Source organism: Spirosoma sp., from assembly GCF_026391055.1.
In the GTDB taxonomy this organism is placed as follows: Bacteria; Bacteroidota; Bacteroidia; order Cytophagales; family Spirosomataceae; genus Spirosoma.
Window position 1 is genome coordinate 977,008 of the sequence record NZ_JAPLET010000022.1, and the last position, 57,671, is coordinate 1,034,678.

The 57,671-nt window shown below is 49.9% G+C and carries 51 protein-coding genes and 1 tRNA gene (2 of these 52 only partly in view); 24 read left to right on the forward strand and 28 right to left on the reverse strand.

The genetic code is table 11. The features are described 5' to 3' along the window. From folP to aac(6'), 12 genes are all read left to right on the forward strand, one after another. Window positions 1-690, forward strand: partial view of a dihydropteroate synthase gene (gene folP / locus NT073_RS19505; protein WP_297376750.1) — the 3' portion only. 171 nt of this gene lie to the left of the window's left edge; only the last 690 of its 861 coding nucleotides appear in the window; the start codon falls outside the window, past its left edge; it ends in the stop codon at window positions 688-690. Between the two features lie 77 nt (window positions 691-767). Further along, window positions 768-840 (forward strand) — tRNA-Lys (locus NT073_RS19510). A gap of 571 nt (window positions 841-1,411) precedes the next feature. Then, a complete protein-coding gene (gene gltB / locus NT073_RS19515) occupies window positions 1,412-5,986 on the forward strand; it encodes a glutamate synthase large subunit (RefSeq protein WP_297376751.1) in 4,575 nt (1,524 codons plus the stop codon). 15 nt (window positions 5,987-6,001) lie between these two features. Beyond that, complete coding sequence (locus tag NT073_RS19520) at window positions 6,002-7,492, forward strand: glutamate synthase subunit beta (RefSeq protein WP_297376753.1); 1,491 nt, start codon at window positions 6,002-6,004, stop codon at window positions 7,490-7,492. A 481-nt stretch (window positions 7,493-7,973) separates the two neighbouring features. Further along, window positions 7,974-9,167: a toll/interleukin-1 receptor domain-containing protein gene (locus tag NT073_RS19525; RefSeq protein ID WP_297376754.1), complete on the forward strand. Its 1,194-nt coding sequence runs from the start codon at window positions 7,974-7,976 to the stop codon at window positions 9,165-9,167. Continuing rightward, window positions 9,146-9,742 (forward strand): hypothetical protein, encoded by a 597-nt coding sequence (locus tag NT073_RS19530; RefSeq protein WP_297376756.1) that lies wholly within the window; start codon window positions 9,146-9,148, stop codon window positions 9,740-9,742. The genes NT073_RS19525 and NT073_RS19530 overlap by 22 nt, the downstream gene beginning before the upstream one ends. Before the next feature lie 10 nt (window positions 9,743-9,752). Continuing rightward, window positions 9,753-10,445 (forward strand): TIR domain-containing protein, encoded by a 693-nt coding sequence (locus NT073_RS19535; RefSeq protein WP_297376757.1) that lies wholly within the window; start codon window positions 9,753-9,755, stop codon window positions 10,443-10,445. 1 nt (window position 10,446) lies between these two features. Then, window positions 10,447-11,025: a toll/interleukin-1 receptor domain-containing protein gene (locus NT073_RS19540; protein WP_297376759.1), complete on the forward strand. Its 579-nt coding sequence runs from the start codon at window positions 10,447-10,449 to the stop codon at window positions 11,023-11,025. A gap of 254 nt (window positions 11,026-11,279) precedes the next feature. Continuing rightward, complete coding sequence (locus NT073_RS19545) at window positions 11,280-12,029, forward strand: AraC family transcriptional regulator (RefSeq protein ID WP_297376761.1); 750 nt, start codon at window positions 11,280-11,282, stop codon at window positions 12,027-12,029. A 24-nt stretch (window positions 12,030-12,053) separates the two neighbouring features. Further along, window positions 12,054-13,214, forward strand: coding sequence for an NAD(P)/FAD-dependent oxidoreductase (locus NT073_RS19550; RefSeq protein WP_297376762.1), 1,161 nt, complete (start codon window positions 12,054-12,056; stop codon window positions 13,212-13,214). A 121-nt stretch (window positions 13,215-13,335) separates the two neighbouring features. Then, the gene (locus NT073_RS19555) at window positions 13,336-13,881 is read left to right on the forward strand and encodes a DUF4256 domain-containing protein (RefSeq protein WP_297376764.1); all 546 of its coding nucleotides are present in this window, start codon (window positions 13,336-13,338) and stop codon (window positions 13,879-13,881) included. A gap of 46 nt (window positions 13,882-13,927) precedes the next feature. Continuing rightward, on the forward strand, window positions 13,928-14,368 hold the full coding sequence (gene aac(6') / locus NT073_RS19560) for an aminoglycoside 6'-N-acetyltransferase (RefSeq protein ID WP_297376766.1): 441 nt from the start codon (window positions 13,928-13,930) through the stop codon (window positions 14,366-14,368). Between the two features lie 41 nt (window positions 14,369-14,409). On the opposite strand, the gene NT073_RS19565 is transcribed toward aac(6'), so the two are convergent. From NT073_RS19565 to NT073_RS19580, 4 genes are all read right to left on the reverse strand, one after another. Then, a complete protein-coding gene (locus tag NT073_RS19565) occupies window positions 14,410-15,402 on the reverse strand; it encodes a glycoside hydrolase family 43 protein (RefSeq protein ID WP_297376768.1) in 993 nt (330 codons plus the stop codon). A gap of 167 nt (window positions 15,403-15,569) precedes the next feature. After that, the gene (locus NT073_RS19570) at window positions 15,570-15,860 is read right to left on the reverse strand and encodes a hypothetical protein (RefSeq protein ID WP_297376770.1); all 291 of its coding nucleotides are present in this window, start codon (window positions 15,858-15,860) and stop codon (window positions 15,570-15,572) included. Between the two features lie 155 nt (window positions 15,861-16,015). Then, complete coding sequence (locus tag NT073_RS19575) at window positions 16,016-16,726, reverse strand: DUF2461 domain-containing protein (RefSeq protein ID WP_297376772.1); 711 nt, start codon at window positions 16,724-16,726, stop codon at window positions 16,016-16,018. A gap of 72 nt (window positions 16,727-16,798) precedes the next feature. Then, a complete protein-coding gene (locus tag NT073_RS19580) occupies window positions 16,799-17,734 on the reverse strand; it encodes an AraC family transcriptional regulator (RefSeq protein WP_297376774.1) in 936 nt (311 codons plus the stop codon). A gap of 116 nt (window positions 17,735-17,850) precedes the next feature. Here NT073_RS19580 and NT073_RS19585 point away from each other — a divergent pair, with 116 nt between their 5' ends. The 6 genes from NT073_RS19585 (at window position 17,851) to NT073_RS19610 (ending at window position 21,212) form a co-directional block, all read left to right on the forward strand. Beyond that, window positions 17,851-19,365 carry an aldehyde dehydrogenase family protein gene (locus tag NT073_RS19585; RefSeq protein ID WP_297376776.1) on the forward strand — a complete coding sequence of 505 codons (1,515 nt, stop codon included), beginning with the start codon at window positions 17,851-17,853 and terminating at the stop codon, window positions 19,363-19,365. A 115-nt stretch (window positions 19,366-19,480) separates the two neighbouring features. Next, entirely contained in the window at window positions 19,481-19,786 is a 306-nt protein-coding gene (locus NT073_RS19590; protein WP_297376778.1) for an EthD family reductase, read from the forward strand. 23 nt (window positions 19,787-19,809) lie between these two features. Further along, a complete protein-coding gene (locus NT073_RS19595; protein WP_297376780.1) occupies window positions 19,810-20,199 on the forward strand; it encodes a DUF779 domain-containing protein in 390 nt (129 codons plus the stop codon). Window positions 20,200-20,344: 145 nt separating this feature from the next. Beyond that, window positions 20,345-20,779 carry a DoxX family protein gene (locus NT073_RS19600; protein WP_297376782.1) on the forward strand — a complete coding sequence of 145 codons (435 nt, stop codon included), beginning with the start codon at window positions 20,345-20,347 and terminating at the stop codon, window positions 20,777-20,779. Between the two features lie 35 nt (window positions 20,780-20,814). Continuing rightward, window positions 20,815-21,009 (forward strand): hypothetical protein, encoded by a 195-nt coding sequence (locus NT073_RS19605; RefSeq protein ID WP_297376784.1) that lies wholly within the window; start codon window positions 20,815-20,817, stop codon window positions 21,007-21,009. Between the two features lie 20 nt (window positions 21,010-21,029). Next, on the forward strand, window positions 21,030-21,212 hold the full coding sequence (locus NT073_RS19610) for a hypothetical protein (protein WP_297376785.1): 183 nt from the start codon (window positions 21,030-21,032) through the stop codon (window positions 21,210-21,212). A gap of 36 nt (window positions 21,213-21,248) precedes the next feature. On the opposite strand, the gene NT073_RS19615 is transcribed toward NT073_RS19610, so the two are convergent. The 12 genes from NT073_RS19615 to NT073_RS19670 all read right to left on the reverse strand — a co-directional run bounded on the left by NT073_RS19615 (window position 21,249) and on the right by NT073_RS19670 (window position 34,119). Beyond that, window positions 21,249-22,301 carry a spore photoproduct lyase family protein gene (locus NT073_RS19615; protein WP_297376788.1) on the reverse strand — a complete coding sequence of 351 codons (1,053 nt, stop codon included), beginning with the start codon at window positions 22,299-22,301 and terminating at the stop codon, window positions 21,249-21,251. A 150-nt stretch (window positions 22,302-22,451) separates the two neighbouring features. Next, window positions 22,452-23,276, reverse strand: a complete 825-nt coding sequence (locus tag NT073_RS19620) for an ATP-binding cassette domain-containing protein (protein WP_297376789.1) — start codon at window positions 23,274-23,276, stop codon at window positions 22,452-22,454. Continuing rightward, window positions 23,273-23,938, reverse strand: a complete 666-nt coding sequence (gene modB, locus NT073_RS19625; protein WP_297376791.1) for a molybdate ABC transporter permease subunit — start codon at window positions 23,936-23,938, stop codon at window positions 23,273-23,275. The genes NT073_RS19620 and modB overlap by 4 nt, the downstream gene beginning before the upstream one ends. Window positions 23,939-23,949: 11 nt before the next feature. Continuing rightward, window positions 23,950-24,693 carry a molybdate ABC transporter substrate-binding protein gene (modA, locus tag NT073_RS19630; protein WP_297376793.1) on the reverse strand — a complete coding sequence of 248 codons (744 nt, stop codon included), beginning with the start codon at window positions 24,691-24,693 and terminating at the stop codon, window positions 23,950-23,952. A gap of 15 nt (window positions 24,694-24,708) precedes the next feature. Then, window positions 24,709-25,188 (reverse strand): molybdopterin-dependent oxidoreductase, encoded by a 480-nt coding sequence (locus NT073_RS19635; protein WP_297376795.1) that lies wholly within the window; start codon window positions 25,186-25,188, stop codon window positions 24,709-24,711. Window positions 25,189-25,327: 139 nt separating this feature from the next. Next, window positions 25,328-26,608, reverse strand: a complete 1,281-nt coding sequence (locus NT073_RS19640; RefSeq protein WP_297376797.1) for an ATP-binding protein — start codon at window positions 26,606-26,608, stop codon at window positions 25,328-25,330. Beyond that, window positions 26,605-27,975 (reverse strand): sigma-54 dependent transcriptional regulator, encoded by a 1,371-nt coding sequence (locus NT073_RS19645; RefSeq protein ID WP_297376799.1) that lies wholly within the window; start codon window positions 27,973-27,975, stop codon window positions 26,605-26,607. Before NT073_RS19645 ends, NT073_RS19640 begins: the two co-directional genes overlap by 4 nt. Before the next feature lie 118 nt (window positions 27,976-28,093). Next, window positions 28,094-29,248 carry an ABC transporter permease gene (locus NT073_RS19650; protein WP_297376800.1) on the reverse strand — a complete coding sequence of 385 codons (1,155 nt, stop codon included), beginning with the start codon at window positions 29,246-29,248 and terminating at the stop codon, window positions 28,094-28,096. Window positions 29,249-29,253: 5 nt separating this feature from the next. Further along, window positions 29,254-30,501 (reverse strand): ABC transporter permease, encoded by a 1,248-nt coding sequence (locus NT073_RS19655; RefSeq protein ID WP_297376802.1) that lies wholly within the window; start codon window positions 30,499-30,501, stop codon window positions 29,254-29,256. Between the two features lie 104 nt (window positions 30,502-30,605). Beyond that, entirely contained in the window at window positions 30,606-31,268 is a 663-nt protein-coding gene (locus tag NT073_RS19660; protein ID WP_297376804.1) for an ABC transporter ATP-binding protein, read from the reverse strand. Between the two features lie 91 nt (window positions 31,269-31,359). Continuing rightward, the gene (locus tag NT073_RS19665) at window positions 31,360-32,847 is read right to left on the reverse strand and encodes a TolC family protein (protein WP_297376805.1); all 1,488 of its coding nucleotides are present in this window, start codon (window positions 32,845-32,847) and stop codon (window positions 31,360-31,362) included. Between the two features lie 12 nt (window positions 32,848-32,859). Then, window positions 32,860-34,119 (reverse strand): efflux RND transporter periplasmic adaptor subunit, encoded by a 1,260-nt coding sequence (locus NT073_RS19670; protein ID WP_297376807.1) that lies wholly within the window; start codon window positions 34,117-34,119, stop codon window positions 32,860-32,862. Window positions 34,120-34,369: 250 nt separating this feature from the next. Between NT073_RS19670 and NT073_RS19675 the strand changes: the two genes are divergently transcribed. Then, a complete protein-coding gene (locus tag NT073_RS19675; RefSeq protein WP_297376808.1) occupies window positions 34,370-36,658 on the forward strand; it encodes a GH92 family glycosyl hydrolase in 2,289 nt (762 codons plus the stop codon). 49 nt (window positions 36,659-36,707) lie between these two features. On the opposite strand, the gene NT073_RS19680 is transcribed toward NT073_RS19675, so the two are convergent. From NT073_RS19680 to NT073_RS19700, 5 genes are all read right to left on the reverse strand, one after another. Then, on the reverse strand, window positions 36,708-37,685 hold the full coding sequence (locus NT073_RS19680) for an NADPH:quinone oxidoreductase family protein (protein ID WP_297376811.1): 978 nt from the start codon (window positions 37,683-37,685) through the stop codon (window positions 36,708-36,710). Between the two features lie 242 nt (window positions 37,686-37,927). Next, window positions 37,928-38,815, reverse strand: a complete 888-nt coding sequence (locus NT073_RS19685; protein ID WP_297376813.1) for a sulfotransferase — start codon at window positions 38,813-38,815, stop codon at window positions 37,928-37,930. Between the two features lie 192 nt (window positions 38,816-39,007). Beyond that, a complete protein-coding gene (locus NT073_RS19690; RefSeq protein ID WP_297376814.1) occupies window positions 39,008-39,946 on the reverse strand; it encodes a winged helix-turn-helix domain-containing protein in 939 nt (312 codons plus the stop codon). Next, the gene (locus tag NT073_RS19695) at window positions 39,940-40,377 is read right to left on the reverse strand and encodes a hypothetical protein (RefSeq protein WP_297376816.1); all 438 of its coding nucleotides are present in this window, start codon (window positions 40,375-40,377) and stop codon (window positions 39,940-39,942) included. The genes NT073_RS19690 and NT073_RS19695 overlap by 7 nt, the downstream gene beginning before the upstream one ends. Before the next feature lie 23 nt (window positions 40,378-40,400). After that, complete coding sequence (locus NT073_RS19700) at window positions 40,401-40,811, reverse strand: hypothetical protein (protein ID WP_297376818.1); 411 nt, start codon at window positions 40,809-40,811, stop codon at window positions 40,401-40,403. Between the two features lie 160 nt (window positions 40,812-40,971). On the opposite strand from NT073_RS19700, the gene NT073_RS19705 reads away from it, so the two are divergent. Next, a complete protein-coding gene (locus NT073_RS19705) occupies window positions 40,972-41,490 on the forward strand; it encodes a heme-degrading domain-containing protein (RefSeq protein WP_297376820.1) in 519 nt (172 codons plus the stop codon). Window positions 41,491-41,496: 6 nt separating this feature from the next. Here NT073_RS19705 and NT073_RS19710 read toward each other — a convergent pair whose 3' ends face one another. From NT073_RS19710 to NT073_RS19725, 4 genes are all read right to left on the reverse strand, one after another. After that, window positions 41,497-42,417, reverse strand: coding sequence for a pirin family protein (locus NT073_RS19710; RefSeq protein WP_297376822.1), 921 nt, complete (start codon window positions 42,415-42,417; stop codon window positions 41,497-41,499). Window positions 42,418-42,563: 146 nt separating this feature from the next. Next, the gene (locus NT073_RS19715; RefSeq protein ID WP_297376824.1) at window positions 42,564-45,806 is read right to left on the reverse strand and encodes an efflux RND transporter permease subunit; all 3,243 of its coding nucleotides are present in this window, start codon (window positions 45,804-45,806) and stop codon (window positions 42,564-42,566) included. A gap of 123 nt (window positions 45,807-45,929) precedes the next feature. After that, on the reverse strand, window positions 45,930-47,048 hold the full coding sequence (locus tag NT073_RS19720; protein ID WP_297376826.1) for an efflux RND transporter periplasmic adaptor subunit: 1,119 nt from the start codon (window positions 47,046-47,048) through the stop codon (window positions 45,930-45,932). A 69-nt stretch (window positions 47,049-47,117) separates the two neighbouring features. Further along, entirely contained in the window at window positions 47,118-48,458 is a 1,341-nt protein-coding gene (locus NT073_RS19725; RefSeq protein ID WP_297376828.1) for a TolC family protein, read from the reverse strand. Between the two features lie 389 nt (window positions 48,459-48,847). Between NT073_RS19725 and NT073_RS19730 the strand changes: the two genes are divergently transcribed. The 3 genes from NT073_RS19730 (at window position 48,848) to NT073_RS19740 (ending at window position 51,262) form a co-directional block, all read left to right on the forward strand. After that, the gene (locus NT073_RS19730) at window positions 48,848-50,560 is read left to right on the forward strand and encodes a glutamine--tRNA ligase/YqeY domain fusion protein (RefSeq protein WP_297376830.1); all 1,713 of its coding nucleotides are present in this window, start codon (window positions 48,848-48,850) and stop codon (window positions 50,558-50,560) included. A 101-nt stretch (window positions 50,561-50,661) separates the two neighbouring features. Then, window positions 50,662-50,877 (forward strand): hypothetical protein, encoded by a 216-nt coding sequence (locus tag NT073_RS19735; RefSeq protein ID WP_297376832.1) that lies wholly within the window; start codon window positions 50,662-50,664, stop codon window positions 50,875-50,877. Then, window positions 50,825-51,262, forward strand: a complete 438-nt coding sequence (locus NT073_RS19740; RefSeq protein WP_297376834.1) for a DUF6036 family nucleotidyltransferase — start codon at window positions 50,825-50,827, stop codon at window positions 51,260-51,262. The genes NT073_RS19735 and NT073_RS19740 overlap by 53 nt, the downstream gene beginning before the upstream one ends. Before the next feature lie 90 nt (window positions 51,263-51,352). Here NT073_RS19740 and NT073_RS19745 read toward each other — a convergent pair whose 3' ends face one another. Together NT073_RS19745 and NT073_RS19750 are read right to left on the reverse strand one after the other, a co-directional pair. Further along, complete coding sequence (locus NT073_RS19745; protein ID WP_297376836.1) at window positions 51,353-51,856, reverse strand: nuclear transport factor 2 family protein; 504 nt, start codon at window positions 51,854-51,856, stop codon at window positions 51,353-51,355. A 6-nt stretch (window positions 51,857-51,862) separates the two neighbouring features. Further along, window positions 51,863-53,605 carry a M14 family metallopeptidase gene (locus NT073_RS19750; RefSeq protein ID WP_297376838.1) on the reverse strand — a complete coding sequence of 581 codons (1,743 nt, stop codon included), beginning with the start codon at window positions 53,603-53,605 and terminating at the stop codon, window positions 51,863-51,865. A gap of 167 nt (window positions 53,606-53,772) precedes the next feature. Here NT073_RS19750 and NT073_RS19755 point away from each other — a divergent pair, with 167 nt between their 5' ends. Then, on the forward strand, window positions 53,773-55,365 hold the full coding sequence (locus NT073_RS19755; RefSeq protein WP_297376839.1) for a serine hydrolase: 1,593 nt from the start codon (window positions 53,773-53,775) through the stop codon (window positions 55,363-55,365). 83 nt (window positions 55,366-55,448) lie between these two features. Here NT073_RS19755 and NT073_RS19760 read toward each other — a convergent pair whose 3' ends face one another. Then, on the reverse strand, window positions 55,449-57,671 hold the 3' portion of the coding sequence (locus tag NT073_RS19760; protein WP_297376841.1) for a xanthine dehydrogenase family protein molybdopterin-binding subunit. The gene runs 24 nt beyond the window's last position; the window shows 2,223 of its 2,247 coding nt (coding positions 25-2,247); its start codon lies off the right edge, out of view; its stop codon occupies window positions 55,449-55,451.

Genomic DNA, 57,671 nt, shown 5'->3' on the forward strand with positions numbered 1-57,671 from the left:
ACCTTTCTGGACATTGGAGGGTACTCCACCCGGCCCGGTGCCGCCGAGGTAAGCCCTGCTCAGGAAGCAGATCGGGTTATTCCGGTTATTGAGTCAATTTTAACAAATTTCCCCGATGCGCTGGTATCGATCGACACCTTTCGCGCTTCGGTAGCCCGACAGGCTGTTGCGGCTGGAGCCTGTATGATAAACGATGTATCGGGGGGAACACTCGACCCAGCTATGTTTGATACGGTGGGGGAGTTGGCCCGCTTAGGGATGGGTGTTCCGTACGTATTGATGCACATGCGCGGCACACCGCAAACCATGCAATTAATGACTACCTACCAACAGCTTGTACTTGATGTGATCGATGAGCTGGCCAGTCAGTTGGCGCGCTTACGGACGCTGGGAGCGTCAGATATAATTTTAGACCCTGGATTTGGCTTTGCAAAGACGCCTGCGCAAAATTTTGAGTTAATAAATAGCCTGGATAGCTTCCACATTTTTGACGAACCACTCCTGGTTGGTTTGTCCCGCAAAACAACGGTCTGGAAAACCCTGAATATCAGGCCGGAGGAGGCCCTGAATGGTACGACAGTACTCAATACGGCAGCCCTATTGAAAGGGGCGTCCATTCTGCGCGTTCACGATGTCCGGGAGGCTGTTGAGGCTGTAAGACTTACGCAAAAAATAATTTTATTTAACTAGCTATTGCGTTTACCAAAACAATTACCTACTTTTGCATTCCCAAACGACGAACACCCCCTGTTTGTCAGGCGGAAAACGATCTGGTAGCTCAGCTGGTAGAGCAATACACTTTTAATGTATGGGTCCTGGGTTCGAATCCCAGCCGGATCACAAAATGCTAAAAGCCGCTCATTGAGCGGCTTTTTTTATGCCTATTGTCTGCTGCTGCACTCTGACTTAGTCTATTTTGGCATCTAAAGCCTATGCATTTCGCTGGCACTGGCTTCGTATTATTCCCCGTGTTATGACCATCCATAATATGCTACTGTTTTTTTTACATCCCCTATTTCTATAGTTTATTTAATTAATAGACACACCATCTTTTAGGTGGCCGTAATAGCCCCATAAAAGTGCAAAAACGCCGAAGTAGATCTGCTGTTTTCGTAAAAATCACTACCAAAGTCGTTTACAAATTGTCATTTCCCAAGAAGAATTATAATCAAAATCACAATAAATACCGGTAACTATAAAATTCTGACAAAGGCAGTTTTTGCCAAATTTTTTTAGTAGTATATTGCGTGACTTTGTCACAAACGCCCGTCAGCCTGGCTGTATCTTCTGGTTTAGTTTAACGTCAGGCTACCCTGTTAATTTAGATTTTCTTAATTTTCGCCCTAGTTTTTTACGATTTTGTCAATCAAAGTCGAGAAGAACAACGGCCTTACCCAACACTGTTACGACCATGTCTGATCAGGTTGACCAATTGGCGGGACTCTACCGCCCCGAGTTTGAACACGATAACTGCGGTATCGGCTTTGTGGCCCATATCAAAGGCCGCAAGTCCCACAAGATTGTTTCGGATGCCCTCCAGATGCTTCGGCGTATGGAGCACCGGGGTGCAGTCGGTTCCGAGCCGAATTCCGGCGATGGTGCCGGTCTGCTCATCCAGATTCCGCACGAATTCTTTGTGGATGAAACACGTAAGCTGGGCGTTCACCTCCCTCCTGCACTCGAATATGGTGTAGGCATGGTCTATTTTCCGAAAGACGTATGGCTCCGCGAAGAATGCCGGGCAGTACTGAACCGAAAAATGAAAATGCTCAGTCTGGAGTTGCTTTGTTATCGGGTCGTTCCGGTCAACAACAGCGACCTTGGTAACGGATCAAAGTCCGCCGAACCGCAAATGGAGCAGGTGTTTATTAAACGCCCGGCCGACATTACCAATGCTGACGATTTTGAGCGTAAACTTTACATTCTTCGTAACTACAGCACCCGCATCATCAATGAGACGATTGCGGGCGTAGATACATTCTATTTCTCATCGCTCTCCTGCCGGACCATTACTTACAAGGGGCAGTTGACGACGCTCCAGTTGGAGCCTTATTTCCCGGACCTTCAGAACGAAGAGGTCGTATCGGCGCTGGGTGTTGTTCACTCGCGCTTCTCGACCAATACCTTCCCGTCCTGGAAACTGGCTCAACCGTTCCGCTATATTGCTCACAATGGGGAGATCAACACGGTTCGCGGAAACGTAAACTGGATGAAAGCTGCCGAAGGGCTTCTCGAATCGTCGAAGTTTACGAAAGACGAAATGGATATGCTGCTGCCCATCTGCGACCAGCGCCAGTCCGATTCGGCCAACCTCGATAATGCCATTGAATTGCTGGTCATGAGCGGGCGGTCATTGCCGCACGTGATGATGATGCTCGTTCCGGAAGCCTGGGATGGCAACGAACACATGGATCCCTATCGGAAGGCGTTCTATGAATTCCACGCAGCCCTGATTGAACCCTGGGATGGTCCGGCCTCGATTTCCTTTACCGATGGCCGCATCGTAGGAGCTACCCTCGACCGGAATGGCCTGCGTCCGTCGCGTTTCTGGGTAACCAACGAAGATGTCGTTATCATGGCGTCGGAAGTAGGCGTTCTGGATATTGACCCGGCTACGGTGGTATCGAAAGGTCGTCTGCAACCGGGCAAAATGTTCCTGGTCGATATGGAGCAGGGACGAATTGTGGCCGATGAAGAGATCAAAGCCGAAATGGCTGGCCGTCAGCCATATCAGAAATGGCTGGATGAAAACAAGGTCCGGATTCAGGACCTCGAAGCACCCATTCGGCAGTACAGCAATTATGACCCGGCCAAGTTACTTCGGATGCAGCAGGCTTTTGGCTTTACGTCGGAAGACTTACGGATGATTCTGGCACCGATGGTCGAAACGGGGAAAGAAGCCCTCGGTTCCATGGGTACTGATGTGCCGTTGGCAATCCTGTCGGAGCAGAGCCAGCACATGAGCCACTACTTTAAACAGTTGTTTGCTCAAGTGACCAATCCACCCATCGACTCAATTCGGGAGCGGTCGATCATGTCGCTTATCTCATTCGTTGGCGCTACCTACAACCTACTGAGTGAATCGCCTAAGCACTGCCGTCAGGTAGAACTCGACCAGCCGGTACTAACGACCAAAGAGTTTGATAAGCTCCGGTTTATCGACAAGCCAAATTTCCAGGCGAAAACCATCAACTGTCTGTTCACAGCCGATGGCCAGGGTAAATCGCTGGAGCGGGCGCTCGACCGGATTTGCCGCTATGCCGAAGATGCTATTCAGGACGGGTACTCGATTTTGGTACTATCCGACCGCGCTATCGACTCCAGCCATGCGCCAATTCCATCGCTGCTGTCGACATCGGCCATTCACCACTACCTGATTCGTCAGGGATTGCGGGGTAAGGTCGGTATCGTTGTCGAAGCGGGTGATGTGTGGGAAACGCACCATGTTGCTACCCTCATCGGCTATGGCGCATCGGGCGTGAACCCCTACATGGCGTTCGAAACGATTGCCAACATGAAAGAGAAAGGCTTGCTGGCTGTTGATTATGACCTCGACAAGCTCTTCAAAAATTATATTAAAGCGGTCAACGGAGAGTTGCTCAAGATCTTCTCGAAGATGGGTATCTCTACGCTTCAATCGTATCAGGGCGCGATGATTTTCGAGTGCCTAGGGCTAAACGAAGAGGTGGTGAGCCGTTATTTCACCGGTACCATTTCGCGCATTGGCGGTATGGGGCTGGATGAGATTGCCCGCGAAATTCTGGTACGTCACTGCGTGGCGTTCCCGGATATGCCCGTGTCGGCACCGCGACTGGAAGTGGGTGGTATCTACCAGTGGAAGCAGCGGGGTGAAAAGCACATTTTCAACCCCGACACCATCCACCTGCTGCAGCAGTCGACCAAGAAGAACGATTACTCGATCTTCAAGAAATACTCCAAACTGATCGACGACCAGACCCAAAAAGCCATCACGCTGCGGGGGCTGTTGAAATTCAAGAAAGGAGCGTCTGTCCCGATCGAAGAGGTCGAACCCATCGAAAGCATTTTCAAACGCTTTGCCACGGGGGCTATGTCGTTCGGGTCGATTTCGTGGGAAGCGCATACCACCCTGGCCATTGCCATGAACCGCATCGGCGGCAAAAGCAATTCGGGCGAAGGCGGTGAAGACGAACTGCGCTACACCCCGCTCGAAAACGGCGACAGCATGAACTCGGGTATCAAGCAGGTAGCCTCGGGCCGTTTCGGTGTCACGAGCTATTACCTGACCAACGCCCGCGAATTGCAGATCAAAATGGCGCAGGGTGCCAAACCCGGCGAAGGTGGTCAGCTACCCGGCTTTAAAGTGGACGACTGGATTGGCCGGACGCGTCACTCTACCCCCGGTGTAGGTCTGATTTCGCCCCCTCCTCACCACGATATTTATTCAATCGAGGATCTGGCGCAACTTATCTCCGACCTGAAGAACGCCAACCGGGCTGCCCGTATCAGCGTAAAGCTCGTGTCGGAAGCCGGTGTCGGTACGATTGCCGCCGGGGTTGCCAAAGCCCATGCCGACCATATCCTGATTTCGGGACACGATGGCGGCACGGGAGCCTCTCCCCTGTCGTCGATCCGGCACGCCGGTCTTCCGTGGGAGTTAGGTCTAGCCGAAGCACACCAGACACTAGTTCGCAACAAGCTGCGCGGTCGCGTAACGGTACAGGCCGACGGCCAGATGCGTACCGGTCGGGATTTGGCCATTGCCGCCCTGCTTGGTGCGGAAGAATTCGGTGTAGCCACGGCCGCACTGGTTGCCACTGGTTGTATTATGATGCGGAAGTGCCATTTGAATACCTGCCCGGTGGGCGTGGCGACGCAGAATAAAGAGCTTCGTGCTCTGTTTACCGGCAAGCCAGAGCATGTGGTGAACATGTTTACCTTCCTGGCGATGGAGCTGCGCGAGATCATGGCTGAACTGGGTTTCCGGACCATCAACGAGATGGTTGGCCAGGCCCAGATGCTCGAACTCCGGGACAACCTGCCGCACTGGAAATACAAAAAGGTCAACCTTAATGCCCTGCTGTACAAAGAGCCAACCAACCTAGATGTGGCCCTTTACAAACAGGAAGAGCAGAACCATTACCTGGACAACGTCCTTGACCGGAGACTGATCGAACTGGCGCAACCCGCGCTGACCTCGGCCGAAGCCGTTTATGGCGAGTTTACGGTGCAGAACATCGACCGGAGCATTGGCACCATGCTGTCCAACGAAATCTCGAAAGTGTACGGTGGTCCGGGTCTGCCCGACAGCACCATTCACGTCAAACTACGCGGTACGGCGGGCCAGAGCTTTGGTGCCTTCGCTACGGCGGGTATCAAACTGGAACTGGAAGGCGACGCCAACGACTACTTCGGCAAAGGCCTTTGTGGAGCTCAGCTGATCGTGTACCCTGACCGGGCAGCTCAGTTCAAACCGGAAGAAAATAGCATCGTCGGTAACGTGTCGTTCTATGGCGCTACTTCGGGCGAAGCCTTTATCCGGGGTATGGCGGGCGAACGGTTCTGCGTACGGAACTCGGGAGCCAAAGTCGTGGTGGAAGGCGTGGGCGACCACGGTCTTGAGTACATGACGGGTGGCTTAGCCATCATCCTGGGACAGACGGGTCGTAACTTCGCGGCCGGTATGTCGGGTGGGGTTGCCTATGTCTTCGATAAAGACGGTACGTTTGCGTCGAAAGTAAACCCGGAAATGGTTAAGCTGGAATCGCTCACCGACGAAGATCAGAGCATTATCCGCGAATACGTTGAGAAGCATTTCCAGTACACCACGAGTAATCTGGCACTGGACCTTATCGAAAACTGGGATGACCAAATTGGCCGGTTTGTGAAAGTGATGCCAACAGACTTCAAAAACGCACTCGCCGGTCGGGGTATCTCGCTGGCCGACCAGATTCGCGACAAGAACATTGTTTATCAGGACATAACCGTAGATGTGACGCACGGGTAATTGCGAAGTAGTATTATGGGAAAACCTACCGGATTTTTAGAATTTACGCGCGAACTACCAAAAAAGCGCGACCCGCAGGAGCGGATTCACGACTACAAAGAGATTGAAGTTGCCTTTTCAGAACAGGACTCGCAGCGTCAGGCGGCCCGTTGTATGGACTGTGGTACGCCGTTCTGTCACAGCGGTTGCCCGCTCGGAAACATCATCCCGGAGTTCAACGACGCAGTGTACGAACAAAACTGGGCGTATGCTTATGAGATTCTGTCGACAACGAACAACTTCCCGGAGTTCACGGGCCGTATTTGTCCGGCTCCCTGTGAAGCGTCCTGCGTGTTGGGCATTAACAAACCACCCGTCGCCATTGAGTTTATTGAGAAATCAATAGCCGAAGTAGCGTTTGAGCGGGGGTACATAACGCCTAAACAGCCCAAAGAGCGTACCGGGAAACAGGTGGCTGTTATTGGTTCAGGTCCTGCCGGTCTGGCAGCGGCTGCCCAGCTGAACAAAGCCGGCCATACGGTCACCGTTTTCGAACGGGCCGACCAGATCGGTGGGCTGCTACGCTATGGTATCCCCGACTTCAAACTCGAAAAATGGACCATCGACCGTCGTCTGGCGGTGATGGAAGCCGAAGGTATCACCTTTAAAACGGGTGTGAACGTCGGTGTTGATATTAAAGCGAATGCGTTGCTGGATCAGTTTGATCTGGTTATGCTGACAGGCGGCTCGACCGTTCCGCGCGATCTGCCAATTCCGGGCCGGAACCTGAAAGGCGTTTACCCGGCAATGGAATTCCTTAGCCAGCAAAACAAACGTAACGCAAACCTGCCCGTAGATGTTGACCATCAGGGGGCCAAATACGGTGATGGTGAACTATGGGCCACGAATAAAAACGTGGTCGTGATTGGCGGTGGCGATACCGGTTCAGACTGTGTGGGCACATCCAACCGGCACGGCGCGACCAGCGTAACGCAAATCGAGCTGATGCCGATGCCTCCTAAAGACCGGGCCGAAAACACGCCCTGGCCCAACTGGCCCATGATGCTGCGTACCAGCACTTCGCACGAGGAAGGCTGCGACCGGCACTGGTCCATCAATACGAAAGAGTTCATCGGCGACGAGAACGGAAATCTGAAAGCCCTGCGCATCGTTGACCTGACCTGGAAAAACGAGAATGGCCGCATGCAGATGGTGGAGCTGCCCGGTTCGGAGCGCGACATCCCCTGCGAACTAGCGCTGCTGGCTGCTGGCTTCCTTCACCCACAACACAACGGTCTGCTCGACGATCTGGGTGTTGAGTACGACGAACGTGGTAACGTGAAAGCGACCAATTACCAATCGACGGTGAACCCGAAGGTATTTGCCGCTGGCGACATGCGTCGTGGTCAATCGCTGGTAGTGTGGGCCATCTCGGAAGGCCGCGAAGCCGCCCGTGCCGCCGACTGCTACCTCATGGGCGAGACAAGGCTCGAAGCGAAGGCTGTTTCAATGATTGCGGTGGAGTAATACTAAACGGATAAGGTCTCCAGGACCTTATCCGTTTAACAGGTTAACGTCAGCACAGATTTGACGTAAAATGTTTTAACGATTCAATAAAAAGCCAGGCGTCAAACGATTCCGGGCTTTTTTATTAAGTTTAGTTAAACAAAAGCGGTTAATTCACGAACAAAATACGCATTTTGTATTTGCTACGAAAACCTAAAAGAACATTGTCGTTTCTTATGGATAATGGAAAGTAATCATAGATTGATAACCGAGGACCAACCGATTAGTAAATATTCTAGATTTAAGCTCTGCTATTCAATGAAAGAATGATACGTTGCTTTATAAAGCAAAAAACTTTGTGTGTTATTGAGTCGGCAGCAAGTGTAGGATGATAAAGCGACAATGAAGATAAGAACAGAAATTTAAACAAAATATGTGAACATAATAATTTACACTCGACCACCATTTGTAATGAGAATAAAAACATTTAGTTTTAAAATGTATGAAATATAAATATCAATTAATTTTATTAGGCTCGGAAGTTCAAGCAAAACCACAAATCCTTTCTAAGTTATTTCAAAAGCTAAGTGATTTAGGGCTGCCTCACACTATTTTGAAAATTATTGAGTCTGATAAATTTCATTCTGATTATATAGGGAATCAGCCAGCCTTCGGAGTGTACTTTGGAGATTCTGATGGATATCACAAAGACTTGAGCATTACTAATAAGCTGTTAATGGATGGGACCATGATCCTCCCAATATTTTTAGGTATTGAGGAAAATTCATTTTCGAAAGAGATACCCCCTATTTTATCCAATCAGAATGGAATTCAGTTTAAAGACAATGAAACAGATAGAGTTGCTAACATCATTTTAGAATCCTTCGAGCTACTTAGAATTACAAGAAAGATATTTATTAGTTATAGACGTAAAGAATCAACTTCAATAGCCATTCAATTATTTGAAGCATTGGAGTCCTTTAACTATGATGTATTTTTAGATACTCATTCAATTGGGAAAGGAGAACCATTCCAAGATGAGTTGTGGCATCGAATGACAGATTGTGATGTGATTGTATTGCTTAATACACCTAAATTTTTGGAAAGCCATTGGTGTAAGGAAGAATTTGCTGAAGCAGGAACGAAAAAAATAGGCTTGGTCCAAATTATTTGGCCGAATCATGATATTAGAAAGATTGATTCAAGCTCTCATATAAGCTACCCACTACTTCTAAAACAATCAGACTTTGTTGATAACATTTATAACAATAAGGATAAATCAAAACTGACTGATACTGTTGTTGAAGAAATAATTCAACAGGTTGAATCCGTTAGGGCAAGAAATTTAGCTTCTCGCCAAGATAGCCTTATAACAGATTTTAGAAACATCGCTATTGACTGTGGAAGGGTTGTTACTGTTCAACCTGAAAAATTTTTAACTGAAGATTTACCTTCTGGCAAGAGAATTATCTACATTCCTACCATTGGAATTCCGCAATCTACAAGTTGTCAATCTGCAGAAATTAGGTATGAACTAGAAGTTCATAAGAATACCTCTGTACGTTTAATTTACGATGATTTGAGAATTAGAGATAAATGGTTGAAGCACCTTGATTGGCTAAACGATAATTTCAAAAAAGATATCCAAACATTAAAAAAGCAAGAATTCAAGTCATGGCTACAAGCAACAAAATAAAAAATATATTTCTCTCTGCGAGTATTCCACTTCCTGAGCGAGACCCTAAGTATATCGGAACGGCTGACATTATTGCAATAAGAGATTCTGTAATAGCACTTGCTTCTACTGTATTACCTTACCATCGAATCGTTTGGGGTGGCCATCCATCTATAACCCCATTAATATATTATGTTATGGAAAAATTAGACATTATAATTCCAGAGCATGTTGTTCTATATCAATCTAAGCTATTTGAAAATTTCTTTCCTGAGGACAATAACAAGTTCAACAACGTTATATTAACAGATATCGTAGAAAATGATCGTGATAAATCTTTATTGCATATGAGGGAGAGAATGTTATCTGAATTCGAATTCTCAGCTGCTGTCTTTATCGGAGGCATGGAGGGGATTGAAACTGAATACAATATGTTTATAGAAAAACATTCAGAAGCATTGCTGCTTCCAATTGCAAGTACTGGAGCTGCAACCAAAATTGTTTACGACAATTTCTTCCCAGAAGAAATGAAAAATGAACGATTTTTAAAAGATTACGGGTACATGTCATTATTTCAGAAATATTTAATGGAGTAAATATAAGGCTATGGGAAGAAAAGTTTTTGTGACCTACAAATACAGTGACACAAAAGTGCAGGATCTAAACATTTATGAAGATTCCATTTTATATGGAAGACAAAGAGTTCAAACAAAAGCTCGACATTATGTAAACGAGTTGGCTAATATTTTAGACAAAGAAGATCATATTTATAAAGGTGAGGAAGATGGACAAAGCCTAGCTGCCTTCTCAGACGAATATATTTCGTCTACTCTAAGGGATAAGATATATGACAGTAGTATAACAATTGTGCTTATCTCAAAAGGAATGAAAGATATATGGAAAATGGAAAAAGATCAATGGATGCCATGGGAAATTTCCTATTCTTTAAGAGCATACACACGCAATGGCCGTACTAGCCTATCAAATGGGATTGTTGCTGTGGTTTTGCCTGATGAATTTGGTAGTTATGGATATTATTTAAATACAGATAATGTTTGTAACTGTACCAATTACAATACCCAATTTCTTTTTCAAATTTTGAGAGATAATATGTTTAATCTCAAAGCACCTGATACATATCTATGTTCAAATGGATCAATCATATATAGGGGGGACTTTTCGTATATTACTTCGGTAAAATGGGAGGAGTTTAAAGTTAAGCCAAACATATACTTAGACAAAGCCATCGAGCTTAGAGACAAAAAAGAACAATACAATCTCACAAAAACAGTCAAGTAGTATGAGTTTTATTTCAGAGTCACAATTAGCAAACTATAGATCACGAACAAGAATATTTTTAAAAAGCGATATTGTATTTTTAAATGAAAGTTCAACTCGTATCAAAACCAAACCTATGGTTTTCCTTTCGCATAAGCATGAAGAATTAGTTATTCTTCAAGATACAATTGCATTTCTGAATACAGAAGGGGTTGATATATATGTTGATTGGATGGATGAGGAGATGCCTGCTTACACAAATGCAAACACAGCTTTGAGACTAAAAGAAAAAATTAAAATTGCGAATAAATTTGTCCTTGTTGCTACTCCAAATGCTATAAGATCCAAGTGGTGTAACTGGGAATTAGGCTTAGGTGATGCAGCAAAGTATATTGAAAACATTGCGTTGTTCCCAATAAACAGAACGCACTTATCCTTTAGTAATGCCGAGTACTTAAAAATATATCCTTATATAGAGTATGAAAATGGCAATGGTAAATACTTAAATGGAGCTAGTATTTCTAAGGGGTATTATGTAAAAGCACCTCTTGTAAATGGAAACAAAAGACTTACACCTCTAAAGACATGGCTTACAAGCTAAATAATATTTTTTTCGAAAGAATATTAGTAAAATCATCACAGTGCTCCTAGGCACAGATTTAAGACTAACTTCCGAAAACGACTGTTGGTAATAAGGCAAATCCAAAAGCGGGGTCATTTAGCTCCGCTTTTGGATTTGTAGCAAGTTCAAGTTTTTTTCTTGGACTAATATTTTTTCTCAAAAAGCATACTTCTTTACTAAGCCTGAACTTTTCCTTCTCTCCACCAATACATCCTTCCTAGGCCTCAAATAAAATGAAAAAAAACTTAACTTACAAACTTATCAAACCTGACGAATCACTGGCTGAGTATGTTTATTGTTTTTCATCCTTGCAAAACCTATCTGCCAGCCACGAAGCGGTCATTATTCCGAATGGGAAAATTGATCTAATGTTTTCCAGAACGGCGGACAATCAACTCCGTATTTCGTTACTGGGTTTAGAAACTGAACCTAAATACGCAAAGCAGGAGGTTTCAAACTTTTTTGCCGTAAGTTTTAATCCCCTTGCCATCGAATATGTTTTCGAAGTTTCAATTGCCGACATACTGAACAGTGGAAAACAGTTGCCTGGTAATTTTTGGGGTTTCAGCATTGATGACCTGAATGATTTTGATAAATTTTGTGAAAAAATCTCACAAAAAATTTGCTCGCTCCTCCCCTCGGAAATTGATGAACGAAAACGAAAGCTATTTGACTTCATCTTCGCGGTCAACGGTGAGATTACCATAAAAGAACTCTCCGAAAAAGTCTTATGGAGCGAACGGCAAATTAACCGTTATTTTAACCAGCAGTTCGGGCTTTCGCTAAAAGCCTATTGCAACATCCTCCGTTTTCAGGCTTCACTAGCCTACATCAAAGAAGGCAAGCTTTTTCCGCAACTCAACTTCACCGACCAATCGCATTTCATTAAGGAGATCAAAAAGCTCTCCGGTGTTTCACCCAAAGAACTGTTCAAAAACCAAAACGACCGATTTTTACAATTCCTAGTCTATGACCAGCTATAATTTTGCAGCATAAGATTCAACATTATGCTGATACAAGATAAACAAATCGCAATTATAGGTGGTGGTCCCGGCGGATTGACACTGGCAAGACTCTTACAACTCAACGGTGCACAGGTAAAAGTCTATGAAAGAGATAGTAATCAATACGCACGTGTGCAGGGCTCCCCGCTTGATTTGCACGATGAATCAGGGCTGGCTGCGTTGCGTAAAGCAGGCCTGCTGGAGGAGTTTAAGAAAAATTTCCTTGCGGGTGCCGATAAAATGGTCATTGTCAATGGACAGGCTGAGATAGTCTACAGTGACCATGATACAAAAGTCCTTGACAACTTTGGCCATACGCATTTCCGTCCTGAAATAGACCGTGGTGCACTACGTAAGATACTACTGCAATCCCTGGAAGCTGACACCGTTGTGTGGAACAATCATTTTGCCTCTATGGAGAAACAAGACGAAGGCTGGCTGTTGCATTTTAAAAACGGAACAACTGCCTACGCTGACATGGTTATTGCGGCCGATGGCGCCAACTCAAAAATTCGCCCATACCTAACAGATAGTAAGCCTTTTTATTCGGGGATCACCATGCTGGAGGGCAACATCTACAATGCCCAAAAATCGGCGCCACAGATCTCCAACTTGCTTCGTGGCGGAAAAGTAATGGCCTTTGGGAATGAGAAAGACATACTGATTGGGCAAAAAGCGAATGGCGAAATTGGTTTTTATATCAGCTTCAAAACCGGCGAGAACTGGGCCACCCAAAGCGGTTTAAATTTTTCGGACAAAGCACAGCTCCTGACGTGGTTTAAAGAGAAATACGCCGATTGGAGCCCCTTTTGGCACGAGTTGTTTGCGAGTGCAAAAACTCCCTTTATCCCACGCCCAATCTATTGCATGCCACTCGACCAGTCCTGGAAAACTCAGCCAACCTTGACCATGCTGGGGGATGCCGCGCACGTAATGCCCCCCTTTGCCGGTGAGGGCGTTAATATGGCTATGCTCGATGCGCTGGAATTGAGCGAGTGCTTAACTTCCAACAAGTACGCTACAGCACAGGAAGCCATTTCTGTTTATGAACTCAACATGCGAAAACGAGCGGCTAAAGTGGCTCAGGAATCGCTCGAAAATGGCGAACGGATGCACAGCGAAAGCGCCCTTACGACCATGCTGGATTTTTTTAGCGCTCATTAAGAAACACTACTTGCCAAAATAAGTCCTTCAAAATATTAAAAAATCAGTCTTTAGTTCAGTATACTACTACTCGGTTTCACCTTATTCTGTAAAAGAAATGCCACAGTAAGTTGATAAAGAAATGGTACTAGAAAAAGCGGTTGAACTACTTAACCAATTGAAAATTCGTTTCGAGAACAATATGCACCGTCATGTAGGCCTTGATTGGAGCGAGATTCAGGCAAAGCTGGAAGCTGCTCCTGAAAAACTAGGGTCGCTGAGTGAAATGGAAAGCACCGGCGGAGAGCCCGATGTAATTGGCTATGACCAGCAAACGGATGAGTACCTATTCGTTGACTGCTCTGAAGAAAGCCCCAAAGGGCGACGAAGTGTTTGTTACGACGACGAAGCCCTAGCGTCGAGGAAAGAGAATAAACCGAAGAATAGCGCACTCGGTATGGCTGCGGCTATGGGCATTGAGCTGTTAACAGAAGAACAGTATCGCGAACTTCAGAAAATAGGTCAATTTGATACCAAAACATCGAGTTGGATACAAGCGTCCGTTGACATTAGGAAACTCGGTGGTGCGCTTTTTTGTGACCGCCGTTACAACACGGTGTTTCTATATCACAATGGTGCTGAATCCTATTATGCCGCCAGAGGATTCCGTGGCTTATTGAAGGTTTAGAACTGAATTTGGTCTGGCGTATATCCCACACATTCGACTAGCAACAATGGTTATTGAACCTCTATCAACGCATACCATCAACGATGTGGTTGAGCTTGTTCTCGAATTATGGCCCGACTGCATCCACGATGAAGAACTGGAAAATTATAGCCTTCTCCTAAACTCCTCCAATGATGCCTGTTATCTGGCAAAAGTTGGGGCAAGCTACATTGCATTCATACTGATTAGTATTCGGCATGATTATGTTGAAGGTTCTGCTGAATCACCGGTAGGCTATATTGAAGGCATTTATGTGAGGCCAGCTTATCGGAAACAGGGCATCGCCAATAAACTGATTCGGGTGGCAGAGGACTGGGCCAAACAAAAAGGTTTGACGCAACTTGGCTCAGACACGGAAATAACCAATTCGTCGAGCATAGATTTTCACCGAAACGCAGGATTTAAGGAAGTCGAACGAATTGTCTGTTTTATAAAAGACCTGTCTTAACTATTCGTTCGGAAAGCCTTATGCTCATTGACTAACCCCGATCAGGGCACATAAGGCTTTCCCACGATCAGCTTGTCGCCCGAAAAGTCGACCTCGAAGAAATGAGGATTCCGGATATAACGGCCGTTGCTGTTGTAATGACTATGGACAGACATCAGCCATTTGCCTGTCAGGGTTTGAAATAGCATGCCGTGACCGAAATTCGGCGGGGTAATTGGCTCTTTCTCGTGAATCCAGGGGCCATCCAGCGTACCACTTTTCGAATAAACAACACCCTGCGTATACACATCGTTAATCCAACTGGTCCAGATCATGCCGAGCCTGCCGGTTCCGGTACGGAATAGAAATGGACCATCCGTTACTTTATTGGGGCCACCAGTCTTTTTTTCACGGCTCCATGGGCTATCACTAGCCCTAAAAAGTAACTTCCCTTTACCGATTGAACCACTCAAATCAGGTTTGAGGGCTATTTTCTCCATGGTTCCGTTCAGGTTCTGTAACCATTCGTAACAGTATACCATGTAGGGCTTCCCGTCCTTATCAACCCAAAACGTACCGTCTAACGTAGGTTTGTCGGCAGGCAAATAAATCGGGTCTTTCATGGGTACATACGGTCCCTCGGCTTTGTCGCTGACCAAAATATGACTAGCCCGGCGTTCGATCACGTTTTCGCCCACCGTATCAATTTTCACTTCCCGATTGGTGAACGTGGCGAAGTAGTAGTATTTGTTTTTATAGGCATGCAGCTCGGCGGCCCAAATCATCGGATTCTTGCCCATCCAGGATTCAGGGTCAGTTTTGGCGATGCTGAACGGGCCAGTCCAGCTTTTGAGGTCTTTGCTTTTCCACAACATGCCTCCCGTACCCGTCATGTAATACAGTGCGGTAGGTTTATCCGCCAGAACGAACGGATCGCTCAGCCGAATCGAATCCAGGGGTACATTCTCCCGGATTACCGGCGTCCGGTTTTGCGAAAAACCCAGTGCTACCTGAATGGTAAACCAAATGGTGAGTACTACTGACTTGTTACTCATTGTGTGATTATCGTCTAGTTTTTACCGTCGACCTCAATCACATGTTAAGCGCACACAACACGGATGCTACTTGCAGAATAGCGTAATTTTATTTTGCTGGAACCAGTTTTACGCATTCCCCTGAACAAGCTATTACCAGCTCATGCCGGCCCAAAAGCAATAACTCACTAGCTGCCAGCCAGTGGTGAACCGAAGATGCCGACCGCTAATTCTACCCAGATCAGGGCTAGCATTAGCAGTATCACGCTACAGATAGCAATGCGGTAATCAAACCGCTTTACCCTCCTCAGGACAAACTCACAAACTAGACCCGTACCGAGCAGCAGGACACCAGCCACAATGAAATCGAACAGACTCCAGTTCACCTCGTTGGTAAATTGCATCGCAATAAGAGGTACAGATAAGAGTAATGCTACGGTGAGCACAATGCCGGTCAGTCGTTTGTTTTGCGTAAGCATAGTTGTGGTTGTTTATGATTAAAAGTTGACTCAGCAAACGTACTATAAAGTACTTTGAATTACAAAGTATATTACTAAAAGAATTAGGGAAGCTCGTTTTTCATAAACTTCACGGGTGCTCCCAGTCGCTGTAAATGATTGTCCGTTACCCTCCCTTACAACGTCACAGACTCTTCTTTCTCATCGAAGAATAGATAGTTCAACAAATCGCAGTAGGGCTTGATGATACGGCAGCCACGTACGACTTCGTCGGCGAAGTTGGGCTTGAGGACTTCCTTATCAGTGTAGCGGTGCAGGAAGAACAGCTCTTTCCGGCGGAGCAGGTCAATTTCGGGATGGTCGGCGGAGTAGCCTTTGGGCGACGTTTTCATCGACTCGCCCGAGGCCTCCGGGAAATAGGCCTTAAATTCAGGAGCCTCAATAATATCCTTTAACTCCTGCACATTATAATCAATCTCCTGCCGAAACTTGGCGAGGTTGGCGGGCGTCGGTTGCCACATGCCCGCCCCCAGAAACGACTGATTGCCGGGCTGGATATGGACGTAATAATCTATCCGGCCCGACTGTCGTCCGCCGGGACCGATGGCAAACGCCAGATTTGATTTGTACGGGGCTTTGTCTTTGGAAAAACGGATATCGCGGTTGATACGGAAGATGCAGTCTTTGACAGCCGTATTGGCCAGCGGTTCAAACGGACTCAGGCCCGTGAGCACTCGTTCCACCACTCCCATTAGTTCGGCTTTCGCGGCATCGTACCGTGGCCGATTGGCGTGAAACCACTCCCGATTGTTGTTTTCAACGAGTTCGCGCATGAACTCAAGCGTAGGCGCGGTGAAGGTAGCCTTTGAAGAAGTCTTTGTTGTCATAACTACCCAAAGATACGGAATGAAACAGGATGTTGGTGAATAGGGAGAGGAGTGCGCACTCCTCTCCTACACTTAGTTTAGCCCGGCAAGCTGCCGCTTGAAGTCGCGGGGGCAGATATGCTCTACAGACCGGAAAGCATTGCTGAAGTGCGTCACGCTGTTGAAACCCGATTCATAACAGGCATCCGTCACGCTTTTGGCCGGATCGCTCAGGATGGCTTTGGCCCGACGGATACGTTCGGCTAGAATAAACTGCGCGGGCGAAATACCCAGTTCGCTTTTGAAAAGCCGGAAAAAGTGAGATTGCGACAGACAGGCTTTGTCGCTCAACTCATCAATCGACAAGTTGCGGGTGATGTTATCCCGAATGTACGATACGATATAAGCCAGTCGGTTGGTCGTAATATGCTGGCTGGTTTGATGCAGTAGTCCCGTCCGCACCTGGGTTTGCGACAGCCGGACGATCAACTCACGAAGGGTATTCTTGATAAAGAAAGTCTTGAAGGGGTTATTTTCCCGAAACAGGCGAATTAGCTTATCAGTCAGCGAACTGATTTCGGGGTCATTTTGCAGCAGGTAATTATCGGTATTGAGTTGCCACTCATCGACTAATTCAACACGGGGTACCTCTTCGTTAAGTTCAGCAATGGTTTCGCGGATGAACTCGTCCGAAATCGTAAGTGCCAGACAGCGCGTGGGATCATGGGTGGTCGCATCGGGGAAATCAATCTGCATCAGGCGATCCGAAGGTAATAATAAGGACTCACCGGGTTGGTAGTTGAAGGGTTCCAACTCCCGAAGGTGCATCACCTTCCGACCACTCAGCATACTGGTCATAACGGGTGCATTGAATCGAAGCTGAATAAGTTGGGCCTGTTGAAATGTTTCGTAAAGGTGCAGTTCGGCCGCATCATGACTCAACGTCAGCTTGTTTTCGACCAGTGTGTCAAGTCTGGCTCCCCACGCACTTACTGCTTCGTTGGTCGCCAATTTCCCTATTTTTTTCATACGACTCAATGATGGGAGGATTTCGTAAGTATTTGAGAGGATAACGCAAAAATACTTGGACAATTTCGGCAAAATTTGTGAAGAAGCTAATTAATTACATTAAATCCTTTCCAAACATGCAAACTGCTGAAGCGCCGAGCAAGATTATGCCCCGGCCCATGTTCAAAACTCAATACGAAAATTATATAGGCGGCAAGTGGGTACCACCCATCGGGGGCGAATATTTCGACAACCAATCGCCGGTCGATGGCAGCCTGATCGCCAAGATGCCCCGCTCGAAAGCGGCCGACGTTGATCTGGCCGTTGCCGCTGCCCAAAAAGCGTTCGAAACCTGGAGCAAAACGTCGGCTACTGAACGGAGTAAGGTACTGCTTCAGATTGCCGACGTGATCGAGCAGAATCTGGAATTTCTGGCACGGGTTGAAACAGTTGAGAATGGTAAAGCCCTCCGCGAAACGATGGCCGCCGATCTACCGCTCTGCGTCGATCACTTCCGCTATTTTGCGGGCGTAATCCGTGCCGAAGAAGGATCGGCAACTGAGCTAAATGCCGATACCCTGTCGCTGATCATTAAAGAACCAATTGGCATTGTCGGCCAGATCATTCCCTGGAACTTCCCGCTGCTGATGGCGACCTGGAAACTGGCTCCGGCACTAGCTGCAGGTTGCTGCGTGGTCATCAAACCAGCCGAGCAAACCCCCACCTCGCTGGCGGTATTGTTCGAACTGCTGGAGGGCATTGTTCCGGCGGGCGTGGTCAATATCATCCAGGGTTTCGGCCCCGAAGCCGGTAAGCCGCTGGCCCAGCATAAAGGCATCAACAAAGTGGCCTTCACGGGTGAAACCACCACCGGCCGCCTGATCATGCAGTATGCATCGGAAAACCTGAATCCGGTTACGATGGAGTTGGGTGGCAAATCGCCAAACATCTTCATGAAATCCGTTGGTGATGCCGATGACGAGTTCTTCGACAAATGCGTAGAAGGTGCGGTGATGTTTGCTCTCAACCAGGGCGAAATCTGCACCTGCCCCTCACGTTTGCTGGTTCACGAAGACATCTACGATAAGTTTATAGAGCGGGTCATTGCCCGAACCAAAGCCATCAAACTCGGTCACCCACTCGACCCGGAAACCATGATGGGTGCGCAGGCCAGCAACGATCAGTACGAGAAAATTCTGTCGTACATTGACATTGGCAAGCAGGAAGGCGCTGAAGTCCTAACGGGTGGCGGTCCGGCCGATAGCGTAGAAGGAGGCTATTACATTCAGCCGACTATCTTCAAAGGACACAACAAAATGCGCATTTTCCAGGAAGAAATCTTCGGTCCTGTCCTGTCGGTGACGACCTTCAAAGATGCCGACGAAGCAGTAGCCATTGCCAACGACACGTTATATGGTTTGGGTGCCGGTTTCTGGTCCCGCGATGCGCATGAGCTGTACACAATTCCCCGGCAGATTCAGGCTGGTCGTGTGTGGGTAAACTGCTACCACGATTATCCGGCACACGCACCGTTTGGCGGGTACAAGAAGTCGGGCTTTGGCCGGGAGAACCACCTAATGATGCTGAACCACTATCGCCAGGTAAAAAACCTGCTGATCTCGTATAGCAAAAACAAACTTGGTTTCTTCTGATAAAGAGTGAAAGAGCGAAAGAGTGATAGAGCGCAAAGCTGGAATATACTTGCTTTCGCTCTTTCACTCTTTTGCTCTTTCGCCATTTACTATTTCACTTTTTTACTCATCTCCTATGGTTCGCTTAACCGTTCTTTACCCAAAAACAGAAAATAGTCAGTTCGATCTGACGTATTACCTGGAGAAACATATCCCGCTCGTGAAAGAGCGGCTAACGCCGTTTGGCCTCACAGGGGTTGATATGAACGAAGCGATAACGGGTGGTGAAGCACTGCCTCCTTACGCTATGATTACCTTCCTGGCCTTTAACACAACCGACGAGTTGGAAAAAGGCATGGGAACGCACGGTGCCGAACTGCTGGGCGACATCCCTAACTTTACGGATGTACAACCTCTGACCCAGGTAGTTCAGGTACGCTGAACTCTTGTCAACAATTTCCCTTTATGACGACTCAAACAACTTTCCGCGTTGATGTTACGCCTGCTGCATCCGACGTCATTGCCAAACTCAAGGCTGAGAATGGGCCGCTGATGTTTCACCAAAGCGGTGGGTGTTGCGACGGTTCTTCGCCAATGTGTTACGAGGACGGCGAATTTATTATCGGCTCGTCGGACGTATTACTGGGGCAGATTGAAGGGTGTAATTTCTGGATGTCGAGCGATCAGTTCGAGTATTGGCAGCATACGCACCTGACCATCGACGTAACCCCTGGTCGGGGAGCCAGTTTCTCCCTCGAAATTCCGATGGGCGTCCGCTTTATGATCCGCTCGCGCCTGTTCGAACCCGATGAAGCCGAACACCTGGCACCGGTACATGTCGGACCATTGGACTAAGAGTAAGTTTAGGCTGGGTTTGGGTATAGCTGGCGCGGGTATTTACCGCACACCGCGCCAGCTATACCCAAACCCTTAATAACCCCTTGACAATCAGATTCATTTAGCTTATATTCGGTTCGTATTAACTAAACCGCTTACAGCTATGAACATGTTGAATCGCGTTGAACACTGGGGCGACACGCATCACCCCGCGTGGACAGATGGTTTGCGGATTGTGTTAGGGATCATTCTCTTTCTGAAAGGCGTAAGTTTCATTAGCGACACGGCCTACCTCAACAATCTGGTGGGCGGTCTTCACTTCGGCCTTTTGCCGGTTATTCTTGTGCATTACGTGGCTTTTGCCCATTTGATGGGCGGATTTCTGATCGCACTTGGCTGCATGACCCGCCTGATGGTTATTCTTCAGTTGCCTATTCTGGTTGGGGCACTGTTCTTCGTCAATATCCGCCAGGGCTTCTCGCCCATGAATTCGGAACTGTGGCTTTCGGTCATTGTTCTATTGCTCTTGCTTGTGTTTCTGGTACTGGGTTCCGGACGGTTTTCGATGGACGAATACGTCAAACAAAACGCCCGCTGACCGGTTTTGCTGCCACAACTAAACCAAACAACGTTATGGCAGACAAGACCCTGGAAAAAGTCGAAGAATCGTACGAAGGCCAGCGCATTACGGATAATCAGGACAACGGCACTGGTCACGGTGAGAAAGGAAACGGCCGTAGTTCAACATCGCACAAGAGCTCGTCGAAAGGCAGCCGCAGTGCGGGTGGTTCAACCGGCGGTAGCAAAGGTGGCAGTAAGACAAACTAAAACCTCAACTCACTGCCGTTATGAATCTGTTTATCAAGTACTATTCGCCACAGATTGGTGGGGCCAATAGCTCGAAGAACCAGAAAGAAGAAGGCAAGGCCGGTAAAAGTGGCAGCCATCAACGGTCGACAAAAAAGACGACGGAGAAGAACGATCCGGATAAAGATGAGAATACGAAAAAGAACGCTAACAGCGTCGATTGATCAACAGGAAGGCCCGTTACTAACGGGCCTTCTGCATTAGAATATATAGCGAATCTCGCACCAGGGAATTTCGTCGTGGACCATATCCTCAAAAACGGCAATCATTTTGCGTTTCAATTGGTGCTCGTACCGGATGTTCCATCCGCCGAACTGGCTCACTTTACTCTCCTGCAATTCGGGTACCCAAAGCAACTCTTCGGCCTTGGGATTAATGGCCAGATTGGCCTGATGCTGCCGCTGGTTATGCGTTAAAAAGATAACCTCACATTTCAGCTGCTCCCGCACTTCCGGTCTAAGTGAAGCGTCGAGCTGGCGGAACAACTCCCGGTAATCGTTTCGCCACGCTTTTTTATCGCCATCCGGACCGCTATACACGATGACGGGCGAGAAATTAACGTGCACCTCATAGCCTGCTTCGTAAAAGTCATTGATAGCTGAGATGCGCTTCTCAATCGAGTCGGTCCGCACATCAACCAGCTTGCTGACGTGGGTGGGCATCAGACTGAACCGAATTCGTATTTTCCGCTTCGGGTCGAAATCGAGCATAGACGGGTTTACGAACTTCGTAGCGAAGGTGGCTTTAGCTTTTGGGTGATCGCGGTAAAATTCGAACACTTGCTGAATACTTGGCGTCAGGTCGTAATCAACCGAAATGTCGGAGTTACAGCCGATGTCGTACGTCCAAAACGTCGCGTCGGTTTGGTTTATGGGTTTGGGCCAGGCCAGGGAGTTGACATGGGCGTCGATGCTCGCCAGATTTTCGTCGATGTTGGTAAAGAGCGTAATGGGGTTCACGTTCTTGTGCCGGTCTACATAGCAATAGGTACAGGCCCCAAAGCAGCCATTGGCCAGACTTGGCGCAATATAATCCGAACTCCGGCCACTCCACTTAATGTCCTGCGTTTTGAGTTTCCCCAGCACCAGCACATCGGATTTCACCTTGAAATGGTTCATCCCCAACTCCGGCAGTCGGTTATGCTGCTTCACTTCGAGCGTCTCGGCCTGTGGAAATTGCGACAGAACCGCTTTGCCCCTATCGTTGAGTGCGTCGGCCGTATACAGGATTATTGACGGATTGAAATCGGGCATAAAATGCGTTTGCAGATGTAACTAATTAACAGTCAGAAGGGGGGTTTGGTTCAGAGCAATAAGATCACAACTACCTCATAAGCAGATAGTTAATTATATTTTTTGTCTTATTTAATTGTATAGATTACAGATGGTTTTTAGTATCACTTATCACATCACCGTCCCCGCCACCTGAATCATATCTCCTACTTTCCACTGTTTCCAGACCGGATTGGTGGAGCGCAGTTGGGTGGTGGCCGTTTCGATTACCCATACCTGACGCTGTTCATCGAACGTAATAGCCAGTATCGGCTCAATCACTGGCGAAACAGGCGTAAGTTCGCTTCGGAGCCGATCAGTCTGAACGCGCCCCTGAACCAGTTGAACGACCCGATCAGCCAGGGCCTCAACATCGGCATCGTGGTGGCTGACCAGCAGGGTTGTTGTGCCCCAGCGTTTGTGTAACTCAAGCAGGACCTGCCGAAGCTGTTCACCCGAACCGGCATCCAGGGCGGCAAACGGCTCATCGAGCAGTAAGAGTTTTGGCTGGCGAACGAGGGCGCGGGCGAGGGCTACCCGCTCACGCTGCCCACCCGATAAGGCTGCGGGCTTTGTGTGGGTAAAGGCATCCAGTCCCGTTGCCCTGATCAACTCCTGCCCGAAATCGCGCTGGCCTTTCGGAGCTGCAAACTCAATATTTTCCAGAACAGTCAGGTTGGGAAACAGGGCCGTATCCTGAAATACAAATCCGATGGACCGCTGCTGCGGAGGCCGATTTATTCGTTTGTCTGTATCAAGCCACGGCTCACCATCGACGGAAATTCGACCCGATTGCGGATTTTCCAGTCCAGCCAGTAAGCGCAAAAAGGTTGTTTTCCCGGAACCGGACGGCCCGATCAGCGCGGTGAGGGTGCCGGGTTGCAAGCTAAGGCTGACCTGCAGATCGCGGGTACCTTCGGTAAACAGGCGCGGCATGACAACGTCGATATCTATCATACCGTTACGCGTTTATTGATGGCGTACACGAGCAAAAGTATCGCGAACGAAAGGCCCAGCAAGAGAGCCGCATAGGCGTGGGCCGTCTCGAAATGAAGCTGCTCCACTTCGTCGTAAATAGCAATGGAAGCCACCCGCGTTTGCCCTGGCAAATTCCCGCCAATCATCAAAACCAGCCCAAATTCACCAATAGTATGCGCGAAAGTCAGGACAATTCCGGTCAGCAAGGCAGGTTTGCAGTTGGGTAGCAACACCCGCCAGAACGTTCGTGTGGGCGATTGACCCAGCGTATAAGCCGCTTCCCGCCACGAAACGGGCAGATTTTCGAGCCCCGCCTGAATGGGATGAACCATAAACGGCAAACTATACAACAGCGAGGCCACAACCAGTCCCTCAAACGAAAAGACAAGCTGCACATCAACCGTTTTCAATAGCCAGGCCCCTAGCCCACTGGTCGGGCTGAAAGCCAGCAACAGGTAAAAGCCAACCACAGAAGGCGGCAAAACCAACGGCAGGCTAATGAGGGCTTCGACAACGGGCTTGAGTCGAAAGCGGCTAAGTGCCAGCCATCCGGCCAGCGGCACGCCGATCAGGAGGAGTAAAACGGTGGTGATTCCCGCAAGGTGCAGGGTTAGCCATATGGGTTCCCAGTCAATGGGCATGAGCAACAAAATCAGGAAGCGGGTGAACGGTAGCCAAACTGCTGCAAAATACGGCGGGCATCCGGACTACGCAAAAACGCAACGAACTGCCGGGCGGCTTTTTCCTGACTCGTTCGTTTCAGAATCACCACACCCTGTGCGATGGGCGAATAGCCCGTTTGCGGCAAATCGACCCAGCGCCCTTTCTTATTCAAGCTGGGGTCAAGTACCACCGACTTGGCCGTAAACCCTACCTCGGCTGCGCCCGATAAGACGTATTGATTAACCTGCGCGATGCTTTCGCCGTAGACCAGTTTGGGCTTCACTTTATCCAGTAGCTTTATATGGGTCAGGTACGCAATGGCCGCTTCGCCGTAGGGTGCTGTACTCGGATTAGCAATAGCCACGTGCCGGACAGACGCATCCATTAACGCCTTAAGATCAGCAGTTATTGGCAACTTACCCGTTGTCCAAAGCACCAACGACCCGTAGGCATAAACCACCGGAGCGTCGACCGTTAGGCCCGCTTTGTGCAGTGTTTGCGGGTACTGCATATCCGCCGACAGAAACACATCGTAGGGCGCTCCCTGCTGAATCTGGGTGGTGAGTTTGCCGGACGAATTGACAATCGTTTCCAGTTCAATACCCGTTTTTTTCTTATAGGCCGTCTTCAACTGCTCCATCACAAACTGGGCATTGGCCGCCACTGCAATGCGGAGCGTTTGCGCCAGCAGGGTAACCGGACAGAGCAGCAGACACAGAATTAGTTTTTTCATACGTAGATCGGGGACTTAGTTGGCCACCTTCACTTCAATTGATTTTACATCTCGAATCCATCGGGCGGGCTTTTTCTCATCGGGGACGATTACCCGATACGGCCCGACACCCGGTACCAATGGCTTTCCATCAACACTATCAGCCAGTAAAATAACCCGGGTGGCAAATTCGGGATCGAGTTCAGGAAGGGCAAAGACGACTTCGTAACCATCTCCGGCTTTTACGAGAACGTATTTCGTAAGGTTTTTACCACGCAGCTCCCCTCCCAACGTCGTTCCGGCCTGTTTGAGCAGGCCGACCAGCGAGACGCCCGAATAGCGATGTTCGGTACCATCTTTGTCCTTTGCCGAAACGTCCGAATGCGGCAACCCCTTCAGGTCAGCGGCCTGCAAGGTCAGCGGTTTCGTTACCTGACCGGAGATGGTCAATACGGTTGCGCCTGTCCGCTGCCCGCTGCCAGACCGATCAATGTAATCAGGACCATACCTATCCACAAGGTAGCCATGCGTGATGTCTGCTGACCCATACCTAACGTTTCATGCGTAGAAATGACGTATCGTTATTTTCACACAAACATAACGCATATTTCACTATGGCGCAAGGCATGAGCCAACGTGGCCCGGCCGTGCGCCATCACATAAACTCAATTCGAAATTCGGTCCAGCCTGTCTCGTTAGTTTTGAGCGAAAAGGGGAACTGATGACTGAGAAGGATTTCCCGTGTGAGCGTCAGACCGATGCCCTGCCCTTCGGGCTTCGTACTGTAGAACGGGTTGAACAGATTGGGCGCTACGTCGTTGTGGATGGGTTGCCCATCGTCGCGGATCAGGAGATAAGCGGGGGTGTCGATAACCTCAACGTGCTGTCCGGCCTCGCAGGCATCCAGAGCGTTTTTGATGATGTTGATCAGCACCTGCTCCATCTGTTCGGTGTCGATAAGCTGCCTGTTTACCAAAACAGACATACATGTTAGGGCGACACCCCTGCCCGACGCCTGTGGCTGTAGCAATTGCACAACATTACGCACTAGTTCGTTTACATCGACCGACCGTTTCTGCGGTTGAGGTAGCCGGACAACCTCGGCAAATCGACTCATGAATCGATTCAGACGGTTATTCCGCTCAATGGCGACCGTGATTGCGTGCTTTACATCCGGCTCGTTAACGTAAGACGTGGTTACGTCGAGGATGGAGTTGACCGCGCCAATGGAGTTATTGACTTCGTGCGCCATCATGCGAATCACTTTACTGTACGATTTTCGCTCGGAAGCCAGGATTTCGGGGGTTAGTTCTTCAATGATGAGAAACGACCGCCGAAAGCCGCGATCCATGAAGTTGGAACGGAGTACTTTGAATGTTTCAATGCCATTCGGCTTCATAACCCGCGATTGACCGTCTTCCAGATCGGCCATCTGGGCCAGCAGGGAAAACCCAATATCCGTAAGTGGTTTTCCAACCACCTGATCGGGCAGAACCGATAAAAGTTGGCTTGCGCGGGGGTTGATGGACGCAATATTCCCATCGAAATCAAAGATCAGGATGGCGATGGGGGCTGCTTCAACCAGCTTGTTCAGGAAGAACTGTTGCTCGACCTGCCGTGTACGCTCCTGTCGAAGCTGGTCGATCATGAGGTTGTAGACGGTAACGAGTTCATCGACTTCCTGATTACCGGTTGGCACAAATTTGACCGTAAAATCCTTATCCCGGATGGCCTCGATCCCCGATGCGATAAACTCAGACGGTTGCTGAAATGCCCGATAGATACGCGTTGCCACGTAAGCGGAAAGCAGAATCAGAATTTCCGACGCGATGAACAGGAGTTTATTTTCGCGCAACTCCCAGCCAACCAGCCCCACAAGCACGAGGTGCAGTAAGGTGATGTAAATCAAGTAACGGGTTCGCAGGGGTAGCTTCATTCCTCCGTGGTGTAGGGAATGCCAAATTTCTCCAATCGGCGGTAGAGTGCAAAACGGGTGATGCCCAGCGCCCGGGCCACTTTGGCTACCCGGTTCTGATGAAACGCCATAGCCCGCTGTATCATCTGGTATTCCATTTCTTCCAGTGTCATAGTGCCCACGTCGGGCATAGCCCGCTGGGGTTGGGGAACAGCACCCGCCGTTAGATTTCGTTCGAAATCGTCCGGTTGTAACTCCTCATTTGCTGACAGCAGAACGCTGCGCTCGACTACGTTTTTCAACTGACGGATATTCCCCGGCAAGGCCAGATTTTTCAGCCACTTCTGGGCTGTCGAACTAACCTGCAAATCGGGGCGGCCGTAGATCGTTTTCAGGTTATTGACGAAATAGGTTACCAATAGCGGTATATCGCCGGGACGTTCGCGCAGGGCGGGAAGCCGCACGGAGATAAGGTTTATCCGATAAAACAGATCTTCCCGAAAGTGCCCTCTGCTCACCATCTCTTCCAGATTTCGGTTAGTGGCACAGATCACCCGTACATCTACGGTGCGGGACTTGCTGCTGCCCAGTGGCTCAAAGGTGCGGTCCTGCAACACCCGCAGGAGTTTCACCTGACTGGCGGGGTCAAGATCGCCGATTTCATCTAGAAAAATGGACCCCTTATTCGCCAGTTCGAAACGGCCAACCCGGTCGGTTCTGGCATCGGTAAAGGCACCCCGCACATGCCCGAACAGTTCGCTCTCAAACAGGGTGGCCGAGATGCCGCCCAGATTTACCTTCACGAATGGCTGGCGGTGTCGTCGGCTGTTCTGGTGAATGGCTTCGGCAATGAGTTCTTTGCCGGTACCACTTTCGCCGGTGATAAGCACGGGGGCATCCGTAGGTGCCACCCGCCCAACGGTCGTCAGGATGTCGAGCAAAGCGGGGTCTTCCCCAACGATATTATCAAATCGAAACTGCTGGTCGAGCTTCCGCCGATTGGGAGACGAAGGTGCTGTTTGCGCCAGATTCAACGCCGTTCGTACCGACTGCACGAGGTGGTCATTCTGCCAGGGTTTCGTAATAAAATCTTTCGCCCCCGCTTTCATTCCCTCCACGGCCAGGTCGATACTCCCCCAGCCCGTTATCAGAATGACCGGCACCTGAGGTATCTGCTCCCGAAGCTTACGCAATAAGCGAAGTCCATCATCGCCCGTTGTCGACACCGAAAAGTTCATGTCGAGCAAAATCAGTTCGGGCGTTTCCTGCTCCAGCACCTCGAACGTCTCGAAAGGTCCATCGGCCACGCGAACGGCGAATCCTTCTTTCCTGAAAAGCAGGGAAAGCGAAGTCTGGATGGCAATATCGTCGTCTATGATGAGGAGCATATTTTATTAATGAATAATGTAAAATGATTAATGCAAAATGAATACGGAGTTGTAGTTATGAATGGAATAGCGCCCACTTTACAGCCATCATTGTACATTATCCATTATTCATTTCCTCTTATTCTTCGTGTAATGCGGTTGCCGGTTGAATGTTTGCTGCCTGCCGACTTGGGAATAACGCACAGAGGGTAACAATTCCGTAGATGATCAGCATAGCGATCAGAATGGCCGTCACGTAGGTGCCCGCATTCACATCAAACACATTAAGCAGCGGAAACTGCGCGGCAAACAACAGCCCAATTAAAAGCGCGAAGGTAGCCAAAACCCATATTTCTCCGATGAACTGGATAGAGATTCCGTCAGCTGTAGCACCCAACGCCCGTCGTAAACCGATCTCACCCCTGCGTTTGGCGATACTCAGGTTCAACACGCCAAATAAACCGAGGGCCACGTTAATCAATAAAAAGCTACAGACGATCAGGGCAATGATAATGGGGACGAGTACGAGATTATGCTGATTTTTTCGCATATCGGTTAAGTAATCGACTTCGACACTCCAACCGGTCACCATGGCTGCAATGTCTTTTACAACCTTAGCTTCAAACGCAGCATCGGTTCCGGGTTTGACTTTAATCAGCATCGTGTCTACCCAGGTAGCATCTACTTTTGCCAATTCAAATACGGCAGGCTTATTCGACATAAATTCACCTTTTGCCTTGAAATTGTCGATCACACCAACCACTTTGAACCGATCGCCAATGATTTTGCCCATTGGGTTTTCATTCTCAAACAGTTCTTCCTTCGCATTCTGATTAATGACCACTGGCGTGTATTTACCGACACTATCGGCATTTCGGTACCAATGCCCAAGGGGGACTAAAATGTCGAGTGTTTTTGCAAAATTCTCATCGGTAGCATAAAAGTCGGCGAGTATTTTGCGCTTTTTGTACTCGATACCATTGTTCGTTTGACTTGACGAAAATGGAACGTTGCTACCCATTCGGGAAACCGACTCGACTTCGGAATAGGCCCTCAATCGTTGCTGGACCCGTTGTAATTTATCGGCAATTCCAACCGTATCCTGGTTAGCTTTCAGGCCAATCGCCCAGACGTTTTCATAGCCAAAACCCAACGGTTCTCTATAGTTTCGAACGTTCACAACAATTAGTGTTGCCAGTCCAAAAAGGACCATAAACGACGCCCAGATTTCTACGATCAGCAGAGAGTGCGTCTTCTTTTTATTCCAGATTAATTTAAATAGATGAGCGATCATATTGATTAAGATTTAAGGGCTTCGACAATCGTTAATTTTGACATTCGCAGGGCGGGTAATACCCCCGAGAGTAAGCCAAAAATCAAACAAACGAGTAAGCTGATTAAAAAGACGTTCAGATTGATTGTCAGATCGGCATAAGCAATCATACCACTGGTGTTGATCAACTGAATGACGATTGTTGTCAGGCCTAAAGCAATGATGCCACCAATTAGAGTAATGAAAATATTCTCGACGATAAACTGCCAAACGAGCGTTTGGACGGGTGCGCCAAAGGCTTTCCGAATACCGATTTCTGAGGCCCGCTCCATAATCCGGCTGACGTTGATATTCACCAGGTTGATAGCCGGCAAGCCCATTAACATGAATAGCACAAATATTATTACCCCAAAAAAAATAGTCGTTAAACCCGAGTTTCCCTCCAGAAGAGGTCCTAAAAAATTATCCAGATAAGGCTCGCTTTTCACCTCCAGTATTGAGTATTTAAACCCATCCTGTATACCGGGCAGTGGAATCCTGTCGATATGGCTCTGAAATTCCTCCTGAATGGCGGGTAAGTCAGCTTTGTCTTTTCCCAATATCATCGCTACGTAACCACCCCGCATCCCGGCGGCACGGTAATTACTTTTGGGCGCAGTATACGGAAAGAAAACATCGGCATACGTGAAGGGCCGGGTGAAGGGACTGGCTCTTACTACGCCTATAATTCTGTAATGAATATTTTCTATTTCAATATCCTTACCAATAACCGGTTCAGTCGCATTTTCAAAGTATTGCTTTTTCAAGTCGTCCGTAATCACGGCCACCTGGTCGCCATTGGTAATATTCTGTTCATTATAAGGTTTACCTTCCAGGAAGACAAAGTCTGTTACCTGCCAGAAATCAGCATCGGTAAATTTCGTGTTGAGTTTGATTTTCTGAGAACCTACGTATGCGTTCGAGCTATTGATAAACGTGGTAATCGTTACTCGCTCAGGCATTTTTAGCGATTTGGCATAGTCTGTCAGAAATTTAAAACTCATAGGGCCTGACATATTCGACGTCCGGCTCGAATCCTGCTGACGCATTTGCATAATATACAGCATCCGATCCCGCTTGTTTTCAGGATAATGGCTCCCGATCAGGTGGTCTAGAAATGAGGTCAACACCATCAGTACAGTCAATGTGAGGCTGATACCGAAGAGGGTGATGAAGGTGTAAAACGGATGCCGCAGCAACACCTTCCAGGCGATTTTTATGTAGTTCAGTAGCATGATTAAAGAGCGAAAGAGTGAATGAGCGAAAGAGTGGTTGACGAAAGAGTGAAAAAGTGGGTTGACGCGCCAACCGCTCTTTCACTCTTTTACGCTTTCGCTCTTTAAACTACCTGCGTGCCGTCGAAAAGGCGGATGAGCCGGTGGGTGCGTTTGGCCATTTGTTCATCGTGGGTAACCATGACGATGGTGGCGCCTTCGTTGTTGAGTTCCTGGAGGATAGTCATGATTTCGTTGCCCATGGCACTGTCGAGGTTACCTGTTGGTTCATCAGCCAGAATAATATGTGGGTTGCCGACAATGGCGCGGGCAATGGCCACGCGTTGCTTCTGCCCACCCGAAAGCTGCTTTGGGAAGTGCTTCATGCGGTTGCTGAGGCCTACTTTGGCGAGGGCTTCTTTGGCGTACTCCTGCCGGGGTTTCCCGTTCGTTGCCCGGTACAGCAGCGGAATCTCGACGTTATCGAGCACGGTCAGGTCGTTGATAAGGTGAAAGCTCTGAAAAATGAAGCCGATCTTCTGGTTGCGCAGTTTGGCAAGTTCCTTATCCGTGTATTTCATTACAGGCTGGCCGTCGAGTTGAACGGTTCCCTTTGAGGGCTCATCGAGAAGGCCCATTACATTCAGCAAGGTGCTCTTGCCACAACCCGAGGGCCCCATGATGGAGACGAACTCCCCTTTTTTGATGTCGAGGTTGATGTTGTTGAGCGCCAGCGTTTCGATAGTGCTGGTCCGGTAAACTTTTTCGATGTTCTGGAGGTGTATCATAATGACAATGAAGAATGAATAATGTAAAATGAAACGTACAAGTGTATCTGGATAGAACGTGTTAAATGAATGGTGATGGATTGTCTAGTATTCATTTTACCTTATCCATTACAATTATTTTTAGGTTCGTTTCAAAATCGTACAAGGTCAGCAGCCGAAGTGTATAATACGCCTGCCAGTAGTCCCGAAGGGCTAAAATGGCGTCGCGACGGGCGCGGTCTTTCTCCTGTGTAGCAATGCCCAGATCGGTTACGCTGAGGTCGCTGAGTTTGAACCGATCCTGCGCAATCTGGTAGCGGCTCTGGCCAATCTGGTCGGCTTTGGCCGTTAGCGTCACCTGCTGGCGAAGCATCTGCAGGAGCGTCACCTGGGTAAAAATCTCCTGCTCAAAGGTTAGTTTATCCTGCTCTACCGTTTGCTGGGCCAGTTCTCGGTTCGCCTTCGCCGTTTCGACAATGGCCTGCGCCCGGCCCCAGGTCATGATGGGGAGAGTAAACTGAAGGGCTACGTACTCCCGGTTTTGAGGGCGAACATAAATATCGCCAAAGTTCGGACCCTGATTCGAGAGGCCATAACCAGCCGTTAAGGTGGCATTGAGACCATTGTTTTTTCGGGCTTTTTCCAAATCTCGCTGGGCTTCCAGCAGCCTCCGCCGAAAACCGATAGCCGCCGACCGATTGGCAACCGCTTCGTCGATAGCCCGCTTCACATCTACTTCAAAGACCGGAATCTGATTCGGAATAGCCAATTCAAGCGGAGCCGACTGTCCTGAATTCTCATTTCGATAGCCGACAAACGTTTTCAGTCTCAGCGACGCTACAGCTGCTGTTTGCCGCGCCGAAGCAAGATCCTTTTCTGCGTTAAGCACGCTGAGTTGAAGCTGAAGCAGGTCGTTCTGCGAGATTTTGCCGAGGTCGAGTTTATGTAGGGCAATTCTGTAGAGGGTGTCGTTATTAGCGCGGTTGGTTTCGGCGATCTGAAGATTTACCTGGGCTACTAACAGGTCGAAGTACAGGGTCGTAGCCGACAGCGACACCTGTTCGAGCGATTCGATCAACTGCTGATTTCCCTCAGCGAACAACAGCGGCTGAATTTTCTTATCCCACCGCATGGGGTTGAACTGAAACAGCGGTTGAGCCAGACCGATCCCAAACGGGATACCATTATACAGCGTGTTATTCTGGATAAAATTGTCAAATCGTTGAATCTGTTTCTGGACGAAAATGGTCCCGCCCGTTGGGGCAATAGTCTGGCTGAGCGACAGATTCAGGATCGAGTTGTTATACGACACTGGCTCAAAGCGAATGTTCCCATCGGGCTGCGTCACCTGTATGTACGACCGCGTAAAGTTGGGCAGCGACCCGTCCAGGCTAAGCTGTGGCTTGAACTGTGCAAGAAACGAGCGGTAGGCCCAGATGTTGGTGCGCTGCTGGGTGTTGGCCCGCTTTGCCGCCACCGATTGGGATTGCGCCTGTTGAATAACGTCGGGCAGGGTGGTCAATTGAGCTGGTTGGGTTTGGGCGGACAGGTGATGAGCGACTAACAGCAAACTCATCAAGTAAAAGTAAAAGCGAGTCATAACCATCTGGATTTAGCGTTTGGGATCAATGGTAATTTCTTCCAGATTCTCATACTCGCTCAAATCCGTCAGAATGACCTGCTCGCCTGCCTGTAAGCCTGACTTTATCTCTACAAAATCGAAGTTCGACAAGCCAAGGCCCACCTCCCGGCGCTGCGCCACTTGGCTTCCTTTAGGAAGTACGAACACATATTGCTTCCGTTTGCCCTTGAAAGCGGGACCGTTGGCCACCCGAACCGCCTTTGCCACCCGGTCGGTGATGACGAATACCTCCACTTTCATATTGGGACGCAACGACGCGTGGTGGCTGTTGTCCAACTGAATGACGAACTGAACGATGCCGTTTTTCACAGCGGGTTTCACCTGCGTAATCAGGCCACGCAAACTGGTTTCGTTTACTTTGATGGTAACCGGCAACCCAACTTTTACCTGATCGGCGTACACATCCGAGCAAGATCCTTCGACCCGAAAACTCGCCAGATCGGCCAGTTTGGCCAGCATCTCCCCTTCGTTGACCGACGAACCAATATTTTCGTTTACCCAGGTCAGCACGCCCGGCCGGTCGACAATGATGTCGGCCTGTTTGAGTTTGTGGGTCAGTTCTTTCAGGTTTTTTTCTTCGATTTGGGCCTGTAGCGTCGTTTCCCGAAGGCTGGCGCTCATGGATTGCCGGTTGTAGGACAGGTCGTTTTCGAGTTGCTTCTTTTCCAGCTCGGCCACCCGAAGCGCGTTCTCAGCACGGGTTACATCTTCGCCGGTGCTCCCTCCCACTTTCTGCAAGCGTCGGGCCCCTTCCAGATCGGCCCGGAGCCGGTTGATGTTTAGCAATTTTATCTGGTCGTTCACTTCGGCATCGTACAGACTTTTGTTAAGTTTCATCCGTAACTGATCGATGCCGTTGCGCTTCAGGGCAAGTTGGTCATTCAGCTTCTCAAGTTCAATTTCGGTGAGTGACTTGTCGAGGTCCAGAATTGGCTGACCAGGTTTGACCGCCGTGCCGGGAGTGAGCAACACCCTACGGATACTGGCGCGAATGGGGCTGGTATAAATCTGTTCGTAAGCCGGAATAACTTCACCCGTAGCATTGAGTGAATTTTCGACGGGGCCGATTTCCGCTGTGGCGGTACGGATTTTGTTCGCTTCGACAGAGGTCTTGAGTGCATTTCGCGTCCAGGCAATCACCAGAGTCAGCGCAGCCACGATCGTTATCCCGACGACCCAGTTTCGGTTGCGGCCACGATTGGCAATTTCAGGAGCAAGTTCCTTATCCATTTTCTGTGCAGTTTCTCACAGATAGATAGCCAAACAGCGTGCCAGTGGTTATACCACTAATCATCAATTAGTTACCATAAAATGCAATAACAAAAACGTGCGAATTCGCACAGAATATTGCGGATTCGCACTTGCGTAGGGTAGTAGTTACAGCCATTCTCATTTAGCTTTACACATTGAGTACTTTATTCTCCGAAAAACTCAAAACTCTGTGCATCTCCTTATCCTCCGTGTATCTCTGTGGCAACCAATGACAAAAATTAGTTTAACTATCCTTTTCCAGTTCTTCGTTCTCCTGTCTTTCGCTCAACAGAATCTCGTCCCGTTTGTCCACCCGCTCATCGGCACCGAAAAAATGGGGCATACCTTTCCGGGGGCTACCGTGCCCTTTGGCTCTGTCCAATTGAGTCCCGATTCCGATACACTTTCGTATGAACTCAATGGCAAGTACAACGGCAAGGTTTACAACTACTGCGCGGGGTATAAGTACGAAGACAAAACAATCGTCGGCTTTAGCCACACGCACTTTAGCGGCACCGGCCACTCTGATCTTGGCGACTTTCTCATTATGCCGACCCAAGGCACCTTACAACTTAATCCGGGGGTGGCTTCCGATCCAAAAACGGGCTACCGCTCGGCCTTTTCTCATGCCAACGAAATAGCCGAAGCGGGTTACTACAAAGTCAAACTCGACGACCACGCCATCACCGCCGAACTGACGGCTTCCAGCCGGGTTGGCTTTCATCAGTACACCTTCCCCAAGTCTGACCAGTCGCACATCATTCTCGACTTGACGCACGGCATTTACAACTACGACGATAAGGTCGTCTGGACGTATGTGCGGGTCGTAAACGATACCTTGATAACGGGCTACCGGCAAACAAACGGCTGGGCCCGTACCCGAACGGTCTATTTTGCACTATCGTTCTCAAAACCTTTTAAGTCTTACGGTCAGAAAAATCTGGACAAGGCTCAGGTCTACAAGGGTTTCTGGCGCAAGTTCGACCAGACGAAGAACTTCCCGGAGATCGCAGGCAAGCGGATTCGGATGTACTTCGATTTCGATACAGACGCGGGCGAGAAAGTGAAACTGAAGATGGCGCTGTCGCCAGTGAGTCAGGAGAATGCGCTGGCCAATATGCAAACCGAAATTCCTCACTGGGACTTTGAGCAGACGAAAGCCAAAGCACAGGCCGACTGGAACCGGGAGTTGAACAAGATTCAGATCGACGCGTCGGAAACGGATAAAGTCAATTTCTACACCTCGCTCTATCATTCGTTCATCAACCCGACGATGTACATGGACGCCAACGGCCAGTACAAAGGGTTGGATCAGGGTGTGCATACGGCCAATGGCTTCACGAATTACACAACCTTTTCGCTTTGGGATACCTACCGGGCATTGCATCCATTCTTCAACCTCATCCAGCCGGGGCGTAACAACGATATGCTTCAATCCATGATGAAACATTACGAACAGAGTAGCCTGAAGATGCTGCCGATCTGGTCGCATTATGCCAACGAAAACTGGTGCATGAGTGGCTACCACAGCGTATCGGTGGTGGCCGATGCGATTAGTAAAGGCGTTTACAAAGGTGATGCAAACAAAGCTCTCGACGCCTGTATCGCCACGTCAAATCACCGCTCTTATGAGGGCATTGGCGACTATATCGACCGGGGGTATATTCCGGCAACGGCCAACGGCACGTCGGTGTCCAACACCCTTGAGTATGCGTATGATGACTGGTGTATTGCTCAACTGGCCAAGAAACTGAATCGGCAGGATGTGTACGAAACCTACCGAAAACGCTCGGAGAACTGGAAAAACGTTTACGATAAATCCATTGGTTTCATGCGTCCCCGACTGGCCGATGGTTCATTCAAAAAGGAGTTCGATGTGTACAAAACCGACGGGCAGGGATTCATTGAAGGCAATTCCTGGAACTTCAGCTTCTTTGTTCCGCAGGACCCTAAAGCGTTGGTTGAGACAATGGGCGGTGCCAAAAAGTTTGGCATCCGGCTGGATTCACTGTTTTCGATGCACCTGCCCGATGAATTCTTTGCCGAAACGGAAGACATCACCCGCGAAGGCATCATTGGCGGTTACATTCACGGCAACGAACCGGCCCACCATATTGCGTACCTCTACAACTGGGCCGGGCAACCCTGGAAAACACAGGAGCGCGTTCGTATGATCCTGAACATGCAGTACAAGTCGACGCCCGATGGGCTGGGCGGCAATGACGATTGCGGTCAGATGAGCGCCTGGTATATGTTTTCGTCAATGGGTTTCTACCCTGTAGCACCCGGTTCTGAGGTGTACTCTCTGGGTAGTCCATCCGTCAAAAGTGCGCGGCTGAATCTGGAAAACGGCCAGACGTTCTCCATTGAGGCAATTAACCAGGGCGACAAAAATGTGTATGTGCAAAAGGTACTGCTCAATGGCAAACCTCTAATGGAGCCAACCATCACCCATTCGGACATTATGAAAGGTGGCAAACTGACGTTTTACATGAGCGCCAAGCCGGTAAAGAAGTAAAGTCTCCGTGGTGTCGGTTTCTAAAACCGACACCACATTCATACAGCGGTCAAGACACCAATACCACCGCTTTACCAATTACTTTTCGCTCCATCATATCAGTGAGCGCCTGCGGGGCCTCAGCTAGAGTATACTGTTTCGAGATGTACGGGACGATTCTACCCTGCATGGCCCAGGTGGCAATTTCCTGCATGTTTTGCCTGCTCAGTTCCGCTTCTTTCTGGACGAACATGCCCCAGAAAACACCCACGATGGCACTTCCTTTCAGCAACGCCAGATTCAACGGAATCTTAGGTATTTCGCCACCGGCAAAGCCAACGACCAGATACCGCCCCCTCCACGCCAGCGACCGGATAGCCGGTTCGGCCCACTTATCGCCGACGGGGTCATACACCACATCGACGCCCTTATTCTGCGTAATGTCTTTGATACGCTCCCGGATATCTTCAGTCGTGTAATTGATCGTATGGGTCGCCCCTTTCTCCCGGCAAACGGCCAGTTTTTCTTCCGTCGATGCGGCTGCGATAACGGTAACGCCCATCAGCTTCCCCAGCTCAACAGCGGCCAATCCAACGCCCCCGGCGGCACCCAATACCAGCAGCGTTTCGCCGGGTTTAAGTTGCCCCCGATCCTTTAAGGCGTGGTATGATGTTCCGTAAGCGTACAAAGTCGATGCACCGGTTATAAAATTCATCCCGTCGGGGAGTGGAATGGTAGCCCTCGCATCCGAAATTCGTTCTTCGGCTAGTCCGCCGTGCGAACCGAAAGTAAAGACATGGTCGCCGGGCTTTACCTGCGTTACGTCCTCACCCACCGCAGTCACGATACCCGACGATTCGCTCCCCGGTGAGAACGGCAGCGGAGGTTTGAACTGGTACATATTTCGGATGGTGAGCGTATCGGGGAAGTTCAGACTACAGGCTTTCACCTGCGTCAATACCTCGCCGGGACCGGGTACGAGTGAAGGTACATCTTCGAGAGTCAGGGTATCAGGGAGGCCGAAGGTGCGGCAGAGGATAGCTTTCATAGCGTAAATAACGCAGTATTTACGCTATTACCAGACCTTATTTCAATCAGGCCCGAATGTCGGTTACGGACTCTTCATAGAAAGCTATCCATCGTCAATAATTAAATGATACCCGCCTATCAAAATGCCTGAGGTGAACGATTCAATATGGATTCGGGCGCGTGAAAAGCTCCGGTTATGCCGGGTAACCATACAGCCAGAGGTCTCTCTAGGTAGACCATCACTTTCCTAACCCCTGATGATCAGTGCTCGATTGAAAACCCTAGTGACTGCACATAGTTGAGCTGTTCGTTTGAAAATACACTCAAATCATGCTGTCGATAACGGTTTGTAGAAGGTGAGATTTGAATTTGATCAATAAGTTTCTGCCAAAGTTCGGGACTTGGAGTGATACCTAAAAAAGCGACAAGTGCCCTTAACTCTTGTTCAGGATACTGACAAAGCCGATCGTAATTCAGGAGGTAGAAATCATCACCTAACAGTTGACGTCCTTGCTCAATAACATACTTATTTGATCTGATCCAGTATTCCAATTGTAAAACACTACTCTCTGTTGATTCATCTGAATTACTTAACCCAAATAAATAACCCCAATTCTGTAATTGCTGTCGGTTTGACGAGTAGGCCATATCAAGCCCATGACGAACCACCTGAATATATTTAAGTGCCGTGAAGCAGCGGGGCAAGTGTTCAATGAACAATTGGGTATTTGGTTCTTTCCAACCCCATGTGTTCGTCCGCCCTGGAGCTAGTTTGAATTGATTTGAAAAAATGATACGCAGTCCCATAGCAACTGATATGTGTTTAGACCGCAGAAAAACCTTAATAGAATTAACCAGTTCTGACCGATTTAGCTTGTGACCTTTCGTTATTTTTTCAAAGAGCATAAACCGATATTGTATTTGGCTCCAGGTGGCGCTGGCGAACCAAAGCGGGTCTTTAAAGAGTAACGTGAAGAGCAAATTATCATTACTTTGATTCAGGTTATCGCCCATGAATATACCCAGCATATTCAGCAATTGAGCTATCACCCGTGTTCCACTGCCGCCCAACGATCCAACAGCAATCACTGGGTAAACGAATGAATCAGATGAATCGGCAGGTATTACGTGTTCGGTTCCGGAAGACATTAACTGAGGCAAGAAGCTAACTGACTGAAAAACTACCCTAAAATTAGCGAAGCAACTGTATATTGACCGCTTTTCAATTAATAGTTCTCTACCGAAGCATCTGTTTCTGGCAGATGATTTAATGTAAGGGGCCTGTTAGCTCTACCTAAATTGATGCCACACAAACGACCGTTTTTTCGGTAGTTCACTCACTTACTGACCTAATCCCTGCACTTCCAGCCGGTAGCCGACGCCATGAACAGCCACAATCTTTACGGTCGGGTCGGGCTGAAGTAGTTTGCGTAACCGGGAAATGAACACGTCGACGCTCCGGCCAACGATGATACCTTCGTCTTCCCAAACCAGTTTCAGAATGTGGTCACGTTCCAATACCTGATTGGGATGATTCGCCAGCAGCCGCAACAGCTTGGCTTCGCGGTAGGTAAGTTTGTGCTGATACGTGCCAATGGAAAGCGTCAGGTTAGCCACGTCCAGCGAAGAGCAGCCAAAGTTCAACAGGGCTGGATTAAGCACTGATGACGGTTGCTGCGGAAAGTCGGCACCTAAATGCCCTTTATTTCGATTCCAGCCCACAACCAGTAAACCCACCAGCAGTCCTCCCAAGCTTAGAATTGGCCAGAACGGTATTCGAGGAACTGGCAGAGTAGCTTGCTCGAAGGTAACCTGCAACACATAACAACCCGCGCTCATGGTGCGTCCTACACAAGGGATGGAATGCCCATCGAGCAAGTCACGGAATGAATAGCCCAGTTGAAATGTCCCCCGCTTACAGTCCAGCACGGCCACGTCGTACGGCTGGGTCACTTTATGCAGCCGGAATGACGCCTGAAGTATGCCGGGAAGCTGATCATAATCGAAATTATGACCAAACTGAACCTGAAATGTTTGCGGGTTAATTTGCTGTACGGCCGGGATTCGGGATGTCGAATCGCCAGCCGCCCGCAGCAAATGATGCGCCGTTCGGCGGAGTGCCAGATTCACTTTTTCGGGCGTAAAGAGATTTTCCGATGGCGAGCCTATGCCAATAAATCGAACAAAGAGCATCCCGATGAGCAGCAGAAACACACTGACGATCAGCACCCGTAAACCTTTGAACAACCCCATCCGCATCTCAGCCAATTTTTTTAGCATTTATTCCAGGTAAACAAATTAATTATTCCGAGTTTAAAAATCCGTTTGCCCGGCATGTAATTGTCACCAGCGTTATAAACCGGCTCCACAACAAGTTCATCGCCAAGCTGGACAGCTGGCCAGATTTCGTCGAGCTGCACTGAATAAACGCCTTTCAGCCGTTTATCAGGCCATTGCTGAACGGTTGTACCAGCCCGGCGAAGCGTTACCTGAAACAACATCGGCTTATGTTTTGACGACCTCGGATTACCCTCAACAAACGCTAAAACACCCCTGCTATACATTGGTAGTGCATCGTAAAGTATCGCGTAGCCGTTCATTGTTACGGCACTTTCGTATCCGGCATGATTGCGGTCCGGCTTTGCCTGAACGACAGGAGCAAGTAAAGCACACAGTATCAGGCAAACTTGGGCTATTCTATTTCGTTTCATGTAAACGTCGGTTAGCGAATAAATTACTGTACCAGAATCTCATTATGCGGTAACGCATAGCGTTTGTCGGTAGTCAACAGCAAAATACGGTCCCCTTTTTTGCACTGGTTCAACACGTGCTGTACGGGAATCTGCCGGAACGTTTTTTCAGAAAACAGGTGTACCGTTTTTGTTTGGTTATCGCGAATGGCCAGCTTAAAGTCAATATTGTTCAGGGCTTTTGCTTTTGTTGTTGTGAGCGCAACCGTAGAAACGCTCAAATTCCCTTTGGCATTGGCCGGAAGCCTGCATTGCCCGGTCGGGCTGTAGCGATCGACAATCAGTTTGCTGCCTACAAAAGCGGCTGAGCAACTGGAAAATTTCTCCTGTGCCAGACTCATGGTGGAGAAGCAGCAGCCCGCGCTAACTAGTATTACTTGCATTAGGTTCTTCATGACACTTGTTTGTTTAGTGATGAAGCAAATCTACAAGCTGGTGCAGGCAACCTTCGTTAAACGCCTGTAAAACAATGTAAAGGAAATGTAAAAGTACCGTACTGGTGCGATACGATAGCAATTTAACTGACCAATTCAGCTTTTGCTTAAGTTTGCCCTTATGAATTCATACATTGATACCGACCTGGCATTATTGGCGCTTCAGGAAGAGCAGCTTCAATTCGACACCTTTAATGCTGATACGGCCTGGCAACTGGGTACACGCCTGAAAGAGGCCGTCGAAGCTCGTGGCAAAGCCGTAGCCATCGACATTCAGTTCTTCGGCCACCCGCTGTTTTTCTACGCCATGCCCGGCACAACGCCCGATAACATCGACTGGATTCGGCGGAAGCGGAATGTCGTTGAACGCTTTCACCGCAGTTCGTACGCGGTGCGGTTGTCGTTGAAGAAGAAACAGACCACCCTCACCGACCAGGCGGGGCTCCCCCTGCGCGACAATGCGGCTGCGGGCGGTGGCTTCCCGATTCGCCTTCGTGGGTCAGCCTGCATTGGTGCCATTACCATTTCGGGCGTGCCGATGCGCGAGGACCACGGCATCATTGTCGAAGTGCTGGCGACCTGGCTAGGTCTGCCAATCGGCGATCTGGCCCTGCCACCAACCGATAATATGGATGATTAAAACGGGTCAGGACAAAGCCTGAGGTTGCGGACTGGAACTGGCCGGACGCGATTTGTCGTCGGGTGGCAGGGGCACAAACTCGGCGTTATCGTTAGGTGGCAGCGGAATACGCCCTGCCTGCCAGTCGGCTTTAGCCTGTTCGATGCGCTCCCGGCTCGACGAAACAAAATTCCACCAGATAAACCGTTCGCCCAGCGGTTCGCCACCCAATAGCATGAGCGTACTGCTTTCTTTGGCGATCACGATCGGGTCGATACCGTTGCTAAAGACCAGCAACTGCCCCACGCCATACGTATGCCCGTTCACCTCAACGCTGCCCTTCGCCACATAAGCCCCGCGTTCGGGAAAGCCGGTTGGCGGACCAAAACGAGCGCCGGGTTGCAGGATGACATGCGCATAAAAAAGTGGAGAATCGGTAGCTACGCCGTTTTTGAGTCCATAGGCATCACCGGCAATCAATCGCATCCAGACACCCGTATCCGTAAAAATCGGGAGTGCGTCGGGTTGGTAATTGGTGAACGTAGGCGCTTTATCTTCAGCGGCTTCTGGCAGAGCCACCCACGTCTGCACCATTTCGAAGGCAGTAGCCGCAAGCAGGGCCGGGTCCTCGAACCGTTCGGAGTGAGCAATTCCCCGCCCCGCCGTCATCCAGTTAACTTCGCCGGGACGGATGATCTGCTGCACACCCAGGCTATCTCTATGGGTCACCTGACCGTCGAAGAGATAGCTCACCGTCGACAGACCAATATGCGGGTGCGGTAGCACGTCCATCTTTACCAGCTCGGCGGGTGTTTTGCTGACGGGGCCGGCATGATCCATAAAAATAAACGGACCAAGCATGCGACGCAGCCGGTACGGCAAAATCCGTTTCACATCAAACCCATTCCCAATGGACGCAGACCGCGCCATGATAACCTGATCTAACATACTAAGCTGCTTTAGTGAGCTGTTTATCCCCGGATAAAAGTATGTAATCGTTGGTAAAAATCCAGTCTGGCACAAGACAGGAACTACCAAACAAAAAGACCATCCCGCTGGAAATGGCCTTTTTGTTTGACAGAATGTTAACCGACTCAGTGGCGAACTTTATCGCCGGAATGACCATTTGGCGACACAGGCTGTGGTGTTAGCTCAGCCGTCCCATTCTGATTTTCATCTTTTCTGGCTTGTTCGCCTTTCTCTTTCAGCTCGGCCAGCCCCTTCTTACCGTAAGCCAGGCGTGTAATGGCCACGTACAGTACCGGTACCACGAAAATGGCGAGCGAAGTTGCGGCCAGCATACCCCCCAGCACCGTCCGGCCGATGGTCGCGCGGGCAACACCACCGGCTCCACTGGCCAATGCCAGCGGAAATACGCCCAGAATGAACGCCAGCGACGTCATCAGAATCGGGCGCAGACGAAGCCGGACCGCTTCGATGGTCGATTCGAGAAGATCTTCCCCTTTATCGACGCGTTCCTTGGCGAATTCCACGATCAGAATGGCGTTTTTGGCCGCCAGACCGATGAGCGTAATCAGACCAATCTGCGCATAGACGTTGTTTGTCAGGTACGGGAATATAATCAGGGCGGTAATAGCCCCCAGTGCACCAATCGGAACCGACAGGAGTACCGAAAACGGCACGGACCAGCTTTCATACAAGGCAGCCAGGAACAGGAAAACAAAGCCAATGGACAGCATGAAAATGTAAATTGAACTGCTGCCCGCGTTGATCTCTTCCCGGCTAAGACCACCGAAATCGTAGGCATAGCCAGCGGGCAACACTTTATCTGCCACTTCGCGCAGGGCGTCGTTAGCCTGACTGGTGCTGTATCCCGGCTTGGCACCCCCGTTTACTTCAACAGAGCGGAACAGGTTAAAGTGGGAAATTAATGGCGCGTTTTCAATCACACTCGTTTTAATCACTGTACTGATCGGCACCAGTTGCCCACCACTATTCCGGACGTAATAATTATTGAGCGCCTTTATATCGGCCCGGTACATGGTATCCGCCTGCGCCACAACCCGGAACTTGCGGCCGTAAATAATAAAGTCGTTGACGTACTGGCTACCCAGCAGGGTCTGCATGGTGGTATATACCGAACTGACAGAGATACCCAGCTTCTTACATTTATCGCGGTCGACGTCGACCCGGTAAGCGGGTGATTTAGCCGTGAAATAAGTGAAGGCGCGGGATATTTCGGGACGTTTGTTAGCCTCGGCCAGGAAGTTCTGTACCACATTGTCAAACGCCCGAACATCGTCGTTCGATTCGCGCTGTTGAATTTCGAAGGTAAACCCGGACGACTGCCCCAGACCCGGAATAGCGGGCGGTTGGAGCACCTGCGGGCGGGCGTCGTTCAACACTGACAGCTCCTTTTGCAGTTTAACCACCAGCGAATCGGCCTGCATGTTTCGTTCCTTTCGTTCCTCCCAGGGCTTCAACTGCATAAATACCGTACCGCTGTTCGATTTGGAAGCAAACGTAATGGCGTTCAGACCACCCAACGCTGCAAAGTGATTGACATAGGGCTGCTTTTTCAGAATTGTCATGATCCGGTTCAGGACCTCAAGACTACGGGTGGTAGAAGCCGCTTCGGGGATTTCGTAGGTCACGATCAACCGACCTTCATCCTCCGTCGGGATAAAGCCCGTTGGCTTGGCCCGGAACAACAGTCCCGTTCCGATGTACACGACGATCAGCCCGACAATCACCAGCGGGGTTGCCTTGATGAGCCGTTGGACCCCATTTGAGTAGGCATTCGTCACCCGCTCAAACCACTGGTTGAACTTATAAAAGAACTTGTTCAATCCCTTTGCATTCTCGTCGATGTGCATGGGCTTGAGCAACAGTGTACACAGAGCGGGTGTCAGCGACAGGGCCACAAAGGCAGAGATCAGTACCGAAACGGCGATGGTAATAGCAAACTGCTGATACAGTCGCCCCACGATACCGGGTATGAAACCTACCGGCACGAACACAGCCGCCAGAATCAGCGCAATGGCAATTACCGGTGCCGAGATTTCCCGCATGGCCTCTTTGGTAGCTTCTTTGGGCGACATGCCTTTGTCGATGTTCACCTGCACAGCTTCTACCACCACAATGGCATCATCGACCACAATACCGATGGCCAGTACGAATGCGAACAGCGTCAGCGTATTGATTGTGAAGCCGAGTGGTACGAACAAAGCAAATGTCCCGACAATAGAAACCGGAATGGCCAGTAGCGTAATCAGCGTAGCCCGCCAGCTTTGCAGGAACAGGAATACGACCAGGATAACCAGCACCAGCGCTTCGGCCAGGGTTTCGACCACTTCGCCAATCGACACCTGAATAACTGAGACCGATTCAAACGGCACCACATATTCGATGTCTTTTGGAAACGTCTGTTTCAGTTTATCCATAGCCGCATAAACACCTTTGGCGGTTTCCAGCGCGTTACTGCCCGGCAACTGATACACCAGCAGATACGACGCCCGCTTGCCATCAACGAACGAGTTACTGGCATAGGAGAACTTACCCAGTTGCACCCGTGCTACGTCGTTCAGATACACCAGCGATCCTTTAGCCGGATCGCTTCGAACGATAATTTTCCGAAAGTCCTCTTCCTTACTGAGTCGGCTGTTGGTGAAGACCGAATACTCAAACGCCTGCGACGCGGGCTGGGGCGATGCGCCTACGGAACCACCCGCTACCTGCAGGTTCTGCTCCTGTAAAGCCGCTACCACCTCATCCGGGGTAAGACCCAGTTGCGCCAGCCGATCGGGCTTGAGCCAGATACGCATACTAAAATCGTCGGCCCGGCTGAAAATATCACCCACGCCCGGCACCCGTAACAGGGCATCCCGGATGTAAATGTTGGTGTAGTTGTCCAGGAATGAGACGTTGTGCGTACCCTTCGGCGAATACATCGCCACCAGCATGAACAGCGATGGGTTCCGTTTCCGAACCACTACCCCAAGGCGGGTCACTTCCTGCGGTAACTGCGGCTGTGCAATACCTACCCGGTTTTGTACATCGAGCGCGGCAATGTTCACGTCGGTACCCACTTTAAAGGTAACGTTCATGCTCATGCGGCCATCGTTGGTGGCGTTGGTCTGCACATAGTCCATTCCCGGCGTACCGTTCACTTGGGTTTCAATGGGAGTCGCCACCGTTTGTTCTACCGTTTGGGCATCTGCACCGGTGTAGGTACCCGTTACCTGAACCACGGGGGGCGTAATATCCGGATACTGGCTGACCGGCAGGCTCAGCAGGGCCAGCACACCCAGTATCACAATGACGATGGATGAGACGATAGCCGTAACAGGTCGGTTTATAAATATTTCTGCGAACATGAGTTTTTTTAAGGGGTGAGGAGTGAGGAGCGAGGAGTGTACCTACGGGTTTTAACCCGTAAATCATAATGTAAGCATTTACGGGCTGAAGCCCGTAGGTACACTCTTCGCTCCTCGCTCCTGTTACTTACTATTCGTTACCCGCACTTTTGCGCCTTCGCGAATCTTCTGCGTTCCTTCCGTTACGACCGTCTCGCCTTCTTTAAGGCCATCTTTCAGAATAACCTTATCGTTGATGCGTGCGCCCAGCGTCACTTTTTTCTGAGTCACTTTGCTGCTATCGCCCACCACAAACACGAAGTATTCACTCATTTGCTCGGTTACGGACTGATACGGAATCAACACCTGTGGCTGACCAGTGCTGTTCTTCACCCGAACATTGGCGTTTATACCAACTTTTAGTTCCTTATCAGGATTAGGGAAGGCTACCCGAACGCGCAGTGTACCCGTTTGCGGATCGACGGCCCGGTCAACGATTCGGACTGTACCGGGGTATTTATAGGTGCTGCCATCGGGCATTGCGAGAACAAGGGTTGAATCACGCCCCACACTTTTCTGGCTTTGCAACTTCAGAAAACGGGGAATCTCTGATGCATCAACCTGCAGATCAGCCGCAATCGGGTTGTCCGATGAAATTGTATTGAGCAGTGATGAACCCGGTGCAACAGCCGCGCCGAGCCGTACCTGCGAGATACCAATAGTTCCATCCAGCGGGGCATAAATGGTCGTATATTTCAAGTTGGTACCTACCTGCCGGATGGTTGCCTGTGCGGCTTCAACCTGCATCCGGGTAGCCTCAAGCGATGCATTGGCGTTATCGACCAGTTGTTTGGCAACCGCATCCTGTTGCGCCAGCGTGTTGTACCGGTCAGCATCCTTCTGGGCCCGGTTGAGGTTGGCCTTCTGGACGTTGAGGTTTGCAACAGCCTGATCGTACCCAGCCCGGTATTGTTGTGGATCAATGGTGTACAGCTTCTGGCCCTTGCGAACCTGCTGCCCATCCTGAAAGAAAATGCCCGTAATATTACCCGACACCTGCGGCTGGATCTCTACTTCAACCAAGGCCGTAACTGTAGCCGGGAATTGATCGTAATACGTTGCATTACCTTTCTCCACCTTCACTGCCGAAACGGCGGTTGGTGGTGGTGGCGCCTGTTGCTGTTCGTCCTTCTTACCTCCGCAGGCAGCAAGCGAAATCGTGAGTACGGCACCCGCTATGGCCAGATTTATAGATTGTTTCATAATTCCAGATACTCGTTTATCGTGTTTCGGCACCGGTTGGCCGGCGTCGTTGGTACGACAGACAAAAATTTAAACTTGAATGGCGCCCAGGGCGCGTTGAACGTCCAACTTGCTGATTAAAACCTGATACAAGGCGTTAAACACATTCAGCCGGGCCGTTCGCAGGTCGGCCTCGGCAATGGTAACGTCCAGGTAGGTTTTTATACCGGATCGGTATTGCAGATTAATAATGCGGTACACATCTTCGGCCAGCAACTGATTCTCACGCAGGGCCAGGTAGTTAGCCAGGTTACCCTTATAATTGGCCAGCGCCTGTGCATATTCGGCATCGACAGCGCTGGTCAGAGCTGCCAGATCCCAGTTAAGCCGCTGCACCTGCAACTCGGCAATTTTTGTTTGCTGAATCCGGCGCCCACCCTGAAAAATGGGTAACGCAACGGACAGACCGATCAGTGAGTTAGGAAACGTCTGGTTATATAACTGGCCGAAAAAGTTATTCTGGAACAACAGGTTATAGTTTGCATTGGCACTTACTGTGGGCAGATACGCCCATCGGTTATAGCGCACGTTGGCTTCCAGCAGTCGCCCCTGCGTTTGAAGCAACTGGTATTCGATGCGGCTCTGTGGGTTTACCAGCAGCGTGGTATCCATCATCACTTCGTTGGCCAGTTGTAAGGTGTCGTATGTTAAATTAAGATTCGTATTGGGCGGATACCCCATGAGCTGCTTAAGCGTCTGCACTTTGGCGCCCACCAGGTCGCGGTATTGCTTTTGCTGGGCGCGGGAGTTATTAAGGGCGATCCGCGCACGCTGGGGGTCAGTCTTATCCACAATACCGCCCTGATACTGGTTGGTAGCGTCCTGCAAACTACGCTGAAGCCGAACAATATCCTCGCTCAGAATTTCTACCTGGCGCTGGGTCAGAATAACATCGTAGAAGGCTTTGCTGACGTTGATCACAACGTCGATCTTGTTACGAACTGTATTCTGAGTTGCCTGAGCGCGATACGTATCCGCCGTTCGGCTGGCCAGTAGTAAATCGCGGCTGAACACACTCTGGGTCAGCGAAAACGAGGCTGTCGACGTGTTCTGCGCACCCAGTGCAACCGGTCGGCGCTCACCCGTAGTGGCATCCGGAATGAGGGTAACGGGCAATTTAAGGTAGTGCAGAATGTTATACCCGGCGCCTATCTGCGGATACCAGGCTGCCAGAGAACTTTGTACCGTACGCTCGGCAATTTCCTGATCAATGACCGATTGGCGGACAATGGGCTGATGACCCAGGGCATATTGAATACAATCGGGGAGGTAGGCCTGTCTGGCTAACGAATCGGTTGTTTTTTGTGCGAAAACCGTCCCCGAATATGCGCTCATCAGCGCAATAAAGAGGATAAACCAACAATTCTTCATAAAAACAGCAAGTGGCATTGGTACACCGCGACAAGGGATAGTCAACAGTGTGTACTATCCAACAACTCGTTCTGATTGCCGTTTTGTTCGCGATTAATAATAAATTAATTAAAGAACTTTGCTTACTTAAGTAATATTCCTGAAGTCAGCGCTTAAGAATTAACTAGAGCCATACCCCTGATGTTCAGCCAGTTCATAAATTTCACCGAAGTCGTTCGTCAAAAAGTCGATTTATTATTTTTAATCAACTTCCGTCTCTAATAGCTATACAGGATACTACCTGCTTAAAACTACCTACTGCCTTTCATTTCGGAACAACTCGGTATCATGTTTGTCAAACCCGCTCAAAGGCCGTAATTTCGGCCCTTTATCAGTAGCGATTTAGCGACATGTCCGAAGTAACCAGAGACGCTGACGAACCCAGCCATGCCGGGGGTTCTTTGAATTTTATTGAACAAATTGTTGAGGAGGATCTGGCCACTGGCAAAAACGGAGGCCGTATTCATACGCGCTTTCCTCCCGAACCGAACGGGTATCTGCACATTGGCCATGCCAAGTCAATTTGCCTGAACTTCGGGCTGGCAGACAAATACGGCGGGCAGACAAACCTCCGTTTCGACGATACCAACCCCGTTACAGAAGACACCGAGTACGTGGATTCGATCAAAAATGACGTGCGCTGGCTGGGGTTCGAATGGGAGAATGAGTTTTATGCATCCGATTATTTCGACCAGATTTATCAGTTCGCCGAAACGCTGATTCAGAAGGGGTTAGCTTATGTCGATGACTCCACGGCTGAGGAAATAGCCGCTCAGAAAGGAACACCCACCGAACCGGGCCGCATGAACCAGTACCGCGACCGCTCTGTGGACGAAAACCTGGATATGTTCCGGCGCATGAAAGCGGGTGAGTATCCCGATGGGGCAAAAGTTCTGCGGGCAAAGGTCGATATGGCCTCACCAAATATGCAGTTGCGCGACCCGATCATTTACCGCATCAAACACGCGCATCACCACCGCACGGGCGACGCCTGGTGCATTTACCCGATGTACGATTTTGCCCACGGGCAGTCGGACTCCATCGAGCACATCACGCATTCGCTTTGTACGCTGGAGTTTGAAGTACACCGCCCGCTTTACGAGTGGTTTATCGACAAGCTGGAGATTTTCCCATCCCGCCAGATCGAATTTGCGCGACTCAACCTGACCTATACGGTCATGAGCAAACGTAAACTCAAATTGCTGGTAGAAGAAGGCCACGTAACCGGCTGGGACGATCCCCGCATGCCAACCATTGCGGGCCTTCGTCGGCGTGGTTACACACCCGCCAGCCTGCGCGCGTTTGCTGACCGCATTGGCATCGCCAAACGCGATAACCTCATCGACGTAGGTTTGCTGGAGTTCTGCCTCCGCGAAGAGCTCAACAAAACCACGCATCGGGTGATGGCCGTCCTCGACGAAAAGCCCCTGAAACTAGTTATTACAAATTACGAGGTTGGACGCGAGGAGATCATGTCGATCGAAAACAACCCCGAAGACCCGTCGGCGGGTGAGCGGAATGTGCCGTTCAGCCGAGAGGTGTACATCGAGCGGGACGATTTTCTGGAAAATCCACCGAAGAAGTTCTTCCGACTGTTTCCTGGCGGCATGGTACGGCTGAAAGGAGCCTACATTATCAAGTGCGACGAAGTAGTAAAAGACAACGCGGGCGAGATTATCGAACTGCGCTGTTCGTACATTCCCGAAAGCCGGAGCGGTTCCGATACATCAGGTATCAACGTAAAAGGTACGATTCACTGGGTATCGGTCCCTCATGCGGTCGAAGCCGACGTTCGGTTGTATGACCGGCTCTTCTCCGTCGAGAACCCAGCCGCCGACGAGCGTGAATTCAAGGAGTTACTGAACCACAACTCGCTGGAGGTGGTGCGTGCGTTTGTAGAACCTGCGCTGGTCGAAGCAGCCCGGTCAGGAGCGCAGACCAATTTCCAGTTCATGCGCAAAGGCTACTTCATTCTCGATCAGGACTCCACCGCCGAGCGCCCCGTTTTCAACCGTACCGTCACGCTGAAAGATGCCTGGGCAAAGGAGCAGAAGAAAGGGTAAGGTTTAAAGAATGACAACTTATCTCAGGACAGTGAAAGAGTCTATTCACAACTGCATTTTCCTTGCAGAGTGAATAAACTCTTTCACTATTTTTATTACTTATGTCTATCATCCGTAAATCCAGCAATATCAACGATATTCCGGCGTACGATAAGGAATACTGGTGGGCTAAAACGCCACAGGAGCGACTGACTGCAGCCCTGCGGCTCATTCGACGGGCTAAAGCAATCTATTATTCCAATCCCGCAAACCCACCCCTAGGTAATGGAGGACAAGTACTTAAATCTGATAAGCCTATTCAACGAAGAAAGCGTTAAGTATGTCGTGCTGGGTGGTCATGCCGTTATTGCCCACGGCTATCTGCGTACAACGGGTGATATCGACATCTTTGTTGAGCCCAGCGACGATAATGCGGATCGGCTGCTTCGAGCTTTATACAGATATGGCTTCACCAATGGTGAATTCGAACATGACGATTTTACCAAAGTCCCCAACTATTTATCATTTAACCGGTATGATGAATGGATCGATTTAATGACGTTTACGCTGGGCGTCACCTTCGATGAATGCTATGAGAATCACGTTGTTCTGGTTATTGAAAATGTGCCCACAAATGTCATTAGCCTGGCGGATTTAATCCGTAATAAACAAGCACTTGGTCGCCCTCAGGACCTCCTCGACTTAGAGAACCTGCCCGGTTAAACAGAGGAGCAAAAGTTATTAAGTTATTAGCTGACAGCCAACTCTTTAGGCAATATCGAAGAACCTCATAACTTAGTAACCAAGTTTCAATCACTTCCCGCAAGCCACGCTCCCCGTGCACGATAGGCTCACAAATAGCTCGGACCGAATTTTCCAGCCCTGCCCGGTTTTACGCCACATCGACAGATAGCTGCCCGTTATGGTTTGAACACCATCTGCCCGTTGGAACCGCCCTGTCCAGTGCCCGTGTTCGGCCGCCAGCGGATTGGACGTACTTACCTGAATACTGTCCGGCATACGAACATAACCCAGAAAAGCCGGGTCTTTGAACTGCACCGCTACCGAGGCCAGCACCGAATCACGGCCCGATACGTGCGACCCGCTGCCCCGCGTGACGTCAATTTCCGGCAGCATTGTTTCGCCGAAGCCACTGAGGTCTCGCTTCTCTATGGCCAGGTTAGACTGCTGCCGTAAAGCCCGAATGACGGTAACCTCCGCTGATTCCAACGTACTTGTCCGGACTTTGCGTTGCGCAATCACGCTATAGGGCATCAGCAGGAGGCTAGCCAGTAGAATACGTACGAAGAACGTCATGGCGGGTTAATTAAGCCGGTAAACCGGGTAGCGATTGTGTGTTCTTTCGTAATGAGGTGTTCGCTGGTAAATAAACTCGAGCTGTGCATTGGCACTTTCGGCGAAGGCTTTGTCTGTAGCCCGTTTCTCATCCAGTTGCTTCCGCAACAACGAATCGTTTTTCACCAATTCGGCGGCTGTATCTTCAAAAATGTAGTTCGAAAAATACTCCTTCTGATCAAGTACGCTATCGAAGAAGTTCCAGGCGAAAAAGGAATCGACCGCCTGTGGTTCCAGCGTTTCGACAATGTACCGATTGGTAGCCTGATCGGTCTGAATCATGTAATCGCCTTTATAAAACTGGATAGGCTGCATCTCCGTTCTCACTTTCACACCCGTATGAATGAAGTGGCCTTCGTAGGGGCGCTGCGGGCTCTTATAGTCTGTAATGTAATAGGCCGAAACGGTCATGAGCGTATCCTTTGGCAGGGTTTGCAGCCGGACACCATTTCGTTTTAATTCGCCGATAACTTCCCGCCAGGCTTGCGGAATGACATAGGTGCGGGGCTTGTCAACCTGCGTATCGACGATGAAGGTATTCCAGTAGGGTACACGCTTCGAAAACGGCTTCGACCGGTCGTAATACAGCCGCTTCAACCCCGACACCTCACTGGGTTTATAAGCCGCAGCATAGCCCAAAAAGGTAACCGAATCTGTTTTACTACGGTCAAGCCTGGTAATCAGTGCGAAGGTTTTCTGAGTACGAACGGCTTCGTTAGCCCGCTTCTGGTTCGTCAGGATGGTTTGGGCCTCGCGCTCGCACAAGCGGATGACGGCTTCATCGAACACATACGATGCCTCAACCCTCGCCGGAAAGGGCTTCCACATGTGGGTTTCCAACGTAAAGCCGAAACAGTTGAACAAGGCCGCGTATCCGGTCGAATAGCGTGGGGTATCGTTATAACCAACCAGCCCGCTTTCGGGCGTATCACCGGCATGATTCACGTAGGGCGCGGGTGGGAAGCCTTTCGCAATGAGTAACTTATCCAGCTCCGGTTGAAAACGCGCCGTTATATAGCCCGATATCTCCGGGTAAAGTTTGTCTTTCTGGGTAGCAAAATAAGTCAGTACGTGCTGATAATCCGCGCCGTCGCTGGTGTGATTATCGACGAACACCTGTGGTTTCAGTGACTGGAACATGGCCTGAAACGCTTTCGTATTTTCGGCTTCGGCCTTTATAAAATCGCGGTTGAGGTTCAGGTTGCGGGCATTGCCGCGAAACCCATAGGACACTGGCCCGTTCTGGTTCACCCGCGACACGCCCCGGTTCAGACTACCGCCCACGTTGTAAACGGGAACAATGGCAATCAGCACGTTTTTGGGTAGGTTGTTTCCTTTGAGCAGGTTACGCGCCAGCATCATACAAGCGTCAATTCCCTCGGGTTCGCCAGGGTGAATCCCGTTATTGATCAAGAGCGTAACGCGATCCGGCCGGGCCGTAAAGTGTTTATCAGCCGCCAGCAGAAACAGGTGCAGGGGCTTCCCGCTGTCCGTTTTGCCAATCTCGATCAATTTGGCCTGCTCATACTGCCGGTCCAGCTTCTGATACCAGTCGATGATCTGTGGGTAAGTAGCGGTTTGGGTCGTATCGCGCTCATAAGGAGTTACCTCTACGGTTTTATTCTGACCAGATACGGCGGCTGACACCAGCTGAGCAAGTAAAAGAACAAAGCAGGAAAAACGGGTAAGGAAGTAGGAAAGTTTGGCCATAGGTACGTACAGACGGAATGATGTATTCTGGATTGATTCACGAATATAAGGCAAGCGCCTTAGTTACGCCCCGACGAATAGTAATTCTGGCGGCACATCATCTTTTGCACTTACCCGTTTGATACCACATAACGTCCTATGTTATTCTACTTATAACTCGTTAAATAATGAACCTCAATCGACGCGATTTTCTCCGGCAGCTTGGCTTTGGAGCGGCTGGAATAGCCGTTGCTTCTACCCTACCCGCAACGGGCTGGGCACTGCCGACCAAAACCGGCAAACTGGCGCGCAGCCTGCCCGAAGCGCAGGGCGTTGCGCCCGGCGGCCTACTTGATTTTGTCAACACCATCGAAGCTAATAAACTGAATGTGCACAGCCTGATGGTGCTTCGGCATGGACACGTCGTGGCCGAAGGCTGGTGGGCTCCGTACGCACCCCAGCTGAAACACACACTGTATTCGCTCAGCAAGAGTTTTACCTCATCGGCGGTTGGCATGGCCGTTGCCGAAAAACGCCTGACCGTTGAGGATAAGGTTGTTTCGTTCTTCCCGAAAGAATTACCGGCAACGGTGAGCGACAATCTGGCCGCTATGCGGGTGAAAGACCTGCTGACCATGTCGACAGGGCACGATAAAGATTCGACTCCGGCCCTGCGCGAAGGCGGCAATACAAACTGGATCAAGGCTTTCCTGGCGCAGCCGGTCGAGCACAAACCGGGCACATTCTTCGTGTATAATAGCGGGGCTACGTACATGCTGTCGGCCATTGTGCAGAAACTCACGGGGCAACCCGTTGTTGAATACCTCAAACCGCGCCTGTTCGGGCCGTTGGGTATCGAGGGAGAAGATTGGGAAGTTGATCCCAACGGCATCAATACCGGCGGCTGGGGGCTGCGGCTACGCACGGAAGACATTGCTAAATTCGGGCAGCTTTACCTGCAAAAAGGCGTGTGGAATGGCAAACGACTTATTTCCGAAGCCTGGATTGCCGATGCAACGAGCAAGAAAGTTCAATCGAAAGGTGGCAAAGGCGATGCCAGTGTCAACGACTGGATTCAGGGGTATGGGTATCAGTTCTGGCGATGCCGCCACGACGCGTACCGGGGCGATGGGGCCTTTGGTCAATACTGCATCGTATTGCCCAACGAAGATGCCGTTATTGCAATAACGTCCGAAACGGGAGATATGCAGGGCGTGCTCAATGCCATCTGGGACCATATATTACCGGCCCTTCAGGGCAAAGGGCTTCCCGCCGATAAAATTCAGCAGGCGGCACTGGTTCAAAAGCTTGGTTCATTGACCCTGCCCCCCGCTGCCTCGCAGACAAGTTCATCTGTAGCCGGCCAGATCAGCGGTAAGACGTTTGCCGTGGCCGATAATGCCTCGCACGTAAAAGACGTATCGCTGACTTTCGGCAAGGATGGCTGTATTTTCAAACTGAAAGATGAGCAGGGCGACCATCAGGTGCTATGCGGCATCGGTCGCTGGCGCGAAGGAACGACTACGTTTTCGGTGGCCCCGCTTTCGCTGACTCCAACCGTCGTGCCGGGGGGTAACGTCAGAAAAGTGGCCGGTAGCGGTGGCTGGCAGGACGACACGACCTTCGTGATGCTGTGGCGTTTCACAGAGACAGCGCATTATGATAAGGTCATCTGCCGATTTGCGAAAGAGGGCGTTCAGGTTGAATTCCAAAGCAGTCTGAGCATCCTGAACAAAACGAAAGACAAACGGCCCGTGCTGGACGGGAAAGTGGTGGCGTAACAGCGTTCTAAAAGCAGATTGGACAAACCCCATATCTTTTGAGATATGGGGTTTGTCCAATCTGCTTTTAGAAAACCGTGAACTTATAACAACGCATCCAGCCGAATGGGTAAATCCCTTACCCGGCGGCCGGTGGCGTGGTAAATGGCATTGGCAATAGCGGCTGGCATGCCCACAATACCGATTTCACCAAGTCCCTTTACCCCCAGTGGGTTAACGACATCGTCGTGCTCTTCCACGAAAATAACGTCGAGATCATGAATGTCGGCATTGACGGCAACGTGGTATTCGGCGAGGTTATGGTTCATAAACCGACCGAAATTATTATCCATGACGCTCTCCTCTTCCAGTGCTTTACTAAGTCCCCAAACCATCCCACCCAGAATCTGACTGCGGGCGGTTTTGGGGTTTATAATGCGACCAGCCGCCACGGCAGTTACGGCGCGGGTTACCTTAACCGTTCCGAGATCTTCGTCGACCATTACTTCTACAAAAACAGCGGAGTGCGTAGCGCGGGAGAAATCTTTCTGCTTCAGGGCGTTGGGCAGCCCGGTGGATACTTCCCGAACCGCTTTTCCGCCATTTAAATCAACTAGCGCTTGCAGGGAAACCGCTACCGACGGATCATTTTTGAGCCGCATGTGCTTATCGGAGAAGGTAACGTCCTCCCACTTCGCCCCCTTGAACGGCGAATTGGGCCTGTTTTTCTCCAGCTTCAGCAGACTCTTGCCTACTTCCTGACATACCGTCTGTACCGCCGTTCCAATAGTAGCCGCCGTCCACGAACCACCCGAGATCGGTGCTACCGGCATGTCCGTATCACCAAGCTTGAACAGCACATCGCTGATTGGCAACCCGAGCGTATCGGCGGCAATCTGGGTCATAATGGTATAAGTGCCCGTGCCAATATCGGCGGTGGCACTGCTCACCCGTAATTTGCCATTCACCATCAGAACGGCTTCGGCACGGGCGGGCATCTGGTTGGCCTCCCACATGCCGGTGGCCATTCCCCAGCCAATCAGGTTATGGTCATTCTTCATGGAACGCGGTTCCATCTTACGGCTTGACCAGCCAAAACGTTCGGCCCCTTGCTCATAACATGCCCGTAACTCCTTACTGGAATAGGGCTTGTTCTGGTTATAGTCGTGATCGGTGTAATTTTTCAACCGAAACTGAAGCGGGTCCATGCCGAGGTTGTAAGCCAGTTCGTCCATGGCTACTTCCAGTGCTGACATCCCCGTTACGCCCCCCGGTGCCCGCATATCGAGTGGGCTGTATACGTCCAGTGGCACCAGATTGTACTCTAGCGTAACATTTTCGGGCGGGTAGAGCTGCCCACCCCAGTTCACGACAACCTCCGTATAATCCTCAAACTTCGAGGTTTCACCCATCGCATCGTGGTATAGTGCATTCATGGCTCCGTCAGACAAAGCACCCAGCGCCACTTGCTGCACGGTAGCCGGGCGGTGACCGAAGGTAAACATTTGCTGGCGCGTCAACGAAACCCGAACCGAACGTTTCAGCTCGCGTGCCGCCATGACCGCCATAAACAACTGGTATTGCGGACGCAAACCCGATCCGAAACCACCACCCATGTAGGGCGAAAGAACCCGTACGTCGCTGAACGGCATGTTAAACACCTGCGTAACGTACAGAATGCTGTTCGTCACGCCCTGTGTTTTGTCGTAAATCGTCAGCTTGCCGTCTTTCTCGTACGATACCGTCGTGGCAAACAGTTCCATGGGGTTGTGATGTTCGGCCGCATGCACATACCGTCCGGCGATTTTATTCGGGTCTTCGGCATAAACCCGGTCAAAGTCACCACGGGGTTTGGGTGGTGGTGGCTTTAGCAGATCGGCAACACCATGTTTGGGCTTTCTGGCTTTGTGCAGATTAGCCTCCAGATCGGTTTCATGAGCGAGTTCTTCATACTCTACACGCACCAGTGTGGCCGCATACCGCGCCAGTTCGAACGTTTCGGCAACCACCAGCGCTATAGGTTGGCCGCTGTATTTGATCGTTGCATTATGCAAGGGCCGAAACGGTGAGCCCGGCGGAGCATCCTGGTCTTTATAGCTAATGTCGAACCAGGCCAGCTTAGGCCGGTTTTCGTGAGTGAACACCTGCAACACACCTTTCAGGCTGAGTGCATCGCTTGCATCAAACGACTTTATTTTGCCTTTGGTAATGGCACTGGAAATCACCACGCCATAGGCCAGATCAGGCACGTTGAACTCGGCCGCGTATTTGGCCTTACCCGTCACTTTGTCGACCCCGTCGACGCGGCTGATGGGCTTTCCGATTGT

Bases quoted from the DNA above. Each gene is read 5' to 3' on its own strand.
- NT073_RS19705 (WP_297376820.1), top strand. From the start codon at position 40,972: ATGAATTCATACATTGATACCGACCTGGCATTATTGGCGCTTCAGGAA.
- NT073_RS19715 (WP_297376824.1), bottom strand. From the start codon at position 45,806: ATGTTCGCAGAAATATTTATAAACCGACCTGTTACGGCTATCGTCTCA.
- NT073_RS19750 (WP_297376838.1), bottom strand. From the start codon at position 53,605: ATGGCCAAACTTTCCTACTTCCTTACCCGTTTTTCCTGCTTTGTTCTT.
- NT073_RS19690 (WP_297376814.1), bottom strand. From the start codon at position 39,946: ATGCTAAAAAAATTGGCTGAGATGCGGATGGGGTTGTTCAAAGGTTTA.
- modB (WP_297376791.1), bottom strand. From the start codon at position 23,938: ATGCCCATTGACTGGGAACCCATATGGCTAACCCTGCACCTTGCGGGA.
- NT073_RS19745 (WP_297376836.1), bottom strand. From the start codon at position 51,856: ATGACGTTCTTCGTACGTATTCTACTGGCTAGCCTCCTGCTGATGCCC.
- NT073_RS19675 (WP_297376808.1), top strand. From the start codon at position 34,370: ATGACAAAAATTAGTTTAACTATCCTTTTCCAGTTCTTCGTTCTCCTG.
- NT073_RS19710 (WP_297376822.1), bottom strand. From the start codon at position 42,417: ATGTTAGATCAGGTTATCATGGCGCGGTCTGCGTCCATTGGGAATGGG.
- NT073_RS19565 (WP_297376768.1), bottom strand. From the start codon at position 15,402: ATGAGTAACAAGTCAGTAGTACTCACCATTTGGTTTACCATTCAGGTA.
- NT073_RS19685 (WP_297376813.1), bottom strand. From the start codon at position 38,815: ATGTCTTCCGGAACCGAACACGTAATACCTGCCGATTCATCTGATTCA.
- NT073_RS19645 (WP_297376799.1), bottom strand. From the start codon at position 27,975: ATGCTCCTCATCATAGACGACGATATTGCCATCCAGACTTCGCTTTCC.
- NT073_RS19695 (WP_297376816.1), bottom strand. From the start codon at position 40,377: ATGAAACGAAATAGAATAGCCCAAGTTTGCCTGATACTGTGTGCTTTA.
- NT073_RS19670 (WP_297376807.1), bottom strand. From the start codon at position 34,119: ATGGATAAGGAACTTGCTCCTGAAATTGCCAATCGTGGCCGCAACCGA.
- NT073_RS19610 (WP_297376785.1), top strand. From the start codon at position 21,030: ATGAATCTGTTTATCAAGTACTATTCGCCACAGATTGGTGGGGCCAAT.
- gltB (WP_297376751.1), top strand. From the start codon at position 1,412: ATGTCTGATCAGGTTGACCAATTGGCGGGACTCTACCGCCCCGAGTTT.
- NT073_RS19755 (WP_297376839.1), top strand. From the start codon at position 53,773: ATGAACCTCAATCGACGCGATTTTCTCCGGCAGCTTGGCTTTGGAGCG.
- NT073_RS19575 (WP_297376772.1), bottom strand. From the start codon at position 16,726: ATGACAACAAAGACTTCTTCAAAGGCTACCTTCACCGCGCCTACGCTT.
- NT073_RS19550 (WP_297376762.1), top strand. From the start codon at position 12,054: ATGCTGATACAAGATAAACAAATCGCAATTATAGGTGGTGGTCCCGGC.
- NT073_RS19530 (WP_297376756.1), top strand. From the start codon at position 9,146: ATGGCTACAAGCAACAAAATAAAAAATATATTTCTCTCTGCGAGTATT.
- NT073_RS19525 (WP_297376754.1), top strand. From the start codon at position 7,974: ATGAAATATAAATATCAATTAATTTTATTAGGCTCGGAAGTTCAAGCA.
- NT073_RS19680 (WP_297376811.1), bottom strand. From the start codon at position 37,685: ATGAAAGCTATCCTCTGCCGCACCTTCGGCCTCCCTGATACCCTGACT.
- NT073_RS19590 (WP_297376778.1), top strand. From the start codon at position 19,481: ATGGTTCGCTTAACCGTTCTTTACCCAAAAACAGAAAATAGTCAGTTC.
- NT073_RS19640 (WP_297376797.1), bottom strand. From the start codon at position 26,608: ATGAAGCTACCCCTGCGAACCCGTTACTTGATTTACATCACCTTACTG.
- NT073_RS19595 (WP_297376780.1), top strand. From the start codon at position 19,810: ATGACGACTCAAACAACTTTCCGCGTTGATGTTACGCCTGCTGCATCC.
- NT073_RS19725 (WP_297376828.1), bottom strand. From the start codon at position 48,458: ATGAAGAATTGTTGGTTTATCCTCTTTATTGCGCTGATGAGCGCATAT.
- modA (WP_297376793.1), bottom strand. From the start codon at position 24,693: ATGAAAAAACTAATTCTGTGTCTGCTGCTCTGTCCGGTTACCCTGCTG.
- NT073_RS19615 (WP_297376788.1), bottom strand. From the start codon at position 22,301: ATGCCCGATTTCAATCCGTCAATAATCCTGTATACGGCCGACGCACTC.
- NT073_RS19600 (WP_297376782.1), top strand. From the start codon at position 20,345: ATGAACATGTTGAATCGCGTTGAACACTGGGGCGACACGCATCACCCC.
- NT073_RS19740 (WP_297376834.1), top strand. From the start codon at position 50,825: ATGGAGGACAAGTACTTAAATCTGATAAGCCTATTCAACGAAGAAAGC.
- NT073_RS19580 (WP_297376774.1), bottom strand. From the start codon at position 17,734: ATGAAAAAAATAGGGAAATTGGCGACCAACGAAGCAGTAAGTGCGTGG.
- NT073_RS19735 (WP_297376832.1), top strand. From the start codon at position 50,662: ATGTCTATCATCCGTAAATCCAGCAATATCAACGATATTCCGGCGTAC.
- NT073_RS19700 (WP_297376818.1), bottom strand. From the start codon at position 40,811: ATGAAGAACCTAATGCAAGTAATACTAGTTAGCGCGGGCTGCTGCTTC.
- NT073_RS19605 (WP_297376784.1), top strand. From the start codon at position 20,815: ATGGCAGACAAGACCCTGGAAAAAGTCGAAGAATCGTACGAAGGCCAG.
- NT073_RS19660 (WP_297376804.1), bottom strand. From the start codon at position 31,268: ATGATACACCTCCAGAACATCGAAAAAGTTTACCGGACCAGCACTATC.
- NT073_RS19520 (WP_297376753.1), top strand. From the start codon at position 6,002: ATGGGAAAACCTACCGGATTTTTAGAATTTACGCGCGAACTACCAAAA.
- NT073_RS19585 (WP_297376776.1), top strand. From the start codon at position 17,851: ATGCAAACTGCTGAAGCGCCGAGCAAGATTATGCCCCGGCCCATGTTC.
- NT073_RS19620 (WP_297376789.1), bottom strand. From the start codon at position 23,276: ATGATAGATATCGACGTTGTCATGCCGCGCCTGTTTACCGAAGGTACC.
- NT073_RS19730 (WP_297376830.1), top strand. From the start codon at position 48,848: ATGTCCGAAGTAACCAGAGACGCTGACGAACCCAGCCATGCCGGGGGT.
- NT073_RS19720 (WP_297376826.1), bottom strand. From the start codon at position 47,048: ATGAAACAATCTATAAATCTGGCCATAGCGGGTGCCGTACTCACGATT.
- NT073_RS19655 (WP_297376802.1), bottom strand. From the start codon at position 30,501: ATGCTACTGAACTACATAAAAATCGCCTGGAAGGTGTTGCTGCGGCAT.
- NT073_RS19650 (WP_297376800.1), bottom strand. From the start codon at position 29,248: ATGATCGCTCATCTATTTAAATTAATCTGGAATAAAAAGAAGACGCAC.
- NT073_RS19540 (WP_297376759.1), top strand. From the start codon at position 10,447: ATGAGTTTTATTTCAGAGTCACAATTAGCAAACTATAGATCACGAACA.
- NT073_RS19545 (WP_297376761.1), top strand. From the start codon at position 11,280: ATGAAAAAAAACTTAACTTACAAACTTATCAAACCTGACGAATCACTG.
- NT073_RS19665 (WP_297376805.1), bottom strand. From the start codon at position 32,847: ATGACTCGCTTTTACTTTTACTTGATGAGTTTGCTGTTAGTCGCTCAT.
- NT073_RS19570 (WP_297376770.1), bottom strand. From the start codon at position 15,860: ATGCTTACGCAAAACAAACGACTGACCGGCATTGTGCTCACCGTAGCA.
- NT073_RS19535 (WP_297376757.1), top strand. From the start codon at position 9,753: ATGGGAAGAAAAGTTTTTGTGACCTACAAATACAGTGACACAAAAGTG.
- NT073_RS19555 (WP_297376764.1), top strand. From the start codon at position 13,336: ATGGTACTAGAAAAAGCGGTTGAACTACTTAACCAATTGAAAATTCGT.